This is a genomic window from Variovorax sp. FG153, from assembly GCF_057809595.1.
Genome location: NZ_JBMDKG010000003.1, coordinates 224,609 through 280,491 on the forward strand (window position 1 = coordinate 224,609; position 55,883 = coordinate 280,491).

Here is a 55,883-nt window from a genome sequence, read left to right on the forward strand (position 1 = left end):
GCCAAGCCCAAGGCGCAGCGCGTGCAGGTGCGCCCGCACGTCACCTTCGGCGCGAGCATGCCGCAGCGCCCCGGCGATTACGGCATCGAGCGCGTCAACGGCATGAGCTGGCTGGTGCGCGCGCACGAGGCCGACGAGACGCAGAAGCGCAAGCGCGGCCAGGTGGTCGAGGAAGAGATCTTCGTGCAGCGCCTGATGCCGGCCGACGCCCTGCGCATCCGCGGCCGCCACAACGCGATGAACGCGCTCGCCGCGCTGGCGCTCGCGAACGCGGCCGACTGCCCGCTCGGCCCGATGCTCTACGGCCTGCGCGAGTACCGCGGCGAGCCGCACCGCGTCGAGCCGGTGGCGCTGATCGACGACGTCGAGTACTTCGACGACAGCAAGGGCACCAACGTGGGCGCCACCGTGGCGGCGCTCGGCGGCCTCGGCGAGGACCGCCGCGTGGTCGTGATCCTCGGCGGCGAGGGCAAGGGCCAGGACTTCGAGCCGCTCGCGCTGCCGGTGCGCCAGTACGCGCGCGCCGTGGTGCTGATCGGCCGCGACGCGCCGCTGATCGAGGCCGCGCTGGCTGCCACCGGCGTCACGCTGATGCATGCGGGCTCGATGCACGAGGCCGTGCAGCTGGCCGCGCGCCGCGCCCATCCGGGCGATGCCGTGCTGCTGTCACCGGCCTGTGCGAGCTTCGACATGTTCAAGAACTACCCGCACCGCGCGGCGGTGTTCCGCGAGGCCGTGCAGGCGCTCGAGGACGAGCCGCGCGACTTCGGGGAACCCGATTCGACGGAAGGACCGGCATCGTGAACTCCGCCGCCGCGGGCGCCACGCCCAACACCCGGCCCGGCCGCTTCAGCGGCTGGTTCCGGCGCGCGCGCAGCGGCATCGATGCGCTGCCGGTGCACCTGCCGGTGCGCCTCGGCGGCGCCGGCTTCACCCAGACCAAGGCCGCGCCGATCCGCGTGCTGGGCTTCGACCAGGCGCTGGTGTGGGTCACGGTCGCGCTGCTGACCTGGGGCCTGATCATGGTCTATTCGGCCTCGATCGCGCTGCCCGACAACCCGCGCTTCGCGCGCGCCGGCTACAGCGCTTCGTACTTCCTCACGCGCCATGCGGCCTCGGTGGTGTTCGCCTTCATCGCCGCGCTGCTGGCCTTCCAGATCCCGATGAAGACCTGGGAGCGCGCCGCGCCCTGGCTGTTCGTGGCCTCGCTGCTGCTGCTGGTGGCGGTGCTGATCCCGCACATCGGCATCAGCGTGAACGGCGCGCGGCGCTGGCTGCCGATGGGCTTCATGCGCTTCCAGCCCTCCGAGCTCGCGAAGGTCGCGATGGTGCTCTATGCGGCCAGCTACATGGTGCGCAAGATGGAGATCAAGGAGCGCTTCTTCCGCGCCGTGCTGCCGATGGGCATCGCGGTGGTGGTGGTCGGCATGCTGGTGATGGCCGAGCCCGACATGGGCGCCTTCATGGTGATCGCGGTGATCGCGATGGGCATCCTGTTCCTGGGCGGCGTGAACGCGCGCATGTTCTTCGTGATCGCCGCGCTGGTGGTGGTGGCCTTCGGCACCATCGTCGCCACCAGCCCGTGGCGGCGCGAGCGGATCTTCGCCTACCTCGATCCGTGGAGCGAGGAGCACGCGCTCGGCAAGGGCTACCAGCTGTCGCACTCGCTGATCGCCATCGGCCGCGGCGAGATCTTCGGCGTCGGCCTCGGCGGCAGCGTCGAGAAGCTGCACTGGCTGCCCGAGGCCCACACCGACTTCCTGCTGGCCGTGATCGGCGAGGAGTTCGGCCTGGTCGGCGTGCTGCTGATCATCGGCCTGTTCCTCTGGCTCACGCGCCGCGTGATGCACATCGGCCGCCAGGCCATCGCGCTCGACCGCGTGTTCTCGGGCCTCGTGGCCCAGGGCGTGGGCGTGTGGATCGGCTTCCAGGCCTTCATCAACATGGGCGTGAACCTCGGCGCGCTGCCGACCAAGGGCCTCACGCTGCCGCTGATGAGCTTCGGCGGCTCGGCGATCCTGATGAACATGGTGGCGCTGGCGATCGTGCTGCGTATCGACTATGAGAACCGTGTCCTCATGAGAGGGGGCCGCGTATGACGGGTCGTACCGCACTCGTGATGGCCGGCGGCACCGGCGGCCACATCTTCCCGGGCCTCGCCGTGGCCGAGGCACTGCGCGAGCGCGGCTGGCGCGTGCACTGGCTGGGCGCGCCCGGCGGCATGGAAGAGAAGCTGGTGCCGCCGCGCGGCTTCGCCTTCGAGCCGGTGCAGTTCGGCGGCGTGCGCGGCAAGGGTCCGCTCACGCTGTTCCTGCTGCCGCTGCGCCTGCTGCGCGCCTTCTGGCAGAGCCTGCGCGTGGTGCGCCGCGTGAAGCCCGACGTGCTCGTGGGCCTGGGCGGCTACATCACCTTTCCGGGCGGGATGATGGGCGTGCTGCTCAACAAGCCGCTGGTGCTGCACGAGCAGAACTCGGTCGCGGGCCTCGCCAACAAGGTGCTGGCGGGCGTGGCCGACCGCGTCTTCACGGCCTTCCCCGACGTGCTCAAGAAGGCGCAGTGGGTCGGCAACCCGCTGCGCGCGGCCTTCACCTCGCAGCCTGCACCGGCCGAGCGCTTCGCGGGCCGCAGCGGTCCGCTCAAGCTGCTGGTGGTCGGCGGCAGCCTCGGCGCCAAGGCGCTCAACGCAGTGGTGCCGCAGGCGCTCGCGCGCATCGAGCCGGGCACGCGCCCGCAGGTGCTGCACCAGAGCGGCGCCAAGCAGATCGACGAGCTGCGCGCCAACTACGCGGCCGCCGGCGTCGAGGGCGAGCTCACGCCCTTCATCGAGGACACGGCCCTGGCCTATGCCGAGGCCGACCTCATCGTCGCGCGCGCCGGTGCCAGCACCGTGACCGAGATCGCGGCCGTCGGCGCCGCGGCGCTGTTCGTGCCTTTTCCTTCCGCGGTCGACGACCACCAGACCACCAACGCGCGCTTCCTCGTCGATGCCGGTGGCGGCTGGCTGGTGCAACAGACCGATCTCACCCCTGAATTGCTGGCCGATTTGCTACAGAAGACACAACGAACCGAACTGATCGAACGCGCCGAACGCGCCAGGACGATGCAGAAAACCGAGGCCGTCGAAGCGATGGTGCGCGCTTGCGAGGAGCTGGCACGATGAAACACGCGATTCGCCACATCCACTTCGTCGGCATCGGCGGCTCCGGCATGAGCGGCATCGCCGAGGTGCTGCTGAACCTCGGCTACCGCATCACCGGCTCCGACCTGTCCGACAGCGCCACGCTGCGCCGGCTCGCGGGCCTGGGCATCGGCACCTTCGTGGGCCATGCGGCCGCGAACGTGGAGGGCGCCGACGCGGTCGTGACCTCGACCGCGGTGCAGGCCGACAACCCCGAGGTGCTGACCGCGCGCGAGAAGCGCATCCCGGTCGTGCCGCGCGCCGTCATGCTGGCCGAGCTGATGCGCCTGAAGCAGGGCATCGCCATCGCCGGCACGCACGGCAAGACCACCACCACCAGCCTGGTGGCGAGCGTGCTCGCGGCCGCGGGGCTCGATCCCACCTTCGTGATCGGCGGCCGGCTCAACAGCGCGGGCGCCAATGCGCAGCTCGGCAGCGGCGACTACATCGTGGTCGAGGCCGACGAATCCGACGCCTCGTTCCTGAACCTGCTGCCCGTGATGGCGGTGGTCACGAACATCGACGCCGACCACATGGAGACCTACGGGCACGACTTCGGCAAGCTGAAGAAGGCCTTCGTCGACTTCCTGCACCGCATGCCCTTCTACGGCACGGCGATCCTGTGCACCGACGATCCGGCGGTGCGCGAGATCGTGGCCGACGTGACCTGCCCGGTCACCAGCTACGGTTTCGGCGAGGACGCCCAGGTGCGCGCGGTCGACGTGCGCGCCGTCGGCGGCCAGATGCACTTCACCGCGCAGCGCCGCAACGGCGTGACCCTGCCCGACCTGCCGGTGGTGCTGAACCTGCCGGGCGAGCACAACGTGCGCAACGCGCTGTCGGTGATCGCGGTGGCGGTCGAGCTCGGCATCGCCGACGAGGCGGTGCAGCGCGGGCTGGCCGGCTTCAAGGGCGTGGGCCGGCGCTTCCAGAGCTATGGCGAGGTCGCGGCCAAGGCCGGCGACGGCAGCTTTACCGTGATCGACGACTACGGCCACCACCCGGTGGAAATGGCCGCCACGCTCGCGGCCGCGCGCGGCGCCTTCCCGGGCCGGCGCCTGGTGCTTGCCTTCCAGCCGCACCGCTACACCCGCACGCGCGACTGCTTCGAGGACTTCGTCAAGGTCATCGGCACCGCCGACGCGGTGCTGCTCGGCGAGGTCTACGCGGCCGGCGAGCAGCCCATCGTGGCGGCCGATGGCCGCACGCTGGCGCGCGCGCTGCGCGTGGCCGGCAAGGTCGAGCCGGTGTTCGTCGACGACATCGCCGCGATGCCGCGGGCCATCCTCGACAACGCGCGTGCCGGCGACGTGGTGCTGTGCATGGGCGCGGGCTCCATCGGCGCGGTGCCGGGCAAGGTGGTCGAGCTCGGCGCGGTGCCGGCGGTGGCCGCTTCTTCTTCATCCACGACATCGCAGCACGCTGCGCACAAGGGGGAGGCGTCGTGAGCCTTCAGGATCCCACACTCTTCGGCAAGGTCGCCGTGCTGTTCGGCGGCAGCTCGGCCGAGCGCGAGGTCTCGCTGATGTCGGGCACCGGCGTGCTCGAGGCGCTGCGTTCGCGCGGCGTCGACGCCCATGCCTTCGACCCGTCGCAGCGCGACCTGTCCGAGCTCCGGCGCGAAGGCTTCGCGCGCTGCTTCGTGGCGCTGCATGGCCGCCACGGCGAGGACGGCACGGTGCAGGGCGCGCTCGAGATGCTCGGCATTCCCTACACCGGCTCGGGCGTGATGGCCTCGAGCGTGGCGATGGACAAGGTCATGACCAAGCGCATCTGGCAGGCCGACGGCCTGCCCACGCCCAAGTACGTGCGCCTGGCCTTCGACCAGCAGAGCCGCGAACAGGTGATGGCCGTGCCCGACGTGCTGGGCCTGCCGCTGATCGTGAAGCCGCCGCGCGAGGGGTCCTCGATCGGCGTGACCAAGGTCGAGGGCTACTCGCAGATGCAGGACGCGGTGACGCTGTCGGTCAAGTACGACGCCGACGTGCTCTGCGAGGAGTTCATCGAGGGCGAGGAAGTCACCTGCGCCGTGCTCGGCAGCGGCCTCGACGCGCATGCGCTGCCGGTGGTGCGCATCGCCGCGCCCGAGGGCGCCTACGATTACCAGAACAAGTACTTCACCGACGACGTGAAATACCACTGCCCGAGCGGCCTGCCCGAGGCGGAGGAGCGCGAGATCCAGCGCATCGCGCTGGCGGCCTATCGCACGCTCGGCTGTCGCGGCTGGGGCCGCGCCGACGTGATGATCCGCGCCAGCGACCGCAAGCCCTTCCTGCTCGAGATGAACACCTCGCCGGGCATGACCAGCCATTCGCTGGTGCCGATGTCGGCACGCGCGGCGGGCATCGCCTACGAGGAACTCTGCCTGCGCGTGCTGGCCACGGCCACGCTCGACGCCACGGGAGGCGCGCACTGAAGATGGCCGACAGCATCCCCACGCCCTTCGACGTCAAGCTCATGAACATCGTCGCGAACCTCGCATTCGTGGCGGTGGGCCTGATGCTGCTCGCCGCGGGCGCCTGGTGGGTGCTGCGCCAGCCCTTCTTCCCGATCGCGGGCATCAAGGTCGACGGCGAGGTGACGCACAACAACGCCGTCACCCTGCGCGCCAACGTGGCGCCGCAGCTCAAGGGCAACTTCTTCACCGTCGACCTCGCGCGCGCGCGCACCGCCTTCGAGTCGGTGCCGTGGGTGCGCAGCGCGGTGGTGCGGCGCGAGTTCCCGAACAAGCTGCGCGTGACGCTGACCGAGCAGGTGCCGGTGGCCAACTGGGGCGACGAGTCGAGCTCGAAGCTGATCAACGGCTTCGGCGACGTGTTCGAGGCCAACGTGGCGGAGGTCGACGACAAGCTGCCGCGGCTCGATGGACCGATCGAGCAGGCCGGGCAGGTGCTGGGCATGTACCGCGTGCTGCAGCCGATGTTCGAGCCCTACGACCTCGGCCTCGACGCGCTCACGCTGTCGAGCCGGGGCAGCTGGCGAGCGCAGCTCGACAGCGGCGCGACGATCGAACTGGGCCGGGGCCAGAGCGAGGAGGTGGCGGCGCGGCTGCAGCGCTTCCTGAAGACCGTGACGCAGGTCGCGGGGCAGTACCGCCGCACCATGGACGACGTCGAGGGCGCCGATCTGCGCCACAACGACGCCTATGCGTTGCGCTTGCGCGGCGTCACCACCGTGGTGGCCGACCCCAAGACGCCCAAGAAGAAATAGACGAATACCGAGGACATATCGATGCCCAAAGAATACAAGGACCTGGTTGTCGGCCTCGACATCGGCACCGCGAAGGTGATGGTGGTCGTGGCCGAGGTGCTGCAAGGCGGCGAGCTCAAGCTCGCGGGCCTGGGCATCGCGCCCAGCAACGGCCTCAAGCGCGGCGTGGTGGTGAACATCGACGCCACCGTGCAGAGCATCCAGCAGGCGCTCAAGGAAGCGGAGCTCATGGCCGACTGCAAGATCGGCCGCGTCTACACCGGCATCACCGGCAGCCACATCCGCGGCATCAACTCCAGCGGCATGGTGGCGGTGAAGGACAAGGAAGTGACGCCGGCCGACGTGGCGCGCGTGGTCGAGACCGCGCGTGCCATCAACATCTCGAGCGACCAGCGCCTGCTGCTGGTGGAGCCGCAGGAGTTCGTGATCGACGGCCAGGACGTGAAGGAGCCGATCGGCATGAGCGGCATGCGTCTCGAGGCCAAGGTGCACATCGTGACCGGCGCGCAGAGCGCGGCCGAGAACATCATCAAGTGCGTGCGCCGCTGCGGCCTCGAGGTCGACCAGCTGATGCTGAACCCGCTGGCCTCGAGCCAGGCGGTGCTGACCGAGGACGAGCGCGAGCTCGGCGTGGTGCTGGTGGACATCGGCGCGGGCACCACCGACGTCGCGATCTTCACCAACGGCGCGATCCGCCACACGGCGGTGATCCCGATCGCGGGCGACCTGATCACCAGCGACATCGCGATGGCGCTGCGCACGCCGACCAAGGACGCGGAAGACATCAAGGTCGAGAACGGCTTCGCCAAGCAGCTGCTGGCCGATCCCGACACGCAGGTCGAGGTGCCCGGCCTCGGCGACCGCGGTCCGCGCATGCTGAGCAAGCAGGCGCTGGCCGGCGTGATCGAGCCGCGCATCGAGGAGATCTTCTCGCTGGTGCAGCAGGTGGTGCGCGAGTCGGGCTACGAGGAGGTGCTCTCCTCGGGCGTGGTGCTCACCGGCGGCAGCGCGGTGATGCCCGGCATGGTCGAGCTCGGCGAGGACATCTTCCTCAAGCCCGTGCGCCGCGGCATCCCGAAGTATTCGAGCGCGCTCTCGGACATGGTCGCGCAGCCGCGCGCGGCCACCGTGATGGGCCTGCTCGAGGAGGCCCGCTTCGCGCGCATGCGCGGCTTCAAGGTGGCGCAGAAGAACGGGTCGGTAAAAACCGCGTTCGGACGTTTCAAGGACTTCATCGTGGGGAACTTCTGACCATGAACCATTCCCCACTCTGGCTCGCGCGCGGCAGCCCTCCCTTGCATTTCAACGAGCGATGGCGACGAACAGGTCCACCATCGCGACGATGAATTCGTTCTCGTCGGGTACCCCCAAAAAGATTCATTCATAGACAACGGCAACTGCAAGATTCAAGGAGTAGAAGATGACCATCGAAATGATCGAAGTCGAAGAGTTCAACCAGGGCACGCAGATCAAGGTGATCGGTGTCGGCGGTGGCGGCGGCAACGCGGTCGCGCACATGATGGAACGCGGCGTGCAGGGCGTGCAGTTCGTCTGCGCGAACACCGACGCGCAGGCCCTGCAGCGCAGCAGCGCGCAGCGCAACATCCAGCTCGGCCTGAGCGGCCTGGGTGCCGGCAGCAAGCCCGAGAAGGGCCGTGAAGCGGCCGAGGCCGCCGTGGACGAGATCCGCGCGGCCATCGACGGCGCCCACATGCTGTTCATCACCGCCGGCATGGGCGGCGGCACCGGCACCGGCGCCGCGCCGGTGATCGCGCGCGTGGCGAAGGAGATGGGCATCCTCACCGTGGGCGTGGTGACCAAGCCCTTCGACTGGGAAGGCGGCCGCCGCATGACCAACGCCGAAGCCGGCCTGGCCGAGCTCGAGGCCAACGTCGACTCGCTGATCGTGGTGCTCAACGAGAAGCTGCTCGACGTGCTGGGCGAGGACATCACCCAGGAAGAAGCCTTCGCGCAGGCCAACGACGTGCTGAAGAACGCCGTGGGCGGGATCTCGGAAATCATCAACGAGTACGGCGGCGTGAACGTCGACTTCGAGGACGTGCGCACCGTGATGGGCGAGCCGGGCAAGGCGATGATGGGCACGGCCGTGTCCTCGGGTCCCGACCGCGCGCGCATCGCGGCCGAGCAGGCCGTGGCCTGCCCGCTGCTCGAAGGCATCGACCTCTCGGGCGCCAAGGGCGTGCTGGTGCTGGTGACCGCATCGAAGAATTCGCTGAAGCTCAACGAGTCGAAGCTCGCGATGAACACCATCCGCGCCTACGCCTCGCCCGATGCGCACGTGATCTATGGCGCGGCCTACGACGACGCCCTCGGCGACGAGATGCGCGTGACCGTGGTCGCCACCGGCCTGTCGCGCGCCGACGCGCGCCGCCAGGCGCCGACGCTCGAGGTGATCCGCACCGGCACCGACAACATCCCGTTCAACGTGCCCTCGATGGGCACCGGCCACGGCGGTGGCGGCAACCAGCCCAACTACGAAGGCATGGCCGTGCCCAGCGTGTGGCGCACCAACCGCACGATGGCCGCGGCCAAGGTCGATGCGCTGTCCTCGGGCGGCATGGACGACTTCGAGATCCCGGCCTTCCTGCGCCGCCAGGCCGACTGAGAACCGGACCAGGGCCCGTCGCGGGCATCTCGAAAGAGATGCCGCGCGGCGGCCCGACCGGACGCAGAGGGTTTGAAGAACTCGCAAGAGGCGCAGGAGGAGGCCCAGATAAAGCCTTCCCGCCTGTATCAGGCGCGTTTTCTTCATCCCTTTGCGTCCATTTCGGGGCTATGCCATACGAACGATGCCTATGGGTGTAATAGCCAGGGGATTGGCGCGCCACGCACGCCGCGCGCCTAAAATCGCAGGCGTGCTGCAACAACGAACCCTCAAGTCGATCAGCCGCGCCGTGGGCGTGGGGCTCCACAGCGGGCAGCGCGTGGAGCTCACGCTGCGTCCCGCCCCGGCCGACACGGGCATCGTGTTCCGCCGCGTCGACCTGCCCGAGCCCGCCGAGATCCGCATGACCGCCGAGGCGGTCACCGACACCCGGCTGGCCTCGACCGTCTCCACCGGCGGCGCCAAGGTCCAGACCGTCGAGCACCTGATGTCGGCCTGCGCCGGCCTGGGCATCGACAACCTCTACATCGACATCACGGCCGACGAGGTACCGATCCTCGACGGCTCGGCCTCGTCCTTCGTGTTCCTGCTGCAAAGCGCGGGCATCGAGTTCCAGAAGGCACCGCGGCGCTTCATCCGCGTGCTGCGCAAGGTCGAAGTGCGCGAGGGCGACGGCGCCAACGAGAAGTGGGCGGCGCTCGAGCCGTACCACGGCTACAAGCTCAGCTTCGAGATCGACTTCGATCACCGCGTCGTCAACTCCACGGGCCAGCGCGTCGAGTTCGATCTCGGCAGCGGCTCGTACAGCCGCGACATCGCGCGCGCGCGCACCTTCGGCTTCACGAAGGAAGTCGAGTACATGCGCAGCAAGGGCCTCGCGCTCGGCGGCGGACTCGACAACGCCATCGTGATGGACGACACCAAGGTGCTCAATGCCGGCGGCCTGCGCTACGACGACGAGTTCGTGAAGCACAAGATCCTCGATGCGATGGGCGACCTCTACATCATCGGCAAGCCGCTGCTCGCGGCCTACACCGCCTTCCGCTCGGGCCATGCGCTCAACAACAAGCTGCTGCGCGAACTGCTTTCGCACAGCGACGCCTACGAGATCGTGACCTTCGCCGACGAGAAGCGCGCGCCGCGCGGCTTCAACGAAGTCGCTCGCGCCTGGTAGGCGAGCCGCGGCCGATCCACCACGCATGCTCCTCTTTCGCTGGGCCCTGCTGTTCCTCCTGCTGATGGCGGGCGTCTCGTTCGCGTTCTATGCCGGCACTGGCCAGCCCAAGTACCGGCGCTTCGGCTGGATCGTGCTCAAGTGGACCCTGCTCGCGGCCTGCGGCTTCTTCGCGGTGCTGATCGCCGAACGCGTGGCCTGATCCGGACCGGCACCGCCGGTCTCCCGTCGCCGGGTGAGTGGCGATCCGCACTCCTCCGTCCGGAGGAGATTTCATTAAGAATTCCTTTTGTAATATCCGCCCCGAAAATTTGATCGGGGGGGACGGATGACTCCATCGCAACAGGGTGGCGTTGGCGGCGTGGCCGGGACGGAGGCAGAAAAACGGGGCGGGGAACGGGTCTTCGGGCTGGATCTGCTGCGGGCGCTGGCCATCGGCGGCGTGCTCGTCAGCCATCTGCAACTGGTGTTCTGGGGCGGCGGCTCGGCACTGGCCGGCATCTCGGGCAGCCTGGGCGTGGAGCTCTTCTTCGTGCTCAGCGGCTTCCTCATCGGCGGCCTGCTGCTCGACATCCTCGAGCAGGGCGCCGGCCCGCGGGCCCTGTGGACCTTCCTGGTGCGGCGCTGGATGCGCACGATTCCGTTGTACTACCTGTGGCTCGGCGTGCTGCTGCTGTGCGGGACCTGGGCCGGTGCCACGCGATGGCCCTGGTTCTTCCTGAGCTTCACGCAGAACCTGGCCTGGCCCATGACCAGCGCCTGGTTCGACGTCTCGTGGTCGCTGATGGTCGAGGAGTGGTTCTACCTGCTGTTCGCCACCCTGCTGATCGCCCTGGCCGGCGTCATGCGCGCCCCGCGGGCCCTGGCGATCTGCTGCGGGCTCTTCATCGTGCTGCCCTTGCTGGCGCGCTGGATCGCCGACGACGCGGTCGCCGCCGACTGGGACGCACGGATTCGCAAGGTCGTGCTGCTGCGCCTCGACGCGATCGCCTATGGCGTGGCCATGGCCTGGCTGATGCGCAGCCGGCGCCGGGCCTGCGATGCGCTCGCGCAGCCGATGCTGGCGCTGGGCCTCGCGCTGGTCGGGGCCTCGGTGCTGAGCAGCCTGGAGCCGGCCTCCTACCAGAGCGCGTCGTGGCGCGCGGGCTTCTTCAGCCTGACCTCGACGGGCTTCGCGCTGTGCTTCCCGGCCGTCGCGCGGATGCGGCAACCGGGCCGGGGCACGGAGGCGCTGGTGCGCTGGGCCAGCCAGCGTTCGTACGGCATGTACGTCGTCCACCTGTCGGTGATGGAGTTCGCGCGCCGGCTCATGCTCGACGGCGTGCTGCAGCCGCGCGAGGGCGTGCTGCTGGCCGGCCTGGCGACCGCCGTGCTGGCCGAATTGTCGTATCGCCTGGTGGAGGTGCCGCTGCTGGTCCGGCGTCCGCCGCAACATGCGCGCGCCGATCGCGGCCATCGAAACCGCCGCGGCATGCGGGTCATCGCTTTCTGAGCGTGCCGGCGGTTCAGCGCGAGCGGCCCTGCCGGTAGCGCCCGGTCGTCGAGTGCGACAGCGTGGCGGCTTCCGCCAGCCGCTCCAGCGTGCGCCCGACCTGCGCATGCGTGATCGCGATGCCCAGCGCGTCGGCCGCGTCGCTGCCGGGCAGGCCCGGCAGGTCGAGCAGGCGCTTCACCATCTCCTGGATTTGCGCCTTGGCCGCCTGGCCGTGGCCCGCCACCGCTTTCTTCATCTGCAGCGCGGTGTACTCGGCCACCGGCAGGTCGTTGCTGACCAGCGCGGTCACGCAGGCACCGCGCGCCTGGCCCAGCAGCAAGGTGGACTGCGGATTGACGTTGACGAACACGATCTCGACCGCCGAGGCATCGGGCCGGTAGCGCTCGGTGATCTCGGCGATGCCGTCGAACAGCACCTTGAGCCGCTGCGGCAGGCTGCCGCTGGTGACGCTGCGCGTGCTGATGGTGCCGCTGGCCACGTAGCGCAGCGCGTGGCCATCGACGTCGACGATGCCGAAGCCGGTGGTGTTGAGGCCGGGGTCGATGCCCAGGATGCGCATGTGTTCCCTAAGCCCCGAAATACCAGCGCACGGAATGGAAGAAGATCGGCGCCGCGAAGCACAGCGCATCGACGCGGTCGAGCAGGCCGTTGGCACCCGTGACGCCCACGCCCTTCTGGCCCCAGTTGGGAATACCGCGGTCGCGCTTGAGCGCCTTCATCACGAGGTGGCCCATGGAGCCCGCGATGCAGGCGATGACCGAGACCGCGAGCGCCTGGCCGAACTTGAAGGGCGTGATGAAGGAGAACAGCGCGCCCACCAGGCTGGCCACCGCGATGCCGATGCCCCAGCTGGTCCAGTTGAAGCTGCGGCTCACGTTGGGCGCGAAGGGCGTGCGCTGGCTGCGGCGCGAGATCAGGTGCTGCACCAGCACCGAGGTCTGGACCACGAAGACCAGGAAGAACACCAGGAAGGCGCTCTTGCCCTCGTAGCCCGGAAAGCTCAGCAGCAGCAGCGCCGGCACGTGGCTCATGCCGTAGACGCAGACCATGATGCCCCACTGCAGCTTGGCGTTGCGCTCGAGGAAGTGGCTCGGGTCATCGGCCAGCGCGCTGGCCACCGGGATCGCGAGGAACACGTAGACCGGGATGAACACGGTGAACAAGTCGAAGCGCGCGGTGGCCACGAGCCAGAACTGCACCGGCAGCACCACGAAGAAGGCGAGGATCAGGCTGCGGTGGTCGCCGCGCCGCGTGGGAGAGAGGGTGATGAACTCGCGCAGCGCGAAGAAGGCGATCAGCGCGAACAGCACCGTGGCCACGGTCTCGCCGAGCGCCCAGCCGATCCAGAAGATCACGGCCATGAACCAGGTGGTGCCCAGCAGCTTGCGGAAGTGCGCGAGCTCGGCCTGCCAGGCGGCGTCGTGCACCGGGTTGCGCCGCTCCCTGAAGCTCAGGAAGAAGGCGGCGGTGCTCACGACCACGAGCACGCCGAAGACGATCAGGAACAGCGCCGCGACCTGCTGCGTGGGGCTGAGGCTGCGGAGAAATTGATTCATTCAGACGTCGCGCAAGGCGATCACTGCGGCACGCGCGCGGTCGAGGAAGGGGCGCCGCTCCTCGCCGGCCTCGACGCGGATCGGCGCGCCGAAGGTGACGGAGCAGAGGATCGGCACCGGCACGATCTCGCCCTTGGGCATCACGCGCTGCACGTTGTCGATCCAGGCCGGCACCAGCACCACCTCGGGGAACTGGGTGGCGAGCGCATAGAGGCCCGACTTGAATTTCTGCGGCTCGCCGGTATGGCCGCGCGTGCCCTCGGGGAAGATGATGATCGAGTCGCCGCTGCGCAGCGCCTCGACCAGCGGGGCGAGCGGGTCGACGGCACGGGCTTCCTCGGGCGCCGCGGCGGAGGGCTCGGGCGCGGCCGCCTGCCGTTCGACGTACACCGCGTTGAACACCTCGGTCGTGATCCAGCGCTTGACCGGCGTGTTGGCCCAGTAGTCGCGCGCCGCGATCGGGCGCGTGATGCTGCGCAGCTCCTCGGGCAGCGCGGCCCAGATCATCACCAGGTCGGCATGGCTCTGGTGGTTGGCGAAATAGATGCGCTGCTCGGCCTTCGGCGGGCAGCCGTACCAGCGCGCCTGGGCACCGGTGAGCAATCGCACCACGCCCAACAGCAACCATCCCACGAGCTTCGCCAACATGGAGGCGATGATACGGGCCATGCGATGGCGTCTTGCTCCTCTTCCCCTGGCCGGGGCACTGGCCCTGTTCGTGCTGCTGGCACTGCTCGCGACCGTGGGCGCGCGCTGGGGCTGGGTGCGCAGCTTCCTCGGCGACGTGCTGGCCGTGGTCTGGGTCTACCTGGTGTTCAAGGCCTTCATCGAGGCGCGCGTGCTGCCGCTGGCGCTCGCGGCCTTCGGCGTGGGGCTGCTGGTGGAGCTGGGCCAGTACCTGGCGGCCAGCTGGCAGCTGCATATTCCCAACCGCGCGCTGCGCATCGTGCTCGGCAGCACGGCCGACTGGTGGGACGTGCTGGCCTATGCGATCGGCTTCGCGGCGGTGCTGGCGGGCGAGGCCCTGTTCAGGGCAGGTCGGCCGAAGGCATCCGCGCCACGATCGTCGACGCCCGCCCGTTGAGGTAGGGCGAGTTGGGCCGGCGCTCGTAGAACTTCGGGCTCGGCAGCATCACCGCGAGGCGCGCGGCCTCGTACGAGCTCAGGCGCGCGGCCGGCTTCCTGAAGTAGTACTGCGCGGCCGCCTCGGCACCGAACACGCCTTCGCCCCATTCGACGCTGTTGAGGTAGATCTCGAGGATGCGCCGCTTGTCGAGCAGCGTCTCGAGCAGCACGGCGAGCACCAGTTCCTGGCCCTTGCGCAGCATGGTGCGCTCGCCCGACAGCAGCAGGTTTTTCGCGAGCTGCTGCGTGATGGTGGAGCCGCCGCGCAATGGTGCCGCCTGCGCCGTCTTGCCGCGCGCCGCGGCGCGTGCCATGCGCTTGGCGGCCAGTTCCTCGGCGCGCGCATTGCGCTGGCGCGCGCGCTCGATGGCTTCCCATTCCACGCCGTCATGGTCGATGAAGCTGGCATCCTCGCTCGCGATCACCGCGCGCTTGAGGCTGTCGTTGATCTGCGCATAGGGCACCCACTCCTGGCGCCAGGCACCCTCGCTGCCCTTGTGGGTGGCGATCTGCCAGGCCTCGGAGCGCTGGAAGGCGGTGCTCTGCGGGTCGATCGCCGCCATGGCCGCGATGCGCACGACGAAGAACAGCTCGAGCGCGAGGCCGGCCAGCAGCAGGCAGGCGATCCAGCGCAGCGCGGCCTTCATGAGGTGCTTCAGGCGGCGGCGAGCCGCGCGCGCAGCTCGTCGAGCACCTGGGCCGAAGGCGGTCGCACGCCGCGCCAGATCTCGAAGGATTCGGCCGCCTGCTCGACCAGCATGCCGAGGCCGTCGCGCGCCACGGCGCCGTGGGCCTGCGCCCATTGCAGGAAGCCCGCGGCCGCGGGGCCGTACATCATGTCGACCGCCAGCGCGCCCGCGCGCAGCACCTGCGCGCCGACCGGCACCGCGTCGCCCGCGAGGCTGGAGGCGGTCGCATTGATCACGACATCGAAGTCGCCCGGCACCGCATCGAGCGCCCAGGCCTCGAGCGAGGCGCCGTGGGCCAGCGCGAGCGCCGCATGCCGGCGCACCAGCGCCACCGCCTTGTCGACCGTGCGATTGGCCACCACCACGCGCGCCGCGCCCGCGTCGAGCAGCGGCCCGAGCACGCCGGCCGCGGCGCCGCCGGCACCGATCAGCAGCAGCGACCTGCCAGCCAGCGGCACGCGCGCATTGCGCTCGATGTCGTTGACCAGGCCGATGCCGTCGGTGTTGTCGGCATGGATGTCGCCATCGGCCGCGAAGCGCAAGGTGTTGACCGCGCCCGCGAGCATGGCGCGCTCGCTGGTGTGCTGTGCGATGGCGGCGGCGTCGAACTTGAAGGGCACGGTGACGTTGCAGCCGCCCGCGTGGTCGCCGCGTTCGGCGGCCTCGCGCCGGAAGGCGGCGATGCCCTCGGCGAAGGCGCCGAGCGCGACCAGCCGGCGCTCGTAGGCGATCGGCTGGTTGCAGAGCTCGGCGAAGCGGGCATGGATCCACGGCGAGCGGCTGTGCTCGACCGGGTTGCCCATCACGCAGTACAGGTCCATGGCGCGGGTCTCCTGGCTTCTTCTTCTCTTCGGGCCGTCGCCGCTACTGCGACGACAGCTCGATGGTCTCGTCGCGCGTGAAGCGGAAGCGCGACTGGATCACGATCTGGTCGGTCTGGCGGCGCATCGCGTCGGTGAACTTGCCGAAGCTGCCGATGCTGCGCACGATGGCCTGGGCACGGCGGTCGAGCGTGGTGTTGCCCGAGCTCTCGTCGATCACGGTGTCGAGCAGGCTGCCGTCGTGGTTGATGGTGATCGTCATCTTGAGTTCGCCGTAGAGCTTCTTGCCGGCCGCGGTCGGGAAATTCTCGGTGCCGCGCACCTCGATGCGCCGGCGCAGCGAATCGACGTACAGCGCATAGGCGGCCTCGCGCGTCGACGGGCTCAGGTAGCGCTTCTTGGGGCGCGCGTTCTCCTCGTTCACGCGGCGCTCGATCTCGGCCAGCAGCTCGACCATCTGGCGGCGCTTCTCCTCGCGCGCGGTGGCTTCCCTGGGGTCGCCGCTCACTCGCGGATCGGGCGGCGGCATGGCCGCGAGGTCGCGCTTGAGCTGGGTCAGCAGCTGCATCTGCTGCTGCTGCATCAGGTCGACCTGGCGCTGCGCCTCCTCGGCGGAATCGCCGACCGCGCTGAAGGAGGAGGGCGGCAGCGGACTGGTGGCGCGGCCGCGCTCGAGGTCGCCACCGCCGGCGAGCGAGGTCTGGGCCATCACACGGGTCTTGGGATCCGGCGCTTCGTGGGTCTTCGAGTTGACGAGGATCACTTCGAGCGGCGTTTCGGTGAACGCGCGGTTGAAGGCCTCGGGGTCGACGAAACGCACCGCCAGCAGCGCGGCATGCGCGATGACGGACACACCCAGCGCAATCTGCAGGGTGCTCAGATCCTTGAGGTTCATGCGGGCGCGTTCTCCGCGGCCGCTCCCGCGTCGGGGGCGGCGTCGCCATCGGCCAGGTCGACCGCGATCGCGATCGGGCCGGCGACCACCTCTTCCTCGTCCTCGGCGTCGTCCACCGCGCCGGCCGCGGGCGCATCGAGGCGCTCGAGCACGGTGCCGCTGACGTCGAGCGCGATCTCGTCGATTTCGCCGAGCTTCACGCGCAGGCGCGCGCCGCGTTCCTGCTGGCCGGCCACCGGGAACACCAGCGGCAGCGCGTCGGCGCGCACCAGCGCGCCGTTGGGCAGGTCCTTGATGACGGTGGCCTCGAGCTCGGTGATGCCCTGCTGCTCGAGGTACTTCAGCGTCCAGAAGCGTTCCATGCCGCCCTGGTAGCCGTTGTAGGCCGCGTAGGCCGCGTCGAAGCCCGAGAGGATCGAGAACAGGTCGGCGTCCTTGGGCTTGAACGGCGCGGCCAGCGCGGCGGTCTTGCCGTGGCGCGCGGCCGCGATGATCTGCCACTGGTTCACCAGGTCGGTGTAGCGGCGCAGCGGCGAGGTGCTCCAGGCATAGCTCTTCACGCCCAGGCCCGCGTGCGGCAGCGCGCGCGTGCCCATGCGCACCTTGATGCCGGGCGCCAGGCTGGCCTGGCTGCGGTAGAGCCCGGGCACGCCGAGTTCGCCGAGCCAGCCGCCCCAGCTGCTGTTGGCCAGGATCATGGCCTCGGACACGATCAGGTCGAGCGGCGCGCCGCGCTGGCGCGTCGTGATCTGCACCTGCTCGGCACCCGTGGGTTCGGCGCCGTCGTTGCCGACCAGGCGGAAGTTGTAGTCGGGCCGGTTGAAGTTCTCGGGCTTGCCGCGCACGACCTCGCGCTGGGCCTTCAGCTGGCGCGCGAGGCGGTGCAGGAACGAGAGCTGGGGACGGAAGCGCGCGGCGGCGGCCGGCGTGTCCTCGTGCGTGATCGAGCCGTCCTCGAGCCAGGGCTGCGTCACCACGCTATCGAGCTGGTCATGCCGCAGGTTGGCGGCGATCGGCACGCGCTCGAGCTTCGTCTCGGTCGACTGCAGTTCGAGCGTGGCTTCGTCGAAGCGCGCATAGAGCGACACGGCCGGGCGGTCGGCGCCCTCGAGCAGCGTGTAGGTGTCGACCACCTCGTCGGGCAGCATCGTGATCTTGTAGCCCGGCATGTAGACGGTGGACATGCGCGCGCGCGCCACCTGGTCGATGGCGCCGCCGGGCGCGAGCGCGAGGCCCGGCGCGGCGATGTGGATGCCGACCGTGACCGTGCCGCTGCCCAGGCCCTGCACCGAGAGCGCGTCGTCGATCTCGGTGGTCTGCGAGTCGTCGATCGAGAAGGCCTCGACGCCCTCGGCCAGCGGCAGTTCGTCGGCGATGGCGGGCGCCACGAGCGCGGGGAAGCCCGTGCCCTTGGGGAAGTTCTCGAACAGGAAGCGGCGCCAGTGGAACTGGTAGGGCGAGTCGATCGCGCCCGCGCGCTCGAGCAGTTCGAGCGGCGCGCGCTGCGAGGCGCGCGAGGCTTCCACCACCGCCTTGTATTCGGGCGCGTTCTTGTCGGGCTTGAACAGGATGCGGTAGAGCTGCTCGCGCACCGGCGCGGGGCACACGCCCTCAGCGAGCTGGCCGGCCCATTCCACGATCTGCGCCTGGATCGCCTTCTTCTTCTCGATCGCGGCCAGCGCCTGCTGCACGATCTCGGCCGGCGCCTTCTTGAAGCGCCCCTTGCCCGCGCGGCGGAAGTAGTGCGGCGCCTCGAACAGCGCGAACAGCGCCGCGGCCTGCTGCGCCAGCGAGGGCTTGTCGCTGAAATAGTCGGCCGCCAGGTCGGCGAAGCCGAACTCGCCCTCGGCCGCGAATTCCCAGGCCAGGTCGAGGTCCATGGAGGCCGCGAGCGCGCGTCCCTCGGCGATCAATTCGGCGGGCGAGGGCTTCTCGAACCGCAGCACGATGTTGGCGCCCTTGACCTTGACGCGCTTGCCGGTCTCGAGCTCGACCTGCGCCGAGGCTTCCGCCTCCGACAGCACGCGCCCGCCGAGGTATTTGCCGGCTTCTTCAAACAATACAAACATGGGCCGGATTCTCCCATGCAGGCGGGGCGGGCCTGTGGCGCGGGAGCCGCAGGCCGCCGGTTGGCGCGTTATGGAACTGGGTTGATGAAGGCCATCACGTCGTCCAGATGGCTCTTCTTGAAGTCCGAAAGGGCGTGATCGCCGCCCTCTATCAACTTGACGCGGCTGTCGGCGTAGCGCGCCGACATCTCGTGCCAGTCGAGCACCTCGTCGCCCTTGGCGATGACCGCGAACACACGCTCGGGGCGGGTCAGCGAGCCGACCTCCATGGCGCGCAGCTCGTGGATGTACTCGGGGCGGAAATAGAAATGCTCGGCCGGATCGTGCCAGGCGCTCTGGTCGCCGATGTAGAGCGTGAGGTCGCGCGCGGGATGGACGGCCGGGTTCAGCAGCACGGCGCGGCAGCGCGTCATGCCCGCGACGTAGGTGGCGTAGAAGCCGCCGAGCGAGGAGCCCACCACCGCCATCGACTTGCGCGGCCAGTCGGCGATGCCCTTCATCACCATGTCGATCGCATCCTTGGGCGAGGGCGGCAATTGCGGGCACCACCAGTGCAGGTTCGGATGCCGCTGGGCCACCCGATCCGCCACCGCGCGCGCCTTGGTGGAGCGGGGCGAGGAACGAAAGCCGTGCAGGTACAGCAGATGGGTGGTTTGTGGTTCCATGCGGGGGGGCGACGGAAAGCGCGTCGATGGCGCGCTGCTTGCGAAGTCCAGGTAATTTTGCATGAGGTCCGTGCCCATCAGATGGCGTCGAGGCGACAAAAACCCCGCGGTGCGGGCTTCCCGGAACGGGAGAGGGTCCTCGATGTCAGCGTGGCGCGGCAGGGGCACAACGCGAAAGTATTCATCGCGTGTTCCTCCCATCGTGCAAAGTTCGAAGACGATTCGAGTGTGTGTGCAAGCCTCCCGATGCACATCCCATGAAAGGGTGAGGATTCGCGGACCTGCGAAAGCGTGCGCCGGCTTATGCTTCGGCCCCATGACTACCGAGGACCCCCATGACGCTACGCCCCGCCGCTGGGGCGTGCTCGTGGTCGAGGACGACAGCCGCGCCCGTGCCTTCTTCGAGACCAGCGTGCAGCGCAGCCCGCAGCTGTTCTGGCTCGGCAGCGCCGGCACGGTGAGCGAGGCGCTGGGCTGGCTCGCGCGCACCGCCACCATTCCCGACGTGCTGCTGGTCGACCTCGGCATGCCCGACGGCACCGGCCTGGACGTGATCCGCGATGCCGTCGCGCGTTTCCCGGGCTGCGAGCCGCTGGTGGTGTCGGTGTTCGGCGACGAGGAGAACGTGCTCGCGAGCATCGAGGCCGGCGCCGTCGGCTACATCCACAAGGACGCGGCGCCCGAGGACATCGCCCAGACCATCGTCGAGATGAAGGCCGGCGCCTCGCCGATCTCGCCCATGATCGCGCGCCGCGTGCTGGCCAAGTACCGCAGCCTGCAGTCGGCCAGCGTGCCGGGCACGGCCGAACCCGAAGCCGCGCCCGACGCGGGCGAGCGCGCGCTGCTGTCGGCGCGCGAGCACGAGGTGCTGACGCTGATCGCGCGCGGCTTCTCGTACGCCGAGATCGCGCGCCTCAAGGGCCTGAGCGTGCACACGGTGCAAACCCACATCAAGAACCTCTACGGCAAGCTCGCGGTGCATTCCAAGAGCGAAGCCGTGTTCGAAGCCACGCGACTGGGGCTGCTGTCGCGTTCCGGCTGAGACGGGACATCCGTGCTCCGGACCCTGCGCGGGCGGCTGCCCGCGATGCCGATCGCGCCGTGGCTGCTGCTGCTCGTGCTGGCCCTGTGGGCCGGGTGGGCCATGGGGGCCGGCGCCGCCGACCGTCCGCTCGAACTGCGCCGCGGCACGGTCACCGCCGAGGTCGACGGCGCGGTGCGCAGCGAGCCGGTCGAGCTGTCCTACCACTGGGACCGGCTGCACCGCGGCCGGCCCGGGCTCGCGAGCTTCGACCTGCCCTTCGTGCTGCCCACCGCGCCCGACAGCCCCTGGGGCATCTTCATTCCGCGCACCGGCAACGTGTTCGAGGTGCAGCTCAACGGCGCGCTGCTGCAGGTCTACGGCGACCTCTCGCGGGGCAACGGCGCCGATTACGCCAAGGCGCCGATCTACGTGCCGGTGCCCGGCGAGCTGCTGCGGGCCGGCGAGAACCACCTGCAGATCCGCATCCGCGCCGACAGCGCGCGCCGCGCCGGGCTGTCGCGCGTGTTCATCGGCCCGGCCGACGCGGTGCGCAACGGGCTGTTCGAGCCGGCCTATGCCTGGCGCTTCACCGCCTCGGTGCTGCTGACCGCCTTCAGCCTGATCGTCGGCGCCATCGCGCTGGCGCTGTGGCTCACGCAGGTCGATGCGACCGCGACCGGGCAGCCGCGCCGCGACGGCATCTACCTGTGGGCGGCGCTGGCCGAGTTCTGCTGGGCGATCCGGGTGGCCGACGGCGTGATCGCCGAACCGCCGCTGCCGTGGGTACCCTGGGGCGTGCTGATGGCGACCTGCTATGCCGGCTGGGCCGCCTCGGCCATGATGTTCTGCTACCACCTGGCCGACTGGGGCCGCACGGCCCACACGCGCTGGCTGCGCTGGCCGCTGCTGGCCGTGGTGCTGGGCACCGTGGTCTCGACCGCGCTCGCGCTGCAGCGCGAGCAGCCGATCTGGCTCACCGGCTGGCTCGCGATCGAGATCGTGGTGATCGCGGTCTTCGTCGGTGCCTTCGTCGGTTCCACCGCGCGGCGTCCCAGCGCCGAGCGGTTGCTGGTGGCCGCCGCGGCCCTGCTCACGCTGGCCTTCGGCGTGCGCGACTGGCTGGTGATCCGCCTGAGTGACGCCTACGGCGAGACCACCTGGGTGCGCTACTCGTCGGTGTTCTTCGGCATCGCGCTGCTCCTGATCGTGCTGCGGCGTTTCCGCGCGGCCAGCGTCGCGGCGCGCGGCGCGGTCCGCACCCTGGCCGAGCGGGTGGCGCAGCGCGAGCGCGAGCTGGCTTCGACCTATGCCGAGCTCGAGCGGGCGGCGCGCGACCAGGCGCGCACCCACGAGCGCGAGCGCATCCTGCGCGACATGCACGACGGCGTGGGCTCGCACATCAGCTCGGCGATCCGCCAGCTGCAGTCGGGCCAGACCAGCTCCGAGGAGCTGCTGCGCACGTTGCGCGACTCGATGGACCAGCTCAAGCTGTCGATCGACTCGATCCACCTGCCGCCGGGCGACGTCGGCGCGCTGCTGGCGGCGTTCCGCTACCGGCTCGAGCCGCGCCTGGCCACGGCCGAGGTCGCGCTCGACTGGGCCGTGGACGAGGTCGCGCCGGTGGCGCACCTCGACGCGCACGGCATGCGGCAGCTGCAGTTCCTGTTGTTCGAGGCGATCTCGAACGTGCTGCAGCACGCGCAGGCGCGGGTGCTGCGGCTGGAGGCGCGCATGGAAGGCACGGCGCTGGCGCTGCGCGTGATCGACGACGGGCGCGGCTTCGACGCCACCCGGGCGCCGCGCTCGCTGGCCGAGCGGGCGGGCGCCATCGGCGCGCGGCTGGCGCTCGAAAGCCGACCGGGCCGCACGGTCGTTCAGCTGGTTTTCGACTGAGCGGGCCCGGCGGGCGCGGATAATCCGCGCCCATGTCCGCCGTGTTCAATCAGCCCTCCCTGGCGCGCCGGGTCGCGCCCATCTTCCAGGGCTTCGACGGCTTTCTGGCCTTCGCCGTGCTGCTGCTGGCCTTCGCGGGCCTGCTGACGATGTATTCCTCGGGCTACGACCACGGCACCCGTTTCGTCGACCATGGCCGCAACATGCTGCTGGCCGGCTTCATCATGTTCGTGGTGGCGCAGGTGCCGCCGCAGAAGCTCATGCTCGCCGCCGTGCCGCTCTATGCGGCGGGGGTGGCGCTGCTGGTGGCGGTGGCGCTGTTCGGCATCACCAAGAAGGGCGCCACGCGCTGGATCAACGTGGGCATGGTGATCCAGCCCAGCGAGATCCTGAAGATCGCCATGCCGCTGATGCTGGCCTGGTGGTTCCAGCGCCGCGAGGGGCAGCTGCGGCCGCTCGACTTCGTGGTGGCGACCGTCCTGCTGGCGGTGCCGGTCGGCCTGATCATGAAGCAGCCCGACCTCGGTACCTCGCTGCTGGTGCTGGCGGCCGGCCTGGCGGTGATCTTCTTCGCGGGGCTGCCCTGGAAGCTGATCGTGCCGCCGGTGCTGCTGGGCGCCGTGGCGATCACGCTGATCGTGAGCTTCGAATCGCAGCTGTGCACCGACGGCGTCGACTGGCGCGTGCTGCACGACTACCAGAAGCAGCGCGTGTGCACGCTGCTCGACCCGAGCAAGGACCCGCTGGGCAAGGGCTTCCACATCATCCAGGGGATGATCGCCATCGGCTCGGGCGGCGTCGGAGGCAAGGGCTTCATGCAGGGCACCCAGACGCACCTGGAGTTCATTCCCGAGCGCACCACCGACTTCATCTTCGCCGCCTATTCCGAGGAATTCGGCCTGGTGGGCAACCTGGCGCTGATCTCGGCCTTCATCCTGCTGATCTTCCGCGGGCTGGCGATCGCGCTCAACGCCACCACGCTGTTCTCGCGCCTGCTGGCGGGCGCGGTGACCATGATCTTCTTCACCTACGCCTTCGTGAACATGGGCATGGTCAGCGGCATCCTGCCGGTGGTGGGGGTGCCGCTGCCCTTCATCAGCTATGGCGGCACGGCCATGGTCACGCTGGGGCTGGGGCTGGGGATCCTGATGTCGATCGCGCGCGCCCGGAAGCTGGCGCAGAACTGAGCGCGGCCCGAGCATCCCGCCGTCCCCGCGGAATGGGGCGGCTGCCTAGAATGGCTCTTATGATCTCCCGCGAACCCACCATCGAGCGCCTCGCCACGGCGCAACAACTGCTGCTCACGCCCTTCGGCCTCGACGAATCGCACCTGAGCAAGGCCCTGGCCGAGATCACCGCGCACCGCGTGGACGACGCCGACCTGTACTTCCAGTACACCCGCAGCGAGGGCTGGAGCCTCGAGGAAGGCATCGTCAAGACCGGCAGCTTCAGCATCGACCAGGGCGTCGGCGTGCGCGCGGTCAGCGGCGAGAAGACGGCCTTCGCCTATTCCGACGACATCTCCGAGGCCTCGCTGCTCGACGCGGCGCGCACCGTGCGCTCGATCTCCGCCGCGGGCCGCACCGGCCGCGTGAAGACCGTGCCGCGCAAGATCGCCTCGAGCCGCTCGCTCTACGCCGGCCTCGATCCGATCGCCACGCTCGACAGCACCGCCAAGGTGAAGCTGCTCGAGAAGGTCGAGCAACTGGCCCGTTCGCGCGATCCGCGCGTGTCGCAGGTCATGGCCGGCCTCGCGAGCGAGTACGACGTGGTGCTGGTGGCGCGCGCCGACGGCACGCTGGCGGCCGACGTGCGGCCGCTGGTGCGGCTGTCGGTCACCGTCATCGCCGAGCAGAACGGCCGCCGCGAGGTGGGCTCGGGCGGCGGCGGTGGACGCTTCGGCCTGGCCTACTTCGACGACGAGCAGATCGCCGAGTACGTCGACCATGCCGTCAAGTCGGCGCTGACCAACCTCGAGTCGCGCCCCGCGCCCGCGGGCGAGATGACCGTGGTGCTCGGCCCGGGCTGGCCCGGCATCCTGCTGCACGAGGCCATCGGCCACGGCCTCGAGGGCGATTTCAACCGCAAGGGCTCGAGCGCCTTCTCGGGCCGCATCGGCCAGCGCGTGGCCGCCAAGGGCGTGACCGTGCTCGACGACGGCACCATCGCCGATCGCCGCGGCTCGCTCAACGTCGACGACGAGGGCAATGCCAGCCAGCGCAACGTGCTGATCGAGGACGGCATCCTCAAGGGCTACATCCAGGACGCGCTCAACGCCCGCCTGATGAAGGTCAAGCCCACCGGCAACGGCCGCCGCGAGAGCTACGCCCACGTGCCGATGCCGCGCATGACCAACACCTACATGCTCGGCGGCGACAAGGCGCCCGAGGAGATCGTGGCGAGCATCAAGAAGGGCCTGTACGCCGTCAACTTCGGTGGCGGCCAGGTCGACATCACGAGCGGCAAGTTCGTGTTCTCGGCCAGCGAGGCCTACTGGGTCGAGAACGGCAAGATCCAGTACCCGGTCAAGGGCGCGACCATCGTGGGCAACGGCCCCGACGCGCTGACCCGCGTGAAGATGATCGGCGACGACATGGCGCTCGATTCGGGCGTGGGCACCTGCGGCAAGGAGGGCCAGAGCGTGCCGGTGGGCGTCGGCCAGCCCACCTTGCGCATCGACGGGCTCACTGTAGGCGGAACGGCTTAAGACTTTCGTCACTTGCGGAGCGTTTCCTCCCGTTGCTAAGCTGCGCCCTTTTGCGACGACGCATTCAAGGAGCATTTCAATGGGGAACAGGATCCACTCGCCCGCCGCCCTCTGGGCCATGACCGCCCTGGTCGCGCTGGCCAGCGCCGGCTGCGCATCGCGCGGCGGCTCGGGCAGCCAGAGCGAGGCCGCGCCCGCGGCGGCCGCGGCCCCGGCCGCCCCCGCGCGCAGCGGTTCCAAGGCCGGCATGGACGCCCAGGGCAATGTCGTCGATTCGTCCAAGGTCGAGGCCGGCAGCGGCCGCACCGTCAAGGGCCTCAACGGCTACGAAGGCGAGATCACCGGCAACCCGGCGCGCAACAGCAAGTTCGCCCGGCTGCAGATCGGCATGAGCGCGCGGCAGGTCACCGACCTCGCGGGGCAGCCCACCGACCAGGGCGCCTACGTGACCGGCAAGGCCTTCATCCCGTTCTATTTCGGCAGCGACCGCCATCGCTTCGAGATGACCTACAAGGGCCAGGGCCGCCTGATCTTCGCGGGTGGCGGCATGGGCGACTACTCGAGCGGCAACCTGATCTGGATCATCCACAACGCCAACGAGTCGGGCTACCGCTGAGCCCGTGTCCAGGCGCCGGCTCCGTCGGCGCCAAAACAACGAACGCCCGGCCTCGAAGCCGGGTTTTGTTTTTCCGTGCTACATTCGCGCCCATGTCCGCCGCTCTCCGCGCCTATTTCTTTGCCTACTTTTGGTTCCCGGTTTCCGGCGGACGAGAGGCGAGCGCGTAAAGCAGACAGGCACCCCTCCCAAAACCGCCGGCGCAAGCAGCCCCGGCGGTTTTTTTATGCCCTGACGATATTCAATCCAACAAGGAACCTTCATGAGCACGAACACTGCCCCGGCCAGCGAGAGCTGGTATGCGAGCGTCGAAAAAACCAGCAAGACCGACGACGAACGCATCAAGGACATCAACGTGCTCCCCCCTCCCGAACATCTGATCCGCTTCTTCCCGATTCGCGGCACGCCGGTCGAAACGCTGATCACGGGCACGCGCCGCAGCATCCACAACATCATGGGCGGCAAGGACGACCGGCTGCTGGTGGTGATGGGTCCCTGCTCGATCCACGATCCGGCCGCCGCGCTCGACTACGCGCGCCGCCTCAAGGTCGAGCGCGAGAAGTACGCCGACACGCTGGAGATCGTGATGCGCGTGTACTTCGAGAAGCCGCGCACCACGGTCGGCTGGAAGGGCCTGATCAACGACCCCTACCTCGACGAGAGCTACCGCATCGACGAAGGCCTGCGCATCGCGCGCCAGCTGCTGATCGACATCAACCGCCTGGGCCTGCCGGCGGGCAGCGAGTTCCTCGACGTGATCTCGCCGCAGTACATCGGCGACCTGATCGCCTGGGGCGCGATCGGCGCGCGCACCACCGAGAGCCAGGTGCACCGCGAACTGGCCTCGGGGCTGTCGGCGCCGATCGGCTTCAAGAACGGCACCGACGGCAACATCCGCATCGCCACCGACGCCATCCAGGCCGCGGCGCGCGGCCACCATTTCCTCTCGGTGCACAAGAACGGCCAGGTCGCGATCGTGCAGACCAACGGCAACCGCGACTGCCACGTGATCCTGCGCGGCGGCAAGGCGCCCAACTACGACGCAGCCAGCGTCGAGGCGGCCTGCAAGGACCTCGAGGCGGCCAAGCTGCCGCCCACGCTGATGGTCGACTGCAGCCATGCCAACAGCTCGAAGCAGCACCAGAAGCAGATCGACGTCGCGAAGGACATCGCCGGCCAGATCGCCGGCGGTTCGCGCCGCGTGTTCGGCGTGATGGTCGAGAGCCACCTGCAGGCCGGCGCCCAGAAGTTCACGCCCGGCAAGGACAAGATCGCGGGCCTCGAGTACGGCAAGAGCATCACCGACGCCTGCCTGGGCTGGGACGATTCGACCCAGGTGCTCGAGACGCTGTCGCAGGCGGTCAAGCAGCGCCGCGGCTGATCGCTCAGATCAGCGCGGCGAGCGCGGGCCAGTGATGGCGCACCGCGGCGGCCTCGTCGCCGTCGGGCGCCATCAGCGAGAAGTCGGCGAAGTCGAAGCCCGGCCCGACCATGCAGGCGACCAGCGTGAAGTCGCCCGCCGAATGGCTTTCGATCGGCCGCGCGGCCTGCCACTGGCCCGCGGGCACCACGTGCTGGGGCCGCGTGCCGTGCACGTCGACCGGCCCGAGCCGCACATGGGCCGGCGCGGTGCGCAGCGCGGCATCGCATGTCCACAGCGCCAGCGGCACGCCTTCGAGATGCACCCAGACCTCGTCGGACAGCACCCGGTGCCAGCGCGAATGCTGGCCGGCTTCGAGCAGGAAGTAGATGCTGGTGAGGGCGCTGCGGGCCGCGCGCTCGTCGGCGGGATGCACCTGCACGGCGGAGCGGAACACCTCGCGGTACCAGCCGCCCTCGGGATGCGGCTGCAGCCCCAGCGTGTCGATGAGTTGGGTGGCGCGCTGGGTCATGGGCGGATCCTCGTTCAGGGTGTGGCCGGAAAGTGCCAGCCGGCCAGGTGCTTCAGGTCGCTGGCCTGGCCGCCGGGAATGCGCTCCGGCAGGGGCTGGGCATGCGATGGCGCCGGCACGCCGACCGCGATCCGCGTCACGCCGGTGGTCTTGCCGAGTCCGGCGACCCAGCTCTGCCAGCGCTCGCCGTTGCGGCGGTCGCGAAAGCCGATGCCGGCGATCTGCCCGGCGGTGGGCGGCGTGGGCGAGAGCAGGTCCAGGTATTCCACGCGGCCGCGCACGATGCCGCGATGGTCGGCCTTCACTTCGTGGCAGTAGGCGGCGGTCCACAGGTCCTCGCGCAGCCGCACGGCATGCACGTCGCCCGCTGCCGGTGGCCCGGGGATCGACTTGGCGCGCGCGCCGGCGGCGGGTTTGCGCCGAATGGGCTCGGCGGCCTCGGCGGGCGGTTCCTGCCCGGGAGGCTTCAGATGGCCGAACAGCCGCGCCACCAGTTGCTCGTCGAGGCCATCGGCCGCGCGCCACCAGCCCAGCGGGGCCGGTGCCTCGACCTTGGTGGAAGGGCGCTGGTCGCGCTCGACCGCGCTGGTCCAGCGCGTGAAGAGGCCCGGATGCTCGGGCGTCTGCATGACGCCGAGCGTGGCCAGTGCCTCGAGCACCGTCTCGCAGCGGTAGGGATTGTTCACGCGCAGCAGCTTCGCGTCCTTGAGCGCGGTGCGCGCCTTGCCGTAGCGCGTGTCGGCCGGCAGGGCGCGCAGCAGGTCGAGCAGGCGATGGAAGACCCAGATGTCGCGCGGCGTCGGTTGCGGCCAGCCTTCGGCCGGGCCCGCGGCTTCCAGCGCGAGCAGGCCTTCGACCGGTCCGCCGGTGCCCCAGCCCGCGCCCTGCAGATGGCGGAAGTAGGCGCGCAGCGTCGGATCGGCGCGCTCCTCGCGGTGGAAGCAGACACGGCAGCTGCCGCCGCCCATGGCGCCCATCGGATGCGCCGGCATCGCGAGGCCGAGGGCGGTGGCGGGCAGCACCGTGAGCCACGCCAGGTCGCTCGAGGTCATCGAGGCGACGAAGGCATCGGCCGCGCGGCGCAGGTCCACGCCGGCCGCGGCCTGCCGCAGGCGGCTCACCGCCTCGTCGTGCGGGATCGCGACGAAGCGGTTGGGCTCGAGGCCCGCGTCGACCAGCACCTGCCGCTCGGCCGCGCCGAAGGTGTCGGGAATGCGGTGGCAGTGGTTGCCGTCGGCGTCGAAGTAGCTGTTGCCGCTGTCGTAGACGCGGCGCAGCAGGCCGAGCAGCGTGTCGTCGGGTGCCGCGGCCGCCATGCGCGATCCCGCTCAGGCGATGCCGTCGCGCAGGGCCTGCAGCAGCTTGTCGTGCACGCCGCCGAAGCCGCCGTTGCTCATGCAGACGATGTGGTCGCCGGGCCGCGCCGCGGCGACCAGTTGGCCCACCAGCGTGCCGATGTCGCCAGCCACCCGGGCGCGCTCGCCCATCGGGGCCAGCGCCGCGGCTGCATCCCAGTCGAGCCCGGCCGTGTGGCAGAACGACAGGTCGGCCGACTCGAGGCTCCAGGGCAGTTGCGCCGCCATCACGCCGAGCTTCATCGTGTTGCTGCGCGGCTCGAAGGCCGCGAGGATGCGCTCGCCCTGGCGACCCGCGGCGTCGAGCTTCTGGCGCAGGCCGTCGAGCGTGGTGCGGATCGCGGTGGGATGGTGGGCGAAGTCGTCGTAGACCGTGATCGCGCCGCCCGCGCGCTCCACCGTGCCGCGCAGTTCCATGCGCCGGCGCACGTTGCGGAAGCTGCCGAGCGCGCGCGCCGCGTCGGCCGGCGATACGCCCACGTGCTCGGCGGCCGCGATCGCGGCCAGCGCATTCATCTGGTTGTGCAGGCCCGACAGCGCCCATTCGACGCGGCCGACCTGCTCGCCCTCGTGCAGCACGTCGAAGGCGTCGTGCGTGCCGCGCGCCTCCCACTGCGCGCCCGGGCCTTCGCCGCCGAAGCGCGCGAGTTCGCTCCAGCAGCCCTGGGCCAGCACGCGCTCCAGGCTGGGCTCCGTGGCATTCACCACCAGCCGGCCGGTGGACGGCACGGTGCGTACCAGGTGATGGAACTGCCGCTCGATGGCCGCGAGGTCGTCGAAGATGTCGGCGTGGTCGAACTCGAGGTTGTTGAGGATCGCCGTGCGCGGGCGGTAGTGCACGAACTTGCTGCGCTTGTCGAAGAAGGCGGTGTCGTACTCGTCGGCCTCGATCACGAAGGCCGGTCCGTCGCCGAGCCGGGCCGAGACGCCGAAATCGAGCGGCACCCCGCCGACCAGGAAGCCCGGCGCCTTGCCCGCGCGCTCGAGCACCCAGGCCAGCATCGAAGTGGTGGTGGTCTTGCCGTGCGTGCCGGCCACCGCCATCACGTGGCGGCCCAGCAGCACGTGCTCGGCCAGCCACTGCGGGCCGCTGGTGTAGGGCTTGCCGGCGTCGAGGATGGCTTCCATCAGCGGAAACTTCGGCGTGCCGTCGGCCAGCCGGGCGCGCGACACCACGTTGCCGACCACGAACACGTCGGGGGCCAGCGCGAGCTGGTCGGCGCCGAATCCCTCGATCAGGTCGATGCCGAGTGCGCGCAACTGGTCGCTCATCGGCGGGTACACGCCGGCGTCGCAGCCCGTGACCCGGTGGCCTGCCTCGCGCGCCAGGGCGGCCAGACCGCCCATGAACGTGCCGCAGATGCCCAGAACATGAATATGCATGGGAGGCGATTCTAGGGAGGCCGATCGTCCGGGCCCGAGGCCACGGCCTTGGCCGCGGTACTGATGTTCATCGTACGGACCATGCTCTGCGGGCAAAATGCCTCGATGGACACGTCCAAGCGCGAAATTGCTGCCTCCGCCGCCCGTCTCGTGGTCGAGGAGGGGCTCGAATACGGCCCGGCCAAGCGCCGGGCGCTGCGCGACCTGGGGCTCTCGGCGCGCACCGCGCTGCCGAACAACGACGAGGTCGAGGCCGAGGTGCGCGACTACATCGCCCTGTTCTGCGCCGACACCCAGCCCAAGGAACTCCATGCGCTGCGGATGCTGGCCCTCGAATGGATGGAGCGCATGGCGGCGTTCCGGCCCCATGTCGGCGGTGCCGTCTGGCACGGCACGGCCACCCGGCTGTCAGACATTTATATTCAATTGTTCTGCGATGATTCGAAGTCGGCCGAGATCGCGCTGATCGACCATCACGTGGACTACGAGCCGCGCATGGTGACCGGCTTCCATGGCGAGCAGGTCGAGGCCTTGAGCGTGCATGCGCCGAGCCGGGCCCTCGGCGAGGAAATCGGCGTGCACCTGCTGGTCTACGACCTCGACGACCTGCGCGGCGCGCTCAAGCCCGACGCCCAGGGCCGTTCGCCGCGTGGTGACTTGGCGGCGCTGCGGCGGCTGATCGAAAGAGAAAAGGACAACGGATGACTTCTTCGGCCACACGACGCGGCCTGTTGTATGGCGGCGTGGCGGTGGCGGCTGCCGCGGCCGGCCTGGGCGGTGCCTGGTGGCGCCATCGTGGCAGCGGCACGGCCGGCGAAATGCTCGGGGCCGATTTCTGGGCCCAGCGTTTCGAGCGGCCCGAAGGCGGCGAACTCGCCATGACCAGCTTGCGCGGCAAGCCGCTGCTGCTCAACTTCTGGGCCACCTGGTGCCCGCCTTGCGTGGAAGAAATGCCGATGATCGATCGCTTCTTCCGCGATCATGGTGCCAATGGCTGGCAAGTCGTGGGCTTGGCGATCGATCAGCCGAGCTCCGTGCGCAAGTTCCTGCAGCGCACGCCGGTCACCTATCCGACCGGATTGGCTGGTTTGCAGGGCACCGAACTGGTCAAGAATCTCGGCAATACCGGCGGCGGCCTGCCGTTCACGCTGGTGCTGGACGCCGATGGGTCGGTGGCGGCCCGTAAAATGGGCAAGCTCGAAGATGCCGACCTGGAGGGTTGGCGACGTGAACTCGTTCACAGTTAGAATTAGATACACAGGTCGGCGTTAACCGCCGAAAGCCGACAATCAACGATGTTCGGCCTAGTTGTATCCTAATAACCGGAAAACCCGGCACTGGAGTCCCATGGATCTGCGCAAACTCAAGACACTGATCGATCTGGTGTCCGAATCGAATATTTCCGAGCTGGAAATCACTGAAACCGAGGGCAAGGTCCGCATCGTCAAGGGTGGCGGTGCCGCTCCCGTCCAGTACGTGCAGACCCTGGCGGCGGCGCCCGCCGCGGCACCGGTCGCAGCGCCCGCCGGCGCGGCAGCGCCTGCCGCCGCCCCGGTGGCCGAAGCCGCTCCGGCCGGCCATGCCGTGAAGTCGCCGATGGTAGGTACCTTCTACCGCGCCGCGAGCCCGGGCGCTCCGTCCTTCGTCGAGGTCGGCAGCAAGGTCAACGAGGGCGACACGCTCTGCATCATCGAGGCGATGAAGATCCTCAACGAAATCGAGGCCGACAAGGCCGGCACGGTCACCCAGATCCTCGGAGAAAACGGTCAGGCGGTCGAATACGGCCAGCCGCTGTTCATCATCGAGTGACCATGTTCAAGAAGATCCTGGTCGCCAACCGCGGCGAGATCGCGCTGCGCATCCAGCGCGCGTGCAGCGAACTCGGCATCAAGGCCGTGATGGTCTATTCCGAGGCCGACCGCGACGCCAAGTACGTCAAGCTGGCCGAGGAGGCCGTCTGCATCGGCCCCGCGCCCTCGGCGCAGAGCTACCTCAACATGCCGGCCATCATCTCGGCGGCCGAAGTGACCGATGCCGAGGCGATCCATCCCGGCTACGGCTTCCTGAGCGAGAACGCCAACTTCGCCGAGCGCGTCGAGCAGAGCGGCTTCCAGTTCATCGGGCCGACGCCCGAGAACATCCGCACCATGGGCGACAAGGTCTCGGCCAAGCAGGCCATGATCAAGGCCGGCGTGCCCTGCGTGCCCGGTTCCGACGGCGAGCTCTCCGACGACGCCACGGCCAACAAGCGCATCGCGCGCGCCATCGGCTACCCGGTGATCATCAAGGCCGCGGGCGGCGGCGGTGGCCGCGGCATGCGCGTGGTCCATACCGAGGCCGCGCTGATCAACGCGATCCAGATGACCAAGGCGGAGGCCGCGGCGGCCTTCAACAATCCCTCGGTCTACATGGAGAAGTTCCTCCAGAACCCGCGCCACGTCGAGATCCAGGTGCTGGCCGACAAGCACCGCAACGCGGTCTACCTCGGCGAGCGCGACTGCTCGATGCAGCGCCGTCACCAGAAGGTGATCGAGGAATCGCCCGCGCCGGGCATTCCGCGCAAGCTGATCGAGAAGATCGGCGAACGCTGCGCGGCCGCCTGCAAGAAGATCGGCTACCGCGGCGCCGGCACCTTCGAGTTCCTCTACGAGAACGGCGAGTTCTACTTCATCGAGATGAACACCCGCGTGCAGGTGGAGCATCCGGTGACCGAGCTCACGACCGGCATCGACATCGTCAAGACGCAGATCATGGTCGCGGCCGGCGAGAAGCTGCCGTTCACGCAGCGCCAGATCCAGATGCACGGCCACGCGATCGAGTGCCGCATCAACGCCGAGGACGCCTGGAAGTTCACGCCGTCGCCGGGCCGCATCACGATGTGGCACCCGCCGGGTGGCCCGGGCGTGCGCGTGGATTCGCATGCGTACACCAACTACTTCGTGCCGCCCAACTACGACTCGATGATCGGCAAGATCATCGTCTTCGGCGACACCCGCGAGCAGGCCATGGCGCGCATGCGCACCGCGCTCAACGAGACCGTGATCGAAGGCATCCAGACCAACATCCCGCTGCACCGCGAGCTGATGGTCGACGCCAAGTTCATGGCCGGCGGCACCAACATCCACTACCTCGAAGAGTGGCTGGCCGCGCACAAGCGCTGAGCCGTCCCTGCCCGCCATGTTCGAACTCCGCCTGCTGGCCCCCGAGGAACGCATCGAGACCCTCGGCGACGCGCTCGATGCGCTCGACGCACTGAGCATCTCGGTCGAGGATGCCGACGCGCAGACCGACGCCGAGCAGGCGCTGTTCGGCGAACCCGGCATGCCGCCGCCCAAGGAGGGCTGGCAGCGCTCGCGCGTGATCGCGCTGTTCGCCACCGAGGAACTCGCGCGCGACGCGGGCTCGGTGCTCGCGCTGCAGGACTTCTTCGAAGGCTGCACGCTGCTGGGCATCGCCGAGCTGCAGGACCAGGACTGGGTGCGGCTCACGCAGTCGCAGTTCGCGCCGGTCGAGATCACGCCCGAGTTCTGGATCGTGCCGAGCTGGCACGAGGCGCCCGCGCAGGCGACGCAGGTGATCCGGCTCGATCCGGGCCTGGCCTTCGGCACCGGCACCCATCCCACCACGCGCATGTGCCTGCGCTGGATCGCGACCCGCGGTGCGCTCGCGGGTCAGCGCGTGCTCGACTACGGTTGCGGCTCCGGCATCCTGGCCATCGGTGCCGCGAAGTACGGTGCGAGCGAGATCGACGCGGTCGACATCGACGAGGCCGCCGTGAGTTCGACGCGCCTCAACGCCGAGGCCAACGGCGTGACGCTCGACGCGGGCCTGCCCGAAGCGGCGCAGGGTCAGTACGGCACGGTGCTCGCGAACATCCTCGCGACCCCGCTCAAGGTGCTCGCGCCGCTGCTGTGCGAGCGCGTGGCGCCCGGTGGCTCGCTGGTGCTCGCCGGCATCCTCGAGCGCCAGGCCGACGAGCTGAAGGAAGCCTACGCGCCCTATGTGGCGCTCGAAGTCAGCGACAGCGAGGACGGCTGGATCCTCATGACGGCACGCCGCTGAACGCGCTCGCGCCGGGGGCTTTCTCCGGCGCAAACGGCGCCGCCGGCATCGCGTCGCGCCGAGGGCCCAACCCTACAATCGCCCCCTCATGAGCCTCGTCACGCGTTGCCCCGCCTGCGCCACCACCTTCAAGGTGGTGCGCGACCAGCTCCGGATCTCGGACGGGTGGGTGCGTTGCGGTCGCTGCAGCCACGTGTTCGATGCGACGCTCGACCTGCAGGAGACGCCGGATGCGGTCGGCGTCGCGCCGCCGCCGATGCAGCAGATGCCGCCGGCGCCGGCTCCGATGCCGGCTGGTACGCCGGATACTCGGCCCGATGAATCGGGTGTCGCGGACGATGCGAATTCGCCCGTCCCGCCCCGCGTCGAGGAGGCCGACTTCCTCGATGACGAGGTCGGCGAGGAAGCGCCGCCGCCGCCAGGCGCCGAGCCGATGCCGCCCGTTGCGCCCGCGCCGCCGCCGGCCATGGACACGCGCGAAAGCGCGGACTTCGCGCCGCCCGCGCACGGCATCGTCGCCGACGAGCCCTGGTCCGACCTCGAGGTGCGCGAGCCGCAATGGCGGCCGCCGCCGAGCTCGCTGCCGCCGTTTCCCGACATCGATCTCAATCTCGCCGCACCGCCATCGCCGCCGCCCTCGCCGGTACCGCCACTGCCCGCGGTGTGGACGCGCCGTTCCAACGCGCCCGCGATTCCGTCGAATGAAAAGCCCGCGGGCTTCGCGACGCTGCGCCGTTCCGGGTCCGACGAGGACACCGAGCTCGAGCGCGACGACGCCGATGCGCCCGAGGAAGGCGACGACAAGGACCGGCTGCAGATGCAGAAGGCGCTGCGCCGGGCGCGCGCCAAGTCGGCCAAGATCGCCGCCAGCGCCAAGGCGCGCGACGAACGCGGCGAACCGGAGGAGCGCGCGAAGAGCGATGACCCCGCGCTGCTGCCTTTCGCCTCCGTGCTCGACGCGGCGGACGAGACCGAGGAACGCGCGGCGCACCGTTTCGCCGACGAGATCGACGACGACGAAAGAGACGATCGACCGAAGTCCTTCTGGCAGCGCATCGGCAAGCGGCGCGGGCTGATCGCGCTCGCGGCGATCGCGGGCCTGCTGCTGGTCGTGCAGGTCCTGCGGCACGAGCGCGACGGCATCGTCGCGCGCCAGCCCTCGCTGCGTCCCGCGCTGGCCGCGCTGTGCCAGGCGATGGGCTGCGAGCTCGCGCCGCTGCGCCGCATCGGAGACATCGTCATCGAGGGCGCCGCCTTCGCGCGCGAGAAGAGCGGCGGCAACGACTACCGCTTCAGCTTCAACCTGCGCAGCAATGCCGCGGTGCCGCTCGCGATGCCGTCGATCGAACTGGTGCTGCTCGATACGCAGGAGCGAGCCGTCGTGCGGCGCGTGCTCTCGCCGGCGGACTACGGCGCGCCTGCGGTGCTCGCGGCACGCGGCGAACGCGCGGCCTCGCTGCCGATGACGCTGACGGGGACCGAGGCGGCGGCCCTGCCGCCGATCGCAGGCTATCGTGTCGAGGCCTTCTATCCCTAGGCGCCTGGCGAGCCGCCGGTTGCGCGCCCGCGCCTTCTTTTCTTTTCTCTCACCTCAACGGATCAGCCCATGGCAGCAGTGATTTGCGGTTCCCTCGCCTTCGACACCATCATGACCTTCGAGGGCCGGTTCGCCGACCAGATCCTCCCGGACCAGTTGCACATCCTCAACGTGTCCTTCCTGGTGCCGGGCCTGCGCCGTGACTTCGGTGGCTGCGCCGGCAACATCGCTTACAGCCTCAACGCGCTCGGCGGCACGGCGCTGCCGATGGCCACGCTGGGCAGCGACGGCGCCGACTACATCGAGCGCATGCGTTCGCTGGGCATCAGCACGGAGTTCGTGCGCCAGCTCGACGACACCTTCACCGCGCAGGCGATGATCATGAACGACGCCGACAACAACCAGATCACGGCCTTCCATCCGGGCGCGATGCAGCAGGCCCACGTCACGAAGGTCGCGGCGCGCGAGGACATCCGGCTCGGCATCGTCGCGCCCGATGGGCGCGAGGCGATGCTGCAGCACGCCGAGCAGTTCGCGGCCGCCGGCATTCCCTTCGTGTTCGATCCGGGCCAGGGCCTGCCGATGTTCGACGGCGAGGCGCTCAAGCATTTCGTCGAGCTCGCGAGCTGGGTGGTAGTCAACGACTACGAGGGCAAGATGCTCTCGCAGCGCACGGGCTGGAGCCTGGCGGAGATCTCGCAGCGCGTGCAGGGCCTCGTGGTCACGCTCGCGGCCGAGGGCTGCGAGGTGTGGACGAACGGCGAGCGCGAGCACGTGCCGGGCGTGGTGCCGACCGCGGTGGTCGAGCCCACGGGCTGCGGCGATGCATGGCGCGGCGCGCTGTTGTTCGGTCTGGAAAAGGGCTGGCCGCTCGCGCAGTGCGCGGCGCTTGGCAACCAGGTCGGCGCGCTCAAGATCGCGCAACGCGGCCCACAGAACTACCAGGTCGATCGCCAGGCACTCGGCCTGGCCTGACGAGCGACGGCGCGGCGGCGGATGCCACCGCCGCGTCGCCTCGCGATCTGTCTTGCCCAATGAAAAAGCCCGACACCTTGCGGTGCCGGGCTTGATGCCTTTTCAGGGCTGCCGAGAAAACTCAGGGCTTGCTGGCCGTGGGGAACGGCCAGGCTGCCTGGGGATTCAGCGTCGTCTGCGCAGCGGGGGCGGGCGCAGCGGCAGCCTTGGCGGGCGCCTTGGCAGCCTTCTTCGCAGCAGGCTTCTTGGCAGCAGCGGCAGGCTTGGCAGCAGGCTTCTTCGCGGCTTTCTTGGCCGCAGCCTTCTTGGCAGGGGCCTTCTTGGCGGCAGCCTTCTTCGCAGGCGCCTTCTTGGCAGCGGCCTTCTTCGCCGGTGCCTTCTTCGCCGCGGCCTTCTTGGCCGGAGCTGCCTTCTTCGCCGGCGCCTTCTTCGCGACGACCTTCTTCGCGGCTACCTTCTTGGCAGCGACCTTCTTGGCCGGAGCCTTCTTGGCAGCGACCTTCTTGGCCGGAGCCTTCTTGGCGGCGACCTTCTTGGCCGGGGCCTTCTTCGCTACGACCTTCTTGGCCGGAGCCTTCTTCGCTGCGGCTTTCTTAGCCGGTGCTTTCTTTGCAGTTGCCATTTCTGTTTTCTCCTTGATCAAGTTGAAAAAATCAACCTATTGAAGCACTCCGCGCATGTTGGTAGCGCTGGAGCGATTCATGGCGTTGGATTCCGTGCTCCAGCACCATGAACACCTGAGCCCTCGTCCATGCCGCGCTCTTCGGCGCGGTCGGTGGCAAGAGCAATTCTTGAATTCATTTATTGTTATCGAAATATTCAATCCCAGGAGAGCGCACCACCCGATTGGTATTCGATCACGCGGGTCTCGAAGAAATTGCGCTCTTTCTTCAGGTCAATCATCTCGCTCATCCACGGGAACGGATTTTCCTCGTTCGGGAAGAGCGTTTCGAGGCCGATCTGCTGCGCGCGCCGGTTGGCGATGTAGCGCAGATAGCCCTTGAACATGGAGGCGTTCATGCCGAGCACGCCACGGGGCATGGTGTCTTCGGCGTACTTGTATTCGAGCTCGACGGCGCGCATGAACAGCGCCTTGATCTCGGCCTTGAACTCTGCCGTCCAGAGGCCGGGGTTCTCGAGCTTGAGCTGGTTGATCAGGTCGATGCCGAAGTTGCAGTGCATCGACTCGTCGCGCAGGATGTACTGGTACTGCTCGGCGGCGCCGGTCATCTTGTTCTGGCGGCCTAGCGCGAGGATCTGCGTAAAGCCGACGTAGAAGAAGAGGCCTTCCATCAAGCAGGCGAACACGATCAGCGACTTGAGCAGCGTCTGGTCGGTCTCGTGCGTGCCGGTCTTGAAGTTCGGGTCGCTGATCGCGTCGATGAACGGAATCAGGAACTGGTCCTTCTCGCGGATCGACGGCACCTCGTTGTAGGCGTTGAAGATCTCGCTCTCGTCCAGGCCCAGCGACTCGACGATGTACTGGTAGGCGTGCGTGTGGATCGCTTCCTCGAAGGCCTGGCGCAGCAGGAACTGGCGGCATTCGGGGGCCGTGATGTGGCGGTAGGTGCCCAGCACGATGTTGTTGGCGGCCAGCGAGTCGGCGGTGACGAAGAAGCCGAGGTTGCGCTTGACGATGCGGCGCTCGTCTTCGGTCAGGCCGTTCGGGTCTTTCCACAGCGCGATGTCGCGCGTCATGTTCACTTCCTGCGGCATCCAGTGGTTGGCGCAGGTGGCGAGGTACTTTTCCCACGCCCACTTGTACTTGAACGGGACCAGCTGGTTGACGTCGGTCTCGCCGTTGATGATGCGCTTGTCGGCGGCCCTGACGCGGCGCGTTTCAGCCGGAGCGCTGACGCCGGCGGATGCGGGCGCGGCCTGGCGGGCAGGCTGCTGCACGGGTTGCAGCGAAGGTTGTGCCATCGATGAAGCCGACACATCCGCACGGCCGGCGGCGACGCCGGTCGATGCGTGATGCTGCAAACCTTGTTGCATGTCCTTTGGCAAGGAGGGCTTGACTTCTTCGTCCCAGGTCAACATAGAAAAATCCAATGCTCAAATTATCCGAGCAACGATGTGAGTTGCAAAGTGCTCGTTCACATCGCACTCCATTTATGTGGTTGTTATGTTGCTCGCATGCATCGCGCGATGTCGGTCAATGCCTTCAACCGGCCTCCGTCATCGCACGACATCGCATGCGCCTCACGCTTCGTCGCGCAGCGCACCGCGCTGTGTTCGCGGTGCGCTGCGTGCATCACTGGCAGGCTTCGCAGGTCGGATCGTCGACGCCGCAGAAGGCGATGTCGGTCGCGGGGATCGCGCTCATCTGTGCCTTCGCCGCTGCGGCCGCGGCCTCGAGTGCGCTCATGCCCGACGGTGCGTCGCTGCCCGAGGACACCGCGTTGAGGCGGCCCGACTGCACCGTCGACTTCTCGGCGTGCGTCGCGCTCTGCGTGCGCAGGTAGTAGGTGGTCTTCAGGCCGCGCAGCCATGCGAGCTTGTAGGTGTCGTCGAGCTTCTTGCCCGAGGCGCCGGCCATGTAGATGTTCAGCGACTGCGCCTGGTCGATCCACTTCTGGCGGCGCGCGGCGGCTTCCACCAGCCACGTCGTCTCGACTTCGAACGCGGTGGCGTAGAGCGCCTTCACGTCCTGCGGCACGCGGTCGATGGGACGCAGCGAGCCGTCGAAGTGCTTCAGGTCCATCACCATCACGTCGTCCCACAGGCCCAGGCGCTTGAGGTCGCGCACCAGGTAGTGGTTGATCACGGTGAATTCGCCCGACAGGTTCGACTTGACCGAGAGGTTGCCGAAGCACGGTTCGATCGAGGCGTCCACGCCGATGATGTTCGAGATGGTCGCGGTCGGGGCGATGGCCACGCAGTTCGAATTGCGCATGCCGTCGGCCTTGATCTTGGCGCGCAGCGCGTCCCAGTCGAGCGTGGCCGAGCGGTCGACCTCGACGTAGCCGCCGCGTGCCTTCTCGAGCAGGTCGAGCGAGTCGATCGGCAGGATGCCCTTGTCCCACAGCGAGCCCTTGTAGCTCGAGTACTTGCCGCGTTCGCGCGCCAGCTCGGTCGAGGCCCAGTAGGCGTGGTAGCAGATCGCTTCCATCGATTCGTCGGCGAATTGCACGGCTTCCTGCGAGGCGTAAGGAATACGCAGGTCGTACAGCGCGTCCTGGAAGCCCATCAGGCCCAGGCCGACCGGACGGTGGCGCAGGTTCGAGTCGCGTGCCTTCTTCACGGCGTAGTAGTTGATGTCGATCACGTTGTCGAGCATGCGCATCGCGGTCGAGATCGTCTTCTTGAGCTTCTCCTGGTCGACCTTGCCGTCCTTCAGATGCTGCAGCAGGTTGACCGAGCCGAGGTTGCAGACCGCGGTTTCGGTGTCGCTGGTGTTCAGCGTGATCTCGGTGCAGAGGTTCGACGAGTGCACCACGCCGGCGTGCTGCTGCGGCGAGCGCACGTTGCAGGCGTCCTTGAACGTGATCCAGGGATGGCCGGTCTCGAACAGCATCGTGAGCATCTTGCGCCACAGGTCGGTGGCCTGCACGGTGCGGCTGGGCTTGATCTCGCCGCGCGCGGCCTTCTCTTCGTAGGCGACGTAGGCCTTCTCGAAGTCGGCGCCGAACAGGTCGTGCAGGTCGGGCACGTTCGAGGGCGAGAACAGCGTCCACGAACCCTTTTCCATCACGCGGCGCATGAACAGGTCGGGGATCCAGTTGGCGGTGTTCATGTCGTGCGTGCGGCGGCGGTCGTCGCCGGTGTTCTTGCGCAGCTCCAGGAACTCCTCGATGTCGAGGTGCCAGGTCTCGAGGTACGTGCAGACGGCGCCCTTGCGCTTGCCGCCCTGGTTCACGGCCACGGCGGTGTCGTTCACCACCTTGAGGAAGGGCACCACGCCCTGCGATTCGCCGTTCGTGCCCTTGATGTGGCTGCCGAGCGCGCGCACGCGGGTCCAGTCGTTGCCCAGGCCGCCCGCGAACTTCGAGAGCAGCGCGTTTTCCTTGATCGACTCGTAGATGCCGTCGAGGTCGTCGGGCACGGTGGTCAGGTAGCAGCTCGACAGCTGCGAGCGCAGCGTGCCGCTGTTGAACAGCGTCGGCGTGCTCGACATGAAGTCGAAGGACGACAGCACTTCGTAGAACTCGATGGCGCGGGCTTCGCGGTCGATCTCGTTGAGCGCCAGGCCCATCGAGACGCGCATGAAGAAGGCCTGCGGCAGCTCGATGCGGTTCTTGCGCACGTGCAGGAAGTAGCGGTCGTACAGGGTCTGCAGGCCGAGGTAGTCGAACTGGTTGTCGCGCTCGGCCTTCAGCGCCGCGCCCAGGCGGGGCAGGTCGTACTGCAGCAGCTTCTCGTCGAGCAGCTCGTTCTCGACGCCCTTCTTGATGAACGAGGGGAAGTAGTCGGCGTAGGCGGTGGCGCGGTCGGCGGGCATGACTTCGCGGCCGACGATCTCCTTGAAGATCGTGTGCAGCAGCAGGCGTGCGGTGGCGAAGGTGTAGTCGGGATCCTTCTCGATCAGCGTGCGGGCCGCGAGGATCGAGGCCTTGTAGACCTCGTCGAGCGGCACGCCGTCGTACAGGTTGCGCATGGTCTCGGCCACGATCGGCGCGGCCGTGATGCTGTCGCCCAGGCCCTGGCAGGCCGATTCGATCAGGCCCTTGAGTTCGCTGACGTCGAGCGCGACGCGTTCGCCGCGGTCCAGCACGTGCAGCGCGGGGGCCGCGATCTGGGCTTCCTGCTCGCCCTGCTTCGCGCGTTCCTGGGTGCGGCGCTCGCGGTAGAGCACATAGGCGCGTGCCACTTCCTGGTGGCCGCCGCGCATCAGGCCCAGTTCGACCTGGTCCTGCACGTCCTCGATGTGGAAGGTGCCGCCGCCCGGACGCGAGCGCACCAGCGCCTTCACGACGGCCTGGGTCAGCGCGTCGACGGTCTCGCGCACGCTGGCCGAGGCCGCACCCTGGGTGCCGTGCACGGCCAGGAAGGCCTTCATCATCGCGATCGCGATCTTGTTCGGCTCGAACGGGACCACGGCGCCGTTGCGGCGGATGATCTGGTAGTGCGCGAGGTTCTGTCCGGTGGGCGAACCGGCGGTGTCGCGGGGGGACTGGGGCGGCGTGGAGGGGATGGCACGCGCGGCGGTGGGTGTGTTCAGTGCTGTTTGCATTCGCTTCCTCTCGGTTGGCAAAATTCTTGTTGGATGAGCGGCGCTGCTGGGGCCGCTTCGTCGGCGCTGAGGCCGGCCGGGAGACACTATATCTAGGGTGCAGGGGGTGTACAACCCACTAGATGTAGCGTTTTCCTTCAGCCTTCAAGAGGGAGAGGAAAACAGTTTTCGTGATTCGCGGCCATCTTTGCCGCATGAACACTGGCTCATCCTCTCGCAACCCGCGCCCCATGCGGCTTCCGAGCCGATTTGGGCCTGCAAGGCGCATGGTTGCTACGCATCGCGTTTGCGAATGGAGCGATTGCTGCACCGCGATTCCAGCGCATCGCACGGCGCGCATCGATTGAAAAAATTAGCGGTCCACCACCTGCGAGGGAAACATGTGTGGACCCCAGCCGAGGTGATCGCGCAGCCGGTGCCAGTCGAAGCCGGCGCCGGGATCCTGCTTGCGGCCCGGTGCGATGTGCTCGTGGCCCGCGATGTGCGCGATCGGATAGTGCTGCGCGATCGCCGCCGCGAGGCTCGCGAGCGTTTCGTACTGCGCGTCCTCGAACGGCCCGCCCTCGAGGCCCTCGAGCTCGATGCCGATCGAGTCGTCGTTGCAGTTGTCCCGGCCGCGCCACGAGGACACGCCCGCATGCCATGCGCGGTCGTCGCCGCTCACGAACTGCCAGAGCTCGCCGTTGCGGCGCACGTAGAAATGCGAGGACACCTCGAGCCCGCGAATGCTTTCGAAGTAAGGATGCGCGTCCCAGTCGAGCCGGTTGGTGAACAGTTGCTGCACCGCGTCGCCGCCGTACTCGCCGGGCGGCAGGCTGATCGAATGCAGCACCACGAGGTCGATGAGCGCGCGCGCAGCCGCGGGGCGCGGCCCGAAGTTGGGCGAGGGCAGCGCCTTCGCGAAGCGGTACCAGCCGTCGCGCCAGAGCGCATCGTCCGTGGGGCCGCGCGCGCCGTCTTCAGTCGTCGACATGGCTGCTCGCGCCATCGTCGCCGTTGGGCGTGCTGATGCCCAGGCGCGCGATGCGGTAGCGGATCTGGCGCAGGCTCATGCCCAGGCGCGTGGCCGCCGCCGTGCGGTTGAAGCCGCTCTCGTGCAGCGCGCGCACGAGGATCTCGCGCTCCTGCTGGTCGAGGTAGGCCTGCAGGTCGGAGGGCAGCGGCGTGGGCACCACGGGGCGCGGCGCGGGCGGGGGCGCGGCCACGACGGGCTTCGCTTCGAAAGCCTCGGGTGGAGAGGTTGCCGCGGTCGTCGCGGCGTGCGGCGCGGCGGGTCCGGGCGCGGCCGCCATCCAGCCGCCGCTGCCCGCGCCATCCATCAGGTCGAGCTGCAGTTCGTCGCCGTCGTACAGCGCGACCGCGCGGTGCAGCAGGTTCTCGAGCTCGCGTACGTTGCCGTGCAGCGGATGCTGCGCGAGCTGCCGCAGCAGCGCGTCCGACAGGCGCGGCGCGGGCAGCCCGCCGTCCTGCGCGATGCGCGCGAGCAGCGCGACGCACAGCGCGGGCAGGTCCTCGCGGCGCTCGCGCAGCGCGGGCACCGCGATCTCGATCACGTTGAGCCGGTAGAACAGGTCCTGCCGGAAGCGGCCGGCCTGCACCTCGGCGTGCAGATCCTTGTGGGTCGCGCTCACGATGCGCACGTCGACCGCGTCCTCCTGCGTGGAGCCGATCGGCCGCACGCTGCGTTCCTGGATCGCGCGCAGCAGCTTCGACTGCATCGCCAGCGGCAGGTCGCCGATCTCGTCGAGGAACAGCGTGCCGCCGCGCGCGGCCTGGAAGTAGCCGTCGCGGTCCTGCGCCGAGCCGGTGTAGGAGCCCTTGCGCGCGCCGAAGAATTCGGCCTCGAGCAGGTTCTCGGGAATCGCGCCGCAGTTCACCGCGACGAAGGGGCCTTCGCTGCGCTGGCTGCAGGCATGGACCGCGCGCGCCACCAGTTCCTTGCCGGTGCCCGATTCGCCGCGCACCAGCACCGGCGCCATGCCGCGCGCGACCTTGGCGATGCGCGACTTCACGAGCCGCATCGGTTCCGAATCGCCGACCAGCCGTTCGAGCGCGGAAGCGCCCGCGCTGCCCGCTGCCGCCAGTGTCGGAGCGCCGTCACCGGCATCCGCAGCCTTGGCCGAACGTAGGGCGGCCTGAGCGACCGGCTGCTGTTGCTGCGCCTGCACCGCGGAGGCAACGACCGCGCGGAACTGCTTGAGGTCGACCGGCTTGGTGAGGTAGTCGAAGGCGCCGGCCTTCAGCGCCTCGACCGCGTTCTCGGCCGAACCGTAGGCGGTCATCACGACGCAGCGCTCGCTGCGCTGGTTCTTCTGGATGCGCTGGATGATCTCCATGCCCTGGCCGTCGGGCAGCCGCATGTCGGTGATCACGGCGTCGAAGCGCGTGGCCTCGAGGTGCTGCCAGGCTTCGGAGACGCTGCCCGCGGCCTCGACCCGGTAGCCTTCGCGCAGCAGCGTGAGTTCGTAGAGCGTGCGAAGGTCGGGTTCGTCGTCGATGACGAGGATCTGCGCGGGACGCTGGGAGGGCGGATGGGAGCTGCTCACGCCGCTATTGTGTCAGCCGGTTTTCGCTCGCGGCGAAGCCGACGAAGAATTCGTTGCCCTCGGGCGCCTCGCCCGCCAGCGCGCGCCGCTCGTAGCCGATGGTCGCGCCATGGCGCCGGCACAGCTCGCGGCACAGGAACAGTCCGAGTCCGCTCGAGCGGCTTTCCGACGAGAAGAAGGGTTCGAACAGGTGGCGCTGCACCGCGGGCTCGAGCGGTGCGCCGTCGCTCCAGACCTGCAAGGTCGGCCGGCCCGGGCTGCCCGCGCGCTGCAGCGTGGTCACGACCTGGATCGCGCCCTCGCGCAGGCTCGCGTAGCGCGCCGCGTTGTCGAGCAGGTTCACCAGCAGGCGGCGCAGATGCTCGACGTCGAAGCGCACCTCGACGCCCGGCGCGTCGAGCGCGAGGGTCACGCCCTGGCGCCGGGTCTGGCGCATCCACTCCTCGGTCAGTGCCTGCACCGTGGGGTCGAGCACCACCTGCTCGCCGAGCGACAGCACGCGCTGCTGGCGCGCGCGAGAGACGTCGAGCACGTCGTCGACGATGCGCGCGAGGCGCTGCGCGTTGTGCTGCACCATGTGCGTGAGCTGGCGGTGCGCGGGGTCGGTCAGGTCCTCGTTGAGCAGCGCGCTGGCCTGCGTGATGGCCGCCAGCGGGTTGCGGATCTCGTGCGCCACCGCGGCCGACATGCGGCCCATGGCGGCCAGCTTCTCGGTGCGGATGCGGGCCTCGAGCTCGCGCAGGTCCTGCAGGAACATCACGCACAGGCTGCCCATGCGGCGGTCGCTCGAGGGCGTGAGGCGGGTGCGCACGCGCACCTCGCGCGCCGCCCCGCGCGCCTGCGCGACCGGGATCTCCTCGGACTGCGGCTCGCGGCGCGCATAGGTCTGGCGCGCCAGCGCGGCCAGCGCATGCCAGGCCGGCTGGGCATGCAGCGGAAAGGGCAGCCGCAGCTGGCCCAGGCCCTGGCCCAGGATCGCGTCGGCCGCCGGGTTGGCCGCGTGCACCAGGCCCTCGGCATCGATCACCAGCACGCCTTCGCTCAGCGTTTCGATCACCAGGTCGTTGACCTGCGCCTGCATCTGCGCGCTGCTGCGGTTGTGTTGCGACACCGCTTCCTCGCGCGCCAGCCGTCGCGCGAGCTCGTGCGCCAGCAGCGCCACCACGAACAGCCCGGTGCCGGTCAGCGCCGCCTGAACGAAGCGCGCGGGCGAGTCGCCGGGCTGCTGGGCCCAGTGCCAGGCGGCATCGGCCAGCAGCAGCAGCGTGACGCCGGCGGTGGTGCCCATGCTCACCATCACCGTGCCGAGCACCGCGCTCATGAGCACCGGCAGCGCGAACAGCGGCGTGTAGTTGATGTTGCCGCCCTGCGTGACCTGCAGCGCCGCGAAGACCGCGAGGTCGATGCCGGTGCTCAGCATCCAGGTGGCGCCGAAACCGCGCATCGGTGGCTCGAAATGCACGTAGCGCGCGCCCAGCGCGGTCGCCGCGAGGTAGCTCGCCGACAGCGCCACCGCCACCGGCTGCATGGTCTGGCCGAGCGCGAAGCTCACGCCCTGCAGCAGCACCAGCACCAGCGCGACGAAGCAGCGCGCGCCCATGAAGCCGCGCCACAGCCGCAGCAGCGCGGCGCTCTCGCGCGCGCCGGGTTCCAGCACGTCCCAGTCGGTGACCGGTTCGCCGCTGGCCCAGAGGGAGGAGCTGCTGCCCATCGCTGCGACGAAGCCGGCGCGGCGCCGTTCAGGCGCGCTCGGCGAGCTGCCGGTGCGCGGCGCTGCAGAAGGGGGTGCCGTCGGCGCCGCGCACCGCGTCGCTCGCGGGCAGGTGCAGGCCGCAATGCGCGCAGCGCACCATTGCCTGCGGCGCGCCCACCGCGGGCGGCACGGCGGGGCGCGGCGCGCGGGCGGCGCGCTCCTGCATTTCTTCGCGGCGGTTCTTGCGCCAGAGCCAGATCGCGACCCAGACCACCGCGAGGACGAGAAGGTATTTCATCGAATGTTTTCAGACGGGCGGACGCGCCAGCACCACTTCGAGCACGAAGCGCGAGCCCACGTAGGCCAGCAGCAGCAGCGCCGAGCCCGCGTAGAGCACGCGCCGCGCGGTGCGCCCGCGCCAGCCGAAGCGCGCGCGGCCGATCAGCAGCACCGCGAAGCTGATCCAGGCCAGCACCGAGAAGGCCGACTTGTGGTCCCACTTCCAGGCCCGGCCCGCGGCGCCGTAGAGCTGCTCGCTGAACAGCAGTCCGGCCAGCAGCGTGGCCGACAGCAGCACGAAGCCGGCCGTCACGAAGCGGAAGGTCAGGCGCTCGAGCGTCAGCAGCGGCACGCCGCCCTGCGGCTCGGTGGCCAGGCGGATCTGCTTTTCGGCGCGGGTCGTGAGCCAGGCGTGCACCACCGCGGCGGCGAACAGGCCATACGAGGCGATGCCCAGCGCCAGGTGCAGCGGCAGCCAGGGCGAAGCCGACACGTGCAGCGGCGTGCCGGGAAAGAGGATCGCCAGCAGCACCGCCGCCGCGCCGAGCCAGGCCAGCGCGCGGCGCACCCGCAGTTGCGGGTACATGCGGCTTTCGACCGCGTAGACGGTGAGCACCAGCCAGGCCGTGACCGAGAGCGCGGGCGCGAAGCCGAAGCGGGGTTCGTGGCCGACCATGCCGTGGCCGAGCGCCGCGGCATGCAGCAGCCAGGCCAGGCCGAGCGCCCACTGGGTGGCCTGCCGGCTCAGCCGGGCGCCTGCGGCGGCGGCAAAACCGTAGGCGGCCGCGGCGGCGATGCCCAGCGCCACGCCGAGTGGGGAGGGGATCGCTAAAATCATCGATCGGAGTTTAGCCGCTCACCCTTGCATTTCCGGGTGCCGCGCGCCAGCTTCCCTCCTACCCGTCTCCCGCGACTTCTCCCATCCGTCCCGCCGCAGCGGGCAGCAAGCAAGGCATCCCCTCCATGGCCAGCGCTCTCACCGAAAAATTCTCCCGCCTCGTCAAGACGATGAGCGGCCAGGCGCGCATCACCGAAAGCAACGTGCAGGACATGCTGCGCGAAGTGCGCATGGCGTTGCTCGAAGCCGACGTGGCGCTGCCCGTGGTGCGCGACTTCGTCGCCCGCGTGAAGGAAAAGGCGCTCGGCCAGGAAGTGCTGGGCTCGCTCAAGCCGGGCCAGGCGCTGGTCGGCATCGTCAACCGCGAGCTCGCCGCCACCATGGGCGAGGGCGTCTCCGACATCAACCTCGCGGCCCAGCCGCCGGCGGTGATCCTGATGGCCGGCCTGCAGGGCGCCGGCAAGACCACCACCACCGCCAAGCTCGCCAAGCACCTGATCGAGAAGCGCAAGAAGAAGGTGCTCACGGTCTCGGGCGACGTCTACCGGCCCGCCGCCATCGAGCAGCTCAAGACCGTCACCAGGCAGGCCGGCGCCGAATGGTTCCCGAGCACGGCCGACCAGAAGCCGCTGGACATCGCGCGCGCCGCGCTCGACCACGCCAAGCGCCACTTCTTCGACGTGCTGCTGGTCGACACGGCCGGCCGGCTCGCGATCGACGAGGTGCTGATGGCCGAGATCCAGCAGCTGCACGGCGCGCTGAACCCGGTCGAGACCCTGTTCGTGGTCGACGCCATGCAGGGCCAGGACGCGATCAACACGGCGCGTGCCTTCAAGGAGGCGCTGCCGCTCACCGGCATCATCCTGACCAAGACCGACGGCGACTCGCGCGGCGGTGCGGCGCTGTCGGTGCGCCAGGTCACGGGCGTGCCGATCAAGTTCGCGGGCGTGAGCGAGAAGATCGACGGCCTCGAGGTGTTCGACGCCGAGCGCCATGCGGGCCGCATCCTGGGCATGGGCGACATCGTCGCGCTGGTCGAGCAGGTCACGGCCGGCGTCGACGTGGCGGCGGCGCAGAAGCTCGCGGCCAAGGTCAAGAGCGGCGCGGGCTTCGACCTCAACGACTTCCTCGGCCAGTTGCAGCAGATGAAGCAGATGGGCGGCCTCTCGAGCCTGATGGACAAGCTGCCCACGCAGATGGCGGCCAAGGCCAGCGAGGCCGACATGACGCGCGCCGAGCGCGACATCCGCCGCAAGGAAGGGATCATCCAGAGCATGACGCCGCTGGAGCGCCGCAAGCCCGAGCTGCTCAAGGCCACGCGCAAGCGCCGCATCGCGGCCGGCGCGGGCGTGCAGGTTCAGGAAGTGAACCGGCTGCTCAACGAGTTCGAGCAGATGCAGGGGATGATGAAGAAGATGAAGGGCGGCGGCCTCATGAAGATGATGAAGAAGATGGGCGGCATGAAGGGCATGGGCGGGATGGGTGGTCCCGGCGGGCCGAAGCTGCCGTTCTGAGCCGCGTACATATATAGAGAGATGGACGAAGCCCGCCGGGGACGACCCGGCGGGCTTCGTCGTTTTTTCAGGTCTGCACCTCGTAGACCGTCGCATGTGCCTCGATCGGCGTCGGCAGCTCCCAGCGGTGCAGCATGCGCTCGATGCCCGCGTTCGACAGCGTCGTGTCGCGCTCGCGGTTGCGGCGCATCAGTTCGGCATGCGGCACCTCGAGGTACACCAGCTCGATGTGCGCGTGATAGGCCCACAGCAGGTCCAGCGTCTTGGTACGCATCTGCTGGCTCAGGTGGGTGGCGTTCCAGACGAAGTGTTCCTGCCTGCGCAGCAGCGCTTTCGCCTGGTCGACCGCATGGTGCGCGGCGAGCCCGTCGTTTTCGCCGTGCTTCAGGCCCAGTTCGGCGCGCGCATCGTCGAAGGACACGACCGGCCAACCCTTGCGTTGCTGTGCCACCCAGTGGTTCTTGCCGCTCGCGGGCAGGCCGCACATCACCGTCACGCGCGAGCCCGGGTTCTGGAACAGCGGGTAGTCGGGGCTGGTGTCGGTGCCGCGGAAGTAGGCCAGGCGCGTGTGGGCGTCGATCATCCGTCGCGGGCCGTCCCAGCAGCCTTCCTCCTGCGCGAGCTGCTCGAACAGCGCGATGTCGGCCAGGCTGTCGGAGCGCTTCTCGTAATGGCGCCCCAGCATGTCGCAGCGCGCGACGCAGCACAGGTCGGGCAGGCTCAGCTCCCACGACAGCCGATGCACCAGCCGCTCGGGCCGCTCGCCCTTGCGCGAGGCGAAGGCATGGAACGGCAGCTGATGCACCGCGACGATCCGGCACACGGCCTCGCGCAGCGCGAAGGGCACGCGCGCCTTCCACATCAGCACGCGCACATCGACCGCGCCGCGACGCGAATGGCCGGGCTGGCCGATGCGGCCGCTGGCCTCGTCGATCACCGTGGTGTCGGGCTTGGCGATGTCGTGCAGCAGGCAGGCCATGAACAGCACGAAGCGGCCGTCGGCATCGGCGCGCCGGTAGTGCTCGTCCTGCGCCAGTGCATCGAGCACCATGCGCGTGTGGATGCCGACGTTGCCCTCGGCGTGGTAGTACGGATCCTGCGGCGTCTCCTCGAGGCGCAGCAGGCCCGGCAGCAGTTCGCAGCAGCGTGCCCAGTCGGCGCCTGCGCCGGGCGCGGGCACCAGCGTGCGAAGTTCGTCGAAAGTCATCTCGGCCTCCCGGTGGTCGTGAGTTCGGCGGGATCGCGCAGCGTGCGCAGTCCCAGGTCGTGCCAGCCGAGCGGCGGGACCGGCGCATGCAGGTCCGCGCCCGGTGCCAGCCGGTTGGGCAGCAGCGGCCGGCGGCTGTGGTGCGAGCCCGAGTCGAGGATGGTCTGGACGAAGTCCGGGCGCACCCACTTGTAGCGGCCCGTCACCTGGCCGTCCGACTCGGTCTTGAGGTACAGGCCCTCGGCCAGGTCCGACAGGTCGGTCTGCTGCCGCGCCAGCGCGAGCGGCTGGCCCTCGTCGGCCACGGCCTGCTCGAAGGCCGAGCGCCAGTCGGTGCTGCGCGCGAGCGAAGGCCGCACGAGCGAACGCAGGGCCTTCGGCTGGCGCGGCATCGCGCCCTCGTAGAGCACCGGCACCGACAGCACCGGGCCGCCCGCGAGCAGCGCCTGCCGCGCCGGCGTCGAGAGAAAACGCTGCGCCTGGCGGTCGTAGAGATCGAACTCCAGGAAGAAGGCCGGCAGCCGGTCGTACCAGCAGCTGTGCTTGGCGAAGCACCATTCGCCGTACATCACGTAGCGGTCCTCGAGCCGTTCGAGCAGCGCCGCCTCGTGCGTGGCGGCCCAGTGCTTGAACAGGTTGAACTGGCGCTCGCCGGCACCGCCCGCGAGGTAGTGGCCGCGCGACTGCAGCAGCAGTTCGCCGGCCGCCCCGAACGACACGGCGGCGTTCGCGCCATCGAGCTTCTCCTCGATGACCACATGCAGTCCGTGCAGCGCCGCCAACGGCGTCTGGCCGTCGTCGCTGTCGCCGGGCTGCAGCCGCGAGCCTTCGAGGTGCGCGGTCCGCGGGTACTTCAGCAGCGGCAGCGACGAGGCGGAAGAAGAAAGGGGAAACACGTTTGTTCTCCGGATGGAAACCAGGAAGAACCGACAACGTGCGGGAGCGAAGCTGAGAGAGATCGGGAGCGACTTCGACGGCCGCTGTTTCCAGCGAAGGGCCATGTCCGGTCAGCGGATGCGCAGCTTGGCGCCCGACATGACCAGTGAAGTGGTGTTGTCGGCGTCAGAGGGTGGTGACGGCGAATCGGGGCACTTGGCGCTCCAGGGGATCGGGAGGATCCGTGGGTTGAAAAAAAGGAAGGCGCGATTCTAGGCGCGCCATGAAAAAAGCCGGCCCCTCGGGGCCGGCTTCGTGCGAGGCGTGTGGCGTGCGCGCGTCAGGCCGTGGCCAGCGCCGCGGGGCGCGAGAGGCGCAGCGCATGCATCCAGGCGCGGCGCAGCACGGCCGGCGAACGCGATTCCTCGGGAATCAGCAGGAAGCCGCGGTCGCGCAGCGTGGTGCCCAGTGCGATCTGGCTGGTCAGCACGGTCAGCGGGATCGCCAGCAGCAGCGGCAGGCCGACCGGCATGAGCCACATCAGGGCGCTCGGGTCGATCATCGCGACGCCGACGGCCAGCAGTGCGATCACCAGCGTCATGGGGGCCAGCTGCGAGGCGGCGACCTTCCACGGCACGGCGGCGGCTTCGCGCGGGGGCGACTTCCAGTCGAGCTTGATGCCGGTGAGGGCGACCAGCACGAACAGCGAGTGGGCCAGCATGCGCACCGGGGCTTGCACGATCGCGAGACCGCTTTCCATCACCGAGCTCTTGACCAGGCCCCACAGGCCGCCGAACTGGCGCTGCTCGCCGCGCATCAGCACGGCGGCGACGCCGAGCACGCGGGGCAGGAACAGCAGGCACAGGGTCCAGACCCAGAGGCCGGCGAGTTCGGCCGGCAGCACGCTCCAACTCGAGATCAGGCTGGAACCGCTGAGCCACAGCGCGGTGCCCAGCGTCAGGAACGCGAGCCACAGCGGGGCGGAAACATAGGCCATGGTGCCGGTCACGAACATCGCGCGGTGCACCGAGTGGATGCCGGGCTCGGCCATCAGGCGGGCGTTCTGCAGGTTGCCCTGGCACCAACGGCGGTCGCGCTGCAGCTCGGCCAGCAGGTCCGGCGGTTGCTGCTCGTAGCTGCCGACCAGGTCGGACACCAGCCACACGTGGTAGCCGGCACGGCGCATCAGCGCGGCTTCGACGAAGTCGTGCGACATGATGCCGCCCGACATGCCGCCGGTGCCCTTGATCGGGGCCAGCGCGCAGTGCTTCATGAAGGGCTCGACGCGGATGATCGCGTTGTGGCCCCAGTAGTGCGATTCGCCCAGTTGCCAGAACTGCATGCCCAGCGTGAACAGGCGGCCCGTCACGCGGGAGGCGAATTGCTGTGCGCGGGCATGCAGCGTCACGTGGCCGATGGCCTGGGTGGCGGTCTGGATGATGCCGGCGGTGGGATTGGCTTCCATCAGCTTGACCATCGAGGTCAGGCAGTCGCCGCTCATCACGGAGTCGGCGTCGAGCACGACCATGTAGCGGTAGTCCTTGCCCCAGCGGCGGCAGAAGTCGGCCACGTTGCCGGCCTTGCGGTGCGTGCGGCGGGTGCGCAGGCGGTAGTAGACCTCGACCTGCGGCTGGTTCGGGCTGTCGGCCAGCGCGGCGCGCAGGTCTTCCCAGGCGGCGCGCTCGGCGGCGGCGGTCTCGGGGTTGTAGCTGTCGGACAGCACGAACACGTCGAACTGCTTCGCGTGGCCCGTGGCCGCGACCGATTCGCAGGTGGCGCGCAGGCCGGCGAACACGGTGGCCACGTCCTCGTTGCAGATCGGCATGATGATCGCGGTGCGGGCCTCGGGGTTCATCGGGTGGTTGGCCACCTGCTTCGCCGAGAGCGCGTGCTTGTCGCCGCGCACCGAGACGTAGAAGCCCATGAGGGCGGTCACGAAGCCGGTCACGACCCAGCCCGAGAGCAGGCCGTAGAGGCCGATCTGGCCGTATTCGAGCCAGACGTTGTCGTAGTCGGGCTGCACGCCCGCGAACAGCGTGGAAGCGACCACGGTGCTCAGCACGGTCAGCAGCATGAAGGCCAGGCGGCGCTGCGAGGCGGCGCGCTGCCACGGCTGCCTGGCTTCGGCCGGGGCGCTTTCGCGCTTGCCGCCGGCGCCCAGGCGGACCAGCAAGGCGGTGCCGAGGCTGTTCCAGAAACCGCGCCAGGGGCGCGGCGTCATCGAGCCGCGGTTGACCGGGGGCGCGGTGACGGCGTTGGGATGGCGTTCCTCACGCACCGGGCTGCGGTGCGAGAAGTCGGAATCGGCCAGGACATTGAGTTGGGAGAAGTCATTCGGCTTCATGGTGTTTACCAACGTTGCTTGTCGAGGGAGGAGGAGGTGTCGCCGATGGCCGGAAAGCGCTTGAAGACGCAATCGGTCGCGACGCCGCCGGCGCTGGCGAGCGCGGCTGGCGAATGGCCCGCGGCACGGGGCCGCGAGGCGGAAAACTGCTTTTGACGCAGGCCGTCGCGCTGCGGACGCAGTGCGAAAGATGGGCTGTTGAATGCTGTCATGCGACTACAGGGGCAAACCCTGTGCCAGCATGGAAAAGTGCTTTGGAATCAAGCACTTGGGCCGCTCCGACCGGAATTTCCCGGGGCCGGAGGGCCAAAGGGGCCTCAAAACCCCCGTTTTTGTCGCCGAATCCCGACAGGCCTGCCGGCCCGCCGAAAAACACCCATACGAATCAACGACTTAGGGGCGTCGCTCGTCGGCGACACCCTCGCCACCGGCAGCGACAGCGTCGGCCTTGAAGTGGCCCGGAGTGAGCTCATGCTTCTGCAGCAGGCGGTAGAACTCCGTGCGGTTGCGGTCGGCCAGGCGGGCCGCGTCGGCGACGTTGCCGTCCGTCAGTTTCAGCAGACCGACCAGGTATTCGCGCTCGAAGCGCTGCTTGGCCTCGGCATAGGTCTGGACCTCCACGGTCGGCACCCGCAGCGCCCGCTGCACCAGCGCCAGCGGGATCAGCGGCGAGCTCGACAGCGCGCAGACCTGCTCGACCACGTTGTAGAGCTGGCGCACGTTGCCGGGCCAGGCCGCGGTGGTCAGCGCCTTCAGCGCCTCGGGCGCGAAGCCCGACAGCCGCTTGCCGTACTTGGTCGAGAGCTTCTGCAGGAAGTGGTTGGCCAGCAGCGGGATGTCCTCGCGGCGCGCCGACAGCGGCGGCAGCGTCAGCGTCACCACGTTGAGCCGGTAGTAGAGGTCCTCGCGGAACTGGCCGGCTTCCATCGCGGCATCGAGGTCGCGGTGGGTGGCCGAGATGATGCGCACGTCGACCTCGATCGACTGGCTGGCGCCCAGCGGGCGCACCGCGCGCTCCTGCAGCACGCGCAGCAGCTTGACCTGCAGCGCGGGCGGCATGTCGCCGATCTCGTCGAGCAGCAGGGTGCCGCCGTCGGCCTGCTGGAACAGGCCCTTGTGGTTGGCGTGGGCGTCGGTGAAGGCGCCCTTCATGTGGCCGAACAGCTCCGACTCGAGCAGCGCCTCGGGAATGGCGCCGCAGTTGACCGCCACGAAGGGCTTGTCGGCGCGCGCGCTGGCCTTGTGGATGGCGCGCGCCAGCATCTCCTTGCCGGCGCCCGAGTCGCCGCGCAGCAGCACCGAGGCGTCGGACTTGGCGACCATGCGCGCCTCGGCCAGCAGCTCGGCCATGCGGTTGCTGCGGCTCACGATGTCGGCGCGCCAGCTGTCGTCGCCGGCCTTGCTCGGCACCGTGGCCGGCGCGCCCAGCGCGAGCGCCTGGGCGATCTTGTCGAGCAGCTCGCGCCCGTCGTAGGGCTTGGTGAGGTAGGTGAAGACGCCGCGCGCGGTGGCTTCCACCGCGTCGGGGATGGTGCCGTGCGCGGTCAGCAGGATCACCGGCAGCGAGGGATGGCGCTTGCGGATCTCGTCGAACAGCGCCAGGCCGTCGCGCCCGGGCAGGCGCACGTCGCTGAGCACCAGTTGCGGATGCTCGATCTCGAGCTGCGTGAGCGCCGTCTCGGCCGAGGTCACGGCCGTGACCTGGTAGCCCGCCGAACTCAGCCGCATCGACAGCAGCCGCAGCATGTCCGGATCGTCGTCGACGACCAGGAGGCGGGCGCCCGAAGTACTCATGGGGTGGACCTGCTTCCGTTCGGTGCCGAGGCCGGGGCCGCGGGCGTGTTGGGCCGCGCGAAGCTGCGCTCGATGGCGCGCAGGGCTTCGATGCGGTCGTTGAGCTGATCGATGCGGCGTTGGCTGTCGCGCAGCTGCTGCACCTGCTTGTCGCGGTCGTCCTCGACGCGGCGCTGTTCGACGTAGCGCGCGGCCAGCGCGCGCGCCAGCGGCTGCAACTGCTGGGCCTCGGGCGCGGGATTGGCGATCACGCGCTGCAGCAGGCCCAGCGCGCGCGCCAGGTCGGCCGGCACGCGGGTCTGCGAGAGCAGGATCGCGAGCTGCATCTGCGCCGTGGGCGCGTCGCCGGGGTCGCCCAGGCGCTGGATCTCGGCGCTGAGTTCGCCGCCGTTGAGCGGGCGCACCTTGTCGGCGTAGGCCAGCATGGCGGCCACCGGGCCCTGGGTCATCAGCGTGAACAGCGAGGCCGGCTGGGTGGCCGGCGCTTTCGGCTCGGCCTCGACCGGCATCACGCGCGGCAGCACCGGCGGCGGCGGCAGCGCATCGGCCTCCGCGGGCGGCTTGGGCGGCGCGCTGCAGGCGACCAGCAGCAGGAGCCACGGCGCGGCCAGCGCAGCCAGTGCGCGGGTGGCGGTGGAGGGGCGTACGGACGAAAAAGACATGGACGAGGAA

At 69.4% G+C, this 55,883-nt stretch carries 51 protein-coding genes (1 of these 51 cut by a window edge); 26 read left to right on the forward strand and 25 right to left on the reverse strand.

Translation table 11 applies throughout. From position 1 onward, the window contains the following. The 11 genes from ACODT0_RS06280 to ACODT0_RS06330 form a co-directional block, all read left to right on the forward strand. Positions 1-804, forward strand: the end of a protein-coding gene (locus ACODT0_RS06280) for a Mur ligase family protein (protein WP_489040885.1). Its footprint begins 1,491 nt before the window's first position; the window shows 804 of its 2,295 coding nt (coding positions 1,492-2,295); its start codon lies off the left edge, out of view; the stop codon is at positions 802-804. Continuing rightward, on the forward strand, positions 801-2,099 hold the full coding sequence (ftsW, locus tag ACODT0_RS06285) for a putative lipid II flippase FtsW (RefSeq protein WP_057591186.1): 1,299 nt from the start codon (positions 801-803) through the stop codon (positions 2,097-2,099). The genes ACODT0_RS06280 and ftsW overlap by 4 nt, the downstream gene beginning before the upstream one ends. Beyond that, positions 2,096-3,160 (forward strand): undecaprenyldiphospho-muramoylpentapeptide beta-N-acetylglucosaminyltransferase, encoded by a 1,065-nt coding sequence (gene murG / locus ACODT0_RS06290; protein ID WP_489040886.1) that lies wholly within the window; start codon positions 2,096-2,098, stop codon positions 3,158-3,160. Before ftsW ends, murG begins: the two co-directional genes overlap by 4 nt. After that, positions 3,157-4,626, forward strand: a complete 1,470-nt coding sequence (gene murC / locus ACODT0_RS06295; protein WP_489040887.1) for a UDP-N-acetylmuramate--L-alanine ligase — start codon at positions 3,157-3,159, stop codon at positions 4,624-4,626. Before murG ends, murC begins: the two co-directional genes overlap by 4 nt. Next, complete coding sequence (locus ACODT0_RS06300; protein WP_057591183.1) at positions 4,623-5,594, forward strand: D-alanine--D-alanine ligase; 972 nt, start codon at positions 4,623-4,625, stop codon at positions 5,592-5,594. The genes murC and ACODT0_RS06300 overlap by 4 nt, the downstream gene beginning before the upstream one ends. A 2-nt stretch (positions 5,595-5,596) precedes the next feature. Further along, the gene (locus ACODT0_RS06305) at positions 5,597-6,388 is read left to right on the forward strand and encodes a cell division protein FtsQ/DivIB (RefSeq protein WP_057591182.1); all 792 of its coding nucleotides are present in this window, start codon (positions 5,597-5,599) and stop codon (positions 6,386-6,388) included. 21 nt (positions 6,389-6,409) lie between these two features. Then, entirely contained in the window at positions 6,410-7,639 is a 1,230-nt protein-coding gene (gene ftsA / locus ACODT0_RS06310) for a cell division protein FtsA (protein WP_057591181.1), read from the forward strand. A 169-nt stretch (positions 7,640-7,808) separates the two neighbouring features. Further along, positions 7,809-9,014 carry a cell division protein FtsZ gene (gene ftsZ / locus ACODT0_RS06315; RefSeq protein ID WP_057591180.1) on the forward strand — a complete coding sequence of 402 codons (1,206 nt, stop codon included), beginning with the start codon at positions 7,809-7,811 and terminating at the stop codon, positions 9,012-9,014. Between the two features lie 250 nt (positions 9,015-9,264). Next, on the forward strand, positions 9,265-10,188 hold the full coding sequence (gene lpxC, locus ACODT0_RS06320; RefSeq protein WP_057591179.1) for a UDP-3-O-acyl-N-acetylglucosamine deacetylase: 924 nt from the start codon (positions 9,265-9,267) through the stop codon (positions 10,186-10,188). A gap of 25 nt (positions 10,189-10,213) precedes the next feature. Beyond that, positions 10,214-10,390, forward strand: a complete 177-nt coding sequence (locus tag ACODT0_RS06325) for a hypothetical protein (protein ID WP_172705536.1) — start codon at positions 10,214-10,216, stop codon at positions 10,388-10,390. Between the two features lie 126 nt (positions 10,391-10,516). After that, positions 10,517-11,680, forward strand: coding sequence for an acyltransferase family protein (locus ACODT0_RS06330; RefSeq protein WP_296740265.1), 1,164 nt, complete (start codon positions 10,517-10,519; stop codon positions 11,678-11,680). A gap of 13 nt (positions 11,681-11,693) precedes the next feature. On the opposite strand, the gene ruvC is transcribed toward ACODT0_RS06330, so the two are convergent. From ruvC to ACODT0_RS06345, 3 genes are read right to left on the reverse strand one after another with little or no spacing between them, the layout of a single operon-like run. After that, positions 11,694-12,242: a crossover junction endodeoxyribonuclease RuvC gene (gene ruvC, locus ACODT0_RS06335; RefSeq protein ID WP_057591175.1), complete on the reverse strand. Its 549-nt coding sequence runs from the start codon at positions 12,240-12,242 to the stop codon at positions 11,694-11,696. A 7-nt stretch (positions 12,243-12,249) separates the two neighbouring features. Then, positions 12,250-13,239 carry a phosphatidate cytidylyltransferase gene (locus tag ACODT0_RS06340; RefSeq protein WP_057591174.1) on the reverse strand — a complete coding sequence of 330 codons (990 nt, stop codon included), beginning with the start codon at positions 13,237-13,239 and terminating at the stop codon, positions 12,250-12,252. Continuing rightward, positions 13,240-13,887, reverse strand: coding sequence for a lysophospholipid acyltransferase family protein (locus tag ACODT0_RS06345; protein WP_057591172.1), 648 nt, complete (start codon positions 13,885-13,887; stop codon positions 13,240-13,242). 7 nt (positions 13,888-13,894) lie between these two features. Between ACODT0_RS06345 and ACODT0_RS06350 the strand changes: the two genes are divergently transcribed. After that, complete coding sequence (locus ACODT0_RS06350; protein WP_489040908.1) at positions 13,895-14,323, forward strand: ribosomal maturation YjgA family protein; 429 nt, start codon at positions 13,895-13,897, stop codon at positions 14,321-14,323. On the opposite strand, the gene ACODT0_RS06355 is transcribed toward ACODT0_RS06350, so the two are convergent. From ACODT0_RS06355 to ACODT0_RS06375, 5 genes are all read right to left on the reverse strand, one after another. After that, positions 14,268-15,011, reverse strand: a complete 744-nt coding sequence (locus tag ACODT0_RS06355) for a transglycosylase domain-containing protein (RefSeq protein ID WP_057591171.1) — start codon at positions 15,009-15,011, stop codon at positions 14,268-14,270. The genes ACODT0_RS06350 and ACODT0_RS06355 overlap by 56 nt on opposite strands. Before the next feature lie 8 nt (positions 15,012-15,019). Further along, positions 15,020-15,874 (reverse strand): shikimate dehydrogenase, encoded by an 855-nt coding sequence (gene aroE, locus ACODT0_RS06360; protein WP_489040888.1) that lies wholly within the window; start codon positions 15,872-15,874, stop codon positions 15,020-15,022. Between the two features lie 43 nt (positions 15,875-15,917). Beyond that, the gene (locus tag ACODT0_RS06365; protein ID WP_489040889.1) at positions 15,918-16,769 is read right to left on the reverse strand and encodes an energy transducer TonB; all 852 of its coding nucleotides are present in this window, start codon (positions 16,767-16,769) and stop codon (positions 15,918-15,920) included. After that, a complete protein-coding gene (locus ACODT0_RS06370; RefSeq protein ID WP_489040890.1) occupies positions 16,766-18,838 on the reverse strand; it encodes a ribonuclease catalytic domain-containing protein in 2,073 nt (690 codons plus the stop codon). Before ACODT0_RS06370 ends, ACODT0_RS06365 begins: the two co-directional genes overlap by 4 nt. Before the next feature lie 68 nt (positions 18,839-18,906). After that, positions 18,907-19,503, reverse strand: a complete 597-nt coding sequence (locus ACODT0_RS06375) for a YqiA/YcfP family alpha/beta fold hydrolase (protein WP_057591165.1) — start codon at positions 19,501-19,503, stop codon at positions 18,907-18,909. Positions 19,504-19,819: 316 nt separating this feature from the next. On the opposite strand from ACODT0_RS06375, the gene ACODT0_RS06380 reads away from it, so the two are divergent. From ACODT0_RS06380 to ACODT0_RS06405, 6 genes are all read left to right on the forward strand, one after another. Next, a complete protein-coding gene (locus tag ACODT0_RS06380) occupies positions 19,820-20,545 on the forward strand; it encodes a response regulator (RefSeq protein ID WP_057591164.1) in 726 nt (241 codons plus the stop codon). A 12-nt stretch (positions 20,546-20,557) separates the two neighbouring features. Continuing rightward, positions 20,558-22,420 (forward strand): sensor histidine kinase, encoded by a 1,863-nt coding sequence (locus tag ACODT0_RS06385; protein ID WP_261211312.1) that lies wholly within the window; start codon positions 20,558-20,560, stop codon positions 22,418-22,420. Positions 22,421-22,452: 32 nt separating this feature from the next. Then, positions 22,453-23,607, forward strand: a complete 1,155-nt coding sequence (gene rodA / locus ACODT0_RS06390) for a rod shape-determining protein RodA (RefSeq protein WP_261211311.1) — start codon at positions 22,453-22,455, stop codon at positions 23,605-23,607. Positions 23,608-23,666: 59 nt separating this feature from the next. After that, on the forward strand, positions 23,667-25,127 hold the full coding sequence (gene tldD, locus ACODT0_RS06395; RefSeq protein WP_057591162.1) for a metalloprotease TldD: 1,461 nt from the start codon (positions 23,667-23,669) through the stop codon (positions 25,125-25,127). Between the two features lie 79 nt (positions 25,128-25,206). Then, entirely contained in the window at positions 25,207-25,743 is a 537-nt protein-coding gene (locus tag ACODT0_RS06400) for a hypothetical protein (protein ID WP_216087441.1), read from the forward strand. Positions 25,744-26,005: 262 nt separating this feature from the next. After that, entirely contained in the window at positions 26,006-27,124 is a 1,119-nt protein-coding gene (locus ACODT0_RS06405; RefSeq protein ID WP_057591158.1) for a 3-deoxy-7-phosphoheptulonate synthase, read from the forward strand. Positions 27,125-27,128: 4 nt separating this feature from the next. Here the strand turns inward: ACODT0_RS06405 and ACODT0_RS06410 are convergent, their stop codons facing one another. Genes ACODT0_RS06410 through mpl form a run of 3 tightly spaced genes read right to left on the reverse strand, consistent with a single transcriptional unit; the run spans position 27,129 to position 30,373 of the window. Then, on the reverse strand, positions 27,129-27,635 hold the full coding sequence (locus ACODT0_RS06410) for a cupin domain-containing protein (RefSeq protein WP_489040891.1): 507 nt from the start codon (positions 27,633-27,635) through the stop codon (positions 27,129-27,131). Positions 27,636-27,649: 14 nt separating this feature from the next. Further along, complete coding sequence (locus tag ACODT0_RS06415; protein WP_489040892.1) at positions 27,650-28,951, reverse strand: hypothetical protein; 1,302 nt, start codon at positions 28,949-28,951, stop codon at positions 27,650-27,652. Positions 28,952-28,963: 12 nt separating this feature from the next. After that, the gene (gene mpl, locus ACODT0_RS06420; RefSeq protein WP_489040893.1) at positions 28,964-30,373 is read right to left on the reverse strand and encodes a UDP-N-acetylmuramate:L-alanyl-gamma-D-glutamyl-meso-diaminopimelate ligase; all 1,410 of its coding nucleotides are present in this window, start codon (positions 30,371-30,373) and stop codon (positions 28,964-28,966) included. A 105-nt stretch (positions 30,374-30,478) separates the two neighbouring features. Between mpl and ACODT0_RS06425 the strand changes: the two genes are divergently transcribed. The 7 genes from ACODT0_RS06425 to ACODT0_RS06455 all read left to right on the forward strand — a co-directional run bounded on the left by ACODT0_RS06425 (position 30,479) and on the right by ACODT0_RS06455 (position 36,947). Further along, positions 30,479-31,078 (forward strand): hypothetical protein, encoded by a 600-nt coding sequence (locus tag ACODT0_RS06425; protein WP_057591151.1) that lies wholly within the window; start codon positions 30,479-30,481, stop codon positions 31,076-31,078. Further along, complete coding sequence (locus tag ACODT0_RS06430) at positions 31,075-31,620, forward strand: TlpA family protein disulfide reductase (RefSeq protein ID WP_489040894.1); 546 nt, start codon at positions 31,075-31,077, stop codon at positions 31,618-31,620. The genes ACODT0_RS06425 and ACODT0_RS06430 overlap by 4 nt, the downstream gene beginning before the upstream one ends. Positions 31,621-31,720: 100 nt before the next feature. After that, the gene (gene accB, locus ACODT0_RS06435) at positions 31,721-32,182 is read left to right on the forward strand and encodes an acetyl-CoA carboxylase biotin carboxyl carrier protein (RefSeq protein WP_057591148.1); all 462 of its coding nucleotides are present in this window, start codon (positions 31,721-31,723) and stop codon (positions 32,180-32,182) included. Positions 32,183-32,184: 2 nt separating this feature from the next. Further along, positions 32,185-33,534, forward strand: a complete 1,350-nt coding sequence (gene accC / locus ACODT0_RS06440) for an acetyl-CoA carboxylase biotin carboxylase subunit (RefSeq protein ID WP_057591146.1) — start codon at positions 32,185-32,187, stop codon at positions 33,532-33,534. Positions 33,535-33,550: 16 nt separating this feature from the next. Beyond that, positions 33,551-34,435, forward strand: coding sequence for a 50S ribosomal protein L11 methyltransferase (prmA, locus tag ACODT0_RS06445; protein WP_422098007.1), 885 nt, complete (start codon positions 33,551-33,553; stop codon positions 34,433-34,435). 88 nt (positions 34,436-34,523) lie between these two features. Then, the gene (locus ACODT0_RS06450) at positions 34,524-35,972 is read left to right on the forward strand and encodes a zinc-ribbon and DUF3426 domain-containing protein (protein ID WP_489040895.1); all 1,449 of its coding nucleotides are present in this window, start codon (positions 34,524-34,526) and stop codon (positions 35,970-35,972) included. Positions 35,973-36,041: 69 nt separating this feature from the next. Beyond that, positions 36,042-36,947 carry a carbohydrate kinase family protein gene (locus tag ACODT0_RS06455; protein WP_057591141.1) on the forward strand — a complete coding sequence of 302 codons (906 nt, stop codon included), beginning with the start codon at positions 36,042-36,044 and terminating at the stop codon, positions 36,945-36,947. A gap of 121 nt (positions 36,948-37,068) precedes the next feature. On the opposite strand, the gene ACODT0_RS06460 is transcribed toward ACODT0_RS06455, so the two are convergent. From ACODT0_RS06460 to ACODT0_RS06495, 8 genes are all read right to left on the reverse strand, one after another. Next, positions 37,069-37,569 (reverse strand): histone H1-like DNA-binding protein, encoded by a 501-nt coding sequence (locus ACODT0_RS06460; RefSeq protein ID WP_082321630.1) that lies wholly within the window; start codon positions 37,567-37,569, stop codon positions 37,069-37,071. Positions 37,570-37,766: 197 nt separating this feature from the next. After that, on the reverse strand, positions 37,767-38,987 hold the full coding sequence (locus ACODT0_RS06465; RefSeq protein ID WP_489040896.1) for a ribonucleotide-diphosphate reductase subunit beta: 1,221 nt from the start codon (positions 38,985-38,987) through the stop codon (positions 37,767-37,769). Positions 38,988-39,201: 214 nt separating this feature from the next. Further along, the gene (locus ACODT0_RS06470) at positions 39,202-42,120 is read right to left on the reverse strand and encodes a ribonucleoside-diphosphate reductase subunit alpha (protein ID WP_057591137.1); all 2,919 of its coding nucleotides are present in this window, start codon (positions 42,118-42,120) and stop codon (positions 39,202-39,204) included. Between the two features lie 352 nt (positions 42,121-42,472). Beyond that, the gene (gene ampD, locus ACODT0_RS06475) at positions 42,473-43,093 is read right to left on the reverse strand and encodes a 1,6-anhydro-N-acetylmuramyl-L-alanine amidase AmpD (protein WP_489040897.1); all 621 of its coding nucleotides are present in this window, start codon (positions 43,091-43,093) and stop codon (positions 42,473-42,475) included. Then, positions 43,080-44,666, reverse strand: a complete 1,587-nt coding sequence (locus ACODT0_RS06480; protein WP_489040898.1) for a sigma-54-dependent transcriptional regulator — start codon at positions 44,664-44,666, stop codon at positions 43,080-43,082. The genes ampD and ACODT0_RS06480 overlap by 14 nt, the downstream gene beginning before the upstream one ends. Before the next feature lie 4 nt (positions 44,667-44,670). Beyond that, positions 44,671-46,377, reverse strand: a complete 1,707-nt coding sequence (locus ACODT0_RS06485) for a two-component system sensor histidine kinase NtrB (protein ID WP_261211291.1) — start codon at positions 46,375-46,377, stop codon at positions 44,671-44,673. 28 nt (positions 46,378-46,405) lie between these two features. After that, the gene (locus ACODT0_RS06490; protein ID WP_489040899.1) at positions 46,406-46,657 is read right to left on the reverse strand and encodes a PP0621 family protein; all 252 of its coding nucleotides are present in this window, start codon (positions 46,655-46,657) and stop codon (positions 46,406-46,408) included. A 9-nt stretch (positions 46,658-46,666) separates the two neighbouring features. After that, complete coding sequence (locus ACODT0_RS06495) at positions 46,667-47,476, reverse strand: cytochrome C assembly family protein (protein WP_413764480.1); 810 nt, start codon at positions 47,474-47,476, stop codon at positions 46,667-46,669. Positions 47,477-47,601: 125 nt separating this feature from the next. Between ACODT0_RS06495 and ffh the strand changes: the two genes are divergently transcribed. Then, complete coding sequence (gene ffh / locus ACODT0_RS06500; protein WP_261211284.1) at positions 47,602-48,990, forward strand: signal recognition particle protein; 1,389 nt, start codon at positions 47,602-47,604, stop codon at positions 48,988-48,990. A gap of 67 nt (positions 48,991-49,057) precedes the next feature. On the opposite strand, the gene ACODT0_RS06505 is transcribed toward ffh, so the two are convergent. From ACODT0_RS06505 to ACODT0_RS06530, 6 genes are all read right to left on the reverse strand, one after another. Next, on the reverse strand, positions 49,058-50,197 hold the full coding sequence (locus ACODT0_RS06505; protein WP_489040900.1) for an AAA family ATPase: 1,140 nt from the start codon (positions 50,195-50,197) through the stop codon (positions 49,058-49,060). Next, entirely contained in the window at positions 50,194-51,093 is a 900-nt protein-coding gene (locus tag ACODT0_RS06510) for an RNA ligase family protein (RefSeq protein ID WP_489040901.1), read from the reverse strand. Before ACODT0_RS06510 ends, ACODT0_RS06505 begins: the two co-directional genes overlap by 4 nt. 320 nt (positions 51,094-51,413) lie before the next feature. Then, on the reverse strand, positions 51,414-53,417 hold the full coding sequence (mdoH, locus tag ACODT0_RS06515) for a glucans biosynthesis glucosyltransferase MdoH (protein WP_489040902.1): 2,004 nt from the start codon (positions 53,415-53,417) through the stop codon (positions 51,414-51,416). A 5-nt stretch (positions 53,418-53,422) separates the two neighbouring features. Then, positions 53,423-53,629 (reverse strand): hypothetical protein, encoded by a 207-nt coding sequence (locus tag ACODT0_RS06520; protein ID WP_057591126.1) that lies wholly within the window; start codon positions 53,627-53,629, stop codon positions 53,423-53,425. 181 nt (positions 53,630-53,810) lie between these two features. Continuing rightward, positions 53,811-55,211 (reverse strand): sigma 54-interacting transcriptional regulator, encoded by a 1,401-nt coding sequence (locus ACODT0_RS06525; RefSeq protein ID WP_057591125.1) that lies wholly within the window; start codon positions 55,209-55,211, stop codon positions 53,811-53,813. Continuing rightward, entirely contained in the window at positions 55,208-55,873 is a 666-nt protein-coding gene (locus ACODT0_RS06530) for a hypothetical protein (RefSeq protein WP_261211277.1), read from the reverse strand. Before ACODT0_RS06530 ends, ACODT0_RS06525 begins: the two co-directional genes overlap by 4 nt. Between the last annotated feature and the right edge of the window lie 10 nt (positions 55,874-55,883).

What these genes read in the sequence shown, in the direction of transcription:
- murG (WP_489040886.1), top strand. Translation starts at nt 2,096, where the DNA reads ATGACGGGTCGTACCGCACTCGTGATGGCCGGCGGCACCGGCGGCCAC.
- murC (WP_489040887.1), top strand. Translation starts at nt 3,157, where the DNA reads ATGAAACACGCGATTCGCCACATCCACTTCGTCGGCATCGGCGGCTCC.
- ACODT0_RS06305 (WP_057591182.1), top strand. Translation starts at nt 5,597, where the DNA reads ATGGCCGACAGCATCCCCACGCCCTTCGACGTCAAGCTCATGAACATC.
- ftsA (WP_057591181.1), top strand. Translation starts at nt 6,410, where the DNA reads ATGCCCAAAGAATACAAGGACCTGGTTGTCGGCCTCGACATCGGCACC.
- ftsZ (WP_057591180.1), top strand. Translation starts at nt 7,809, where the DNA reads ATGACCATCGAAATGATCGAAGTCGAAGAGTTCAACCAGGGCACGCAG.
- ACODT0_RS06325 (WP_172705536.1), top strand. Translation starts at nt 10,214, where the DNA reads ATGCTCCTCTTTCGCTGGGCCCTGCTGTTCCTCCTGCTGATGGCGGGC.
- ACODT0_RS06330 (WP_296740265.1), top strand. Translation starts at nt 10,517, where the DNA reads ATGACTCCATCGCAACAGGGTGGCGTTGGCGGCGTGGCCGGGACGGAG.
- ruvC (WP_057591175.1), bottom strand. Translation starts at nt 12,242, where the DNA reads ATGCGCATCCTGGGCATCGACCCCGGCCTCAACACCACCGGCTTCGGC.
- ACODT0_RS06340 (WP_057591174.1), bottom strand. Translation starts at nt 13,239, where the DNA reads ATGAATCAATTTCTCCGCAGCCTCAGCCCCACGCAGCAGGTCGCGGCG.
- ACODT0_RS06345 (WP_057591172.1), bottom strand. Translation starts at nt 13,887, where the DNA reads ATGTTGGCGAAGCTCGTGGGATGGTTGCTGTTGGGCGTGGTGCGATTG.
- ACODT0_RS06350 (WP_489040908.1), top strand. Translation starts at nt 13,895, where the DNA reads ATGATACGGGCCATGCGATGGCGTCTTGCTCCTCTTCCCCTGGCCGGG.
- ACODT0_RS06355 (WP_057591171.1), bottom strand. Translation starts at nt 15,011, where the DNA reads ATGAAGGCCGCGCTGCGCTGGATCGCCTGCCTGCTGCTGGCCGGCCTC.
- aroE (WP_489040888.1), bottom strand. Translation starts at nt 15,874, where the DNA reads ATGGACCTGTACTGCGTGATGGGCAACCCGGTCGAGCACAGCCGCTCG.
- ACODT0_RS06365 (WP_489040889.1), bottom strand. Translation starts at nt 16,769, where the DNA reads ATGAACCTCAAGGATCTGAGCACCCTGCAGATTGCGCTGGGTGTGTCC.
- ACODT0_RS06370 (WP_489040890.1), bottom strand. Translation starts at nt 18,838, where the DNA reads ATGTTTGTATTGTTTGAAGAAGCCGGCAAATACCTCGGCGGGCGCGTG.
- ACODT0_RS06375 (WP_057591165.1), bottom strand. Translation starts at nt 19,503, where the DNA reads ATGGAACCACAAACCACCCATCTGCTGTACCTGCACGGCTTTCGTTCC.
- ACODT0_RS06380 (WP_057591164.1), top strand. Translation starts at nt 19,820, where the DNA reads ATGACTACCGAGGACCCCCATGACGCTACGCCCCGCCGCTGGGGCGTG.
- rodA (WP_261211311.1), top strand. Translation starts at nt 22,453, where the DNA reads ATGTCCGCCGTGTTCAATCAGCCCTCCCTGGCGCGCCGGGTCGCGCCC.
- tldD (WP_057591162.1), top strand. Translation starts at nt 23,667, where the DNA reads ATGATCTCCCGCGAACCCACCATCGAGCGCCTCGCCACGGCGCAACAA.
- ACODT0_RS06400 (WP_216087441.1), top strand. Translation starts at nt 25,207, where the DNA reads ATGGGGAACAGGATCCACTCGCCCGCCGCCCTCTGGGCCATGACCGCC.
- ACODT0_RS06405 (WP_057591158.1), top strand. Translation starts at nt 26,006, where the DNA reads ATGAGCACGAACACTGCCCCGGCCAGCGAGAGCTGGTATGCGAGCGTC.
- ACODT0_RS06410 (WP_489040891.1), bottom strand. Translation starts at nt 27,635, where the DNA reads ATGACCCAGCGCGCCACCCAACTCATCGACACGCTGGGGCTGCAGCCG.
- ACODT0_RS06415 (WP_489040892.1), bottom strand. Translation starts at nt 28,951, where the DNA reads ATGGCGGCCGCGGCACCCGACGACACGCTGCTCGGCCTGCTGCGCCGC.
- mpl (WP_489040893.1), bottom strand. Translation starts at nt 30,373, where the DNA reads ATGCATATTCATGTTCTGGGCATCTGCGGCACGTTCATGGGCGGTCTG.
- ACODT0_RS06425 (WP_057591151.1), top strand. Translation starts at nt 30,479, where the DNA reads ATGGACACGTCCAAGCGCGAAATTGCTGCCTCCGCCGCCCGTCTCGTG.
- ACODT0_RS06430 (WP_489040894.1), top strand. Translation starts at nt 31,075, where the DNA reads ATGACTTCTTCGGCCACACGACGCGGCCTGTTGTATGGCGGCGTGGCG.
- accB (WP_057591148.1), top strand. Translation starts at nt 31,721, where the DNA reads ATGGATCTGCGCAAACTCAAGACACTGATCGATCTGGTGTCCGAATCG.
- accC (WP_057591146.1), top strand. Translation starts at nt 32,185, where the DNA reads ATGTTCAAGAAGATCCTGGTCGCCAACCGCGGCGAGATCGCGCTGCGC.
- prmA (WP_422098007.1), top strand. Translation starts at nt 33,551, where the DNA reads ATGTTCGAACTCCGCCTGCTGGCCCCCGAGGAACGCATCGAGACCCTC.
- ACODT0_RS06450 (WP_489040895.1), top strand. Translation starts at nt 34,524, where the DNA reads ATGAGCCTCGTCACGCGTTGCCCCGCCTGCGCCACCACCTTCAAGGTG.
- ACODT0_RS06455 (WP_057591141.1), top strand. Translation starts at nt 36,042, where the DNA reads ATGGCAGCAGTGATTTGCGGTTCCCTCGCCTTCGACACCATCATGACC.
- ACODT0_RS06460 (WP_082321630.1), bottom strand. Translation starts at nt 37,569, where the DNA reads ATGGCAACTGCAAAGAAAGCACCGGCTAAGAAAGCCGCAGCGAAGAAG.
- ACODT0_RS06465 (WP_489040896.1), bottom strand. Translation starts at nt 38,987, where the DNA reads ATGTTGACCTGGGACGAAGAAGTCAAGCCCTCCTTGCCAAAGGACATG.
- ACODT0_RS06470 (WP_057591137.1), bottom strand. Translation starts at nt 42,120, where the DNA reads ATGCAAACAGCACTGAACACACCCACCGCCGCGCGTGCCATCCCCTCC.
- ampD (WP_489040897.1), bottom strand. Translation starts at nt 43,093, where the DNA reads ATGTCGACGACTGAAGACGGCGCGCGCGGCCCCACGGACGATGCGCTC.
- ACODT0_RS06485 (WP_261211291.1), bottom strand. Translation starts at nt 46,377, where the DNA reads ATGGGCAGCAGCTCCTCCCTCTGGGCCAGCGGCGAACCGGTCACCGAC.
- ACODT0_RS06490 (WP_489040899.1), bottom strand. Translation starts at nt 46,657, where the DNA reads ATGAAATACCTTCTCGTCCTCGCGGTGGTCTGGGTCGCGATCTGGCTC.
- ACODT0_RS06495 (WP_413764480.1), bottom strand. Translation starts at nt 47,476, where the DNA reads ATGATTTTAGCGATCCCCTCCCCACTCGGCGTGGCGCTGGGCATCGCC.
- ffh (WP_261211284.1), top strand. Translation starts at nt 47,602, where the DNA reads ATGGCCAGCGCTCTCACCGAAAAATTCTCCCGCCTCGTCAAGACGATG.
- ACODT0_RS06505 (WP_489040900.1), bottom strand. Translation starts at nt 50,197, where the DNA reads ATGACTTTCGACGAACTTCGCACGCTGGTGCCCGCGCCCGGCGCAGGC.
- mdoH (WP_489040902.1), bottom strand. Translation starts at nt 53,417, where the DNA reads ATGAAGCCGAATGACTTCTCCCAACTCAATGTCCTGGCCGATTCCGAC.
- ACODT0_RS06520 (WP_057591126.1), bottom strand. Translation starts at nt 53,629, where the DNA reads ATGACAGCATTCAACAGCCCATCTTTCGCACTGCGTCCGCAGCGCGAC.
- ACODT0_RS06525 (WP_057591125.1), bottom strand. Translation starts at nt 55,211, where the DNA reads ATGAGTACTTCGGGCGCCCGCCTCCTGGTCGTCGACGACGATCCGGAC.
- ACODT0_RS06530 (WP_261211277.1), bottom strand. Translation starts at nt 55,873, where the DNA reads ATGTCTTTTTCGTCCGTACGCCCCTCCACCGCCACCCGCGCACTGGCT.